At 70.1% G+C, this 44,565-nt stretch carries 48 protein-coding genes and 1 pseudogene; 24 read left to right on the top strand and 25 right to left on the bottom strand.

Annotation, left to right across the window (positions count from 1 at the left end):
• The coding region (locus tag DJ74_RS13585; RefSeq protein ID WP_254922176.1) for a helix-hairpin-helix domain-containing protein at positions 1 to 878 on the top strand (878 nt) is incomplete at its 5' end.
• A gap of 89 nt (positions 879 to 967) precedes the next feature.
• On the opposite strand, the gene DJ74_RS19700 is transcribed toward DJ74_RS13585, so the two are convergent.
• From DJ74_RS19700 to DJ74_RS13570, 4 genes are all read right to left on the bottom strand, one after another.
• Positions 968 to 1,090: a hypothetical protein gene (locus DJ74_RS19700; protein ID WP_254922175.1), complete on the bottom strand. Its 123-nt coding sequence runs from the start codon at positions 1,088 to 1,090 to the stop codon at positions 968 to 970.
• Between the two features lie 277 nt (positions 1,091 to 1,367).
• Positions 1,368 to 2,570 carry an ABC transporter ATP-binding protein gene (locus DJ74_RS13580; RefSeq protein WP_094527583.1) on the bottom strand — a complete coding sequence of 401 codons (1,203 nt, stop codon included), beginning with the start codon at positions 2,568 to 2,570 and terminating at the stop codon, positions 1,368 to 1,370.
• Positions 2,551 to 4,392: an iron ABC transporter permease gene (locus DJ74_RS13575; RefSeq protein WP_176451353.1), complete on the bottom strand. Its 1,842-nt coding sequence runs from the start codon at positions 4,390 to 4,392 to the stop codon at positions 2,551 to 2,553. Before DJ74_RS13575 ends, DJ74_RS13580 begins: the two co-directional genes overlap by 20 nt.
• A gap of 7 nt (positions 4,393 to 4,399) precedes the next feature.
• On the bottom strand, positions 4,400 to 5,737 hold the full coding sequence (locus tag DJ74_RS13570) for a thiamine ABC transporter substrate binding subunit (protein ID WP_094527581.1): 1,338 nt from the start codon (positions 5,735 to 5,737) through the stop codon (positions 4,400 to 4,402).
• Between the two features lie 147 nt (positions 5,738 to 5,884).
• On the opposite strand from DJ74_RS13570, the gene DJ74_RS13565 reads away from it, so the two are divergent.
• The gene (locus tag DJ74_RS13565; protein WP_094527580.1) at positions 5,885 to 6,706 is read left to right on the top strand and encodes a hypothetical protein; all 822 of its coding nucleotides are present in this window, start codon (positions 5,885 to 5,887) and stop codon (positions 6,704 to 6,706) included.
• A 135-nt stretch (positions 6,707 to 6,841) separates the two neighbouring features.
• The gene (gene hisA, locus DJ74_RS13560) at positions 6,842 to 7,582 is read left to right on the top strand and encodes a 1-(5-phosphoribosyl)-5-[(5-phosphoribosylamino)methylideneamino]imidazole-4-carboxamide isomerase (protein WP_094527579.1); all 741 of its coding nucleotides are present in this window, start codon (positions 6,842 to 6,844) and stop codon (positions 7,580 to 7,582) included.
• 72 nt (positions 7,583 to 7,654) lie between these two features.
• Here the strand turns inward: hisA and DJ74_RS13555 are convergent, their stop codons facing one another.
• Together DJ74_RS13555 and DJ74_RS13550 are read right to left on the bottom strand one after the other, a co-directional pair.
• Positions 7,655 to 8,500 (bottom strand): universal stress protein, encoded by an 846-nt coding sequence (locus tag DJ74_RS13555; protein ID WP_094527578.1) that lies wholly within the window; start codon positions 8,498 to 8,500, stop codon positions 7,655 to 7,657.
• A gap of 1 nt (position 8,501) precedes the next feature.
• Positions 8,502 to 9,955: pseudogene (locus DJ74_RS13550) on the bottom strand (APC family permease).
• A gap of 108 nt (positions 9,956 to 10,063) precedes the next feature.
• On the opposite strand from DJ74_RS13550, the gene hisB reads away from it, so the two are divergent.
• The 5 genes from hisB (at position 10,064) to DJ74_RS13520 (ending at position 17,119) form a co-directional block, all read left to right on the top strand.
• Positions 10,064 to 10,660 (top strand): imidazoleglycerol-phosphate dehydratase HisB, encoded by a 597-nt coding sequence (gene hisB / locus DJ74_RS13545; protein WP_094527577.1) that lies wholly within the window; start codon positions 10,064 to 10,066, stop codon positions 10,658 to 10,660.
• Positions 10,661 to 10,754: 94 nt separating this feature from the next.
• Positions 10,755 to 13,232 (top strand): ATP-dependent DNA helicase, encoded by a 2,478-nt coding sequence (locus DJ74_RS13540; RefSeq protein WP_094527576.1) that lies wholly within the window; start codon positions 10,755 to 10,757, stop codon positions 13,230 to 13,232.
• Positions 13,229 to 13,819 (top strand): KEOPS complex subunit Cgi121, encoded by a 591-nt coding sequence (gene cgi121 / locus DJ74_RS13535; RefSeq protein WP_094527575.1) that lies wholly within the window; start codon positions 13,229 to 13,231, stop codon positions 13,817 to 13,819. The genes DJ74_RS13540 and cgi121 overlap by 4 nt, the downstream gene beginning before the upstream one ends.
• 431 nt (positions 13,820 to 14,250) lie before the next feature.
• On the top strand, positions 14,251 to 14,859 hold the full coding sequence (locus DJ74_RS13525; protein ID WP_094523252.1) for an IMP cyclohydrolase: 609 nt from the start codon (positions 14,251 to 14,253) through the stop codon (positions 14,857 to 14,859).
• A gap of 91 nt (positions 14,860 to 14,950) precedes the next feature.
• On the top strand, positions 14,951 to 17,119 hold the full coding sequence (locus tag DJ74_RS13520) for a S9 family peptidase (RefSeq protein ID WP_094527574.1): 2,169 nt from the start codon (positions 14,951 to 14,953) through the stop codon (positions 17,117 to 17,119).
• A gap of 4 nt (positions 17,120 to 17,123) precedes the next feature.
• On the opposite strand, the gene DJ74_RS13515 is transcribed toward DJ74_RS13520, so the two are convergent.
• From DJ74_RS13515 to DJ74_RS13500, 4 genes are all read right to left on the bottom strand, one after another.
• The gene (locus tag DJ74_RS13515) at positions 17,124 to 17,501 is read right to left on the bottom strand and encodes a helix-turn-helix domain-containing protein (protein ID WP_094523249.1); all 378 of its coding nucleotides are present in this window, start codon (positions 17,499 to 17,501) and stop codon (positions 17,124 to 17,126) included.
• Positions 17,502 to 17,571: 70 nt separating this feature from the next.
• Positions 17,572 to 17,829 carry a hypothetical protein gene (locus DJ74_RS13510; protein ID WP_094523247.1) on the bottom strand — a complete coding sequence of 86 codons (258 nt, stop codon included), beginning with the start codon at positions 17,827 to 17,829 and terminating at the stop codon, positions 17,572 to 17,574.
• Positions 17,830 to 17,881: 52 nt separating this feature from the next.
• The gene (locus DJ74_RS13505; RefSeq protein ID WP_094527573.1) at positions 17,882 to 18,568 is read right to left on the bottom strand and encodes a DUF5828 family protein; all 687 of its coding nucleotides are present in this window, start codon (positions 18,566 to 18,568) and stop codon (positions 17,882 to 17,884) included.
• Between the two features lie 99 nt (positions 18,569 to 18,667).
• Entirely contained in the window at positions 18,668 to 18,901 is a 234-nt protein-coding gene (locus tag DJ74_RS13500) for a hypothetical protein (RefSeq protein WP_094523243.1), read from the bottom strand.
• Positions 18,902 to 19,047: 146 nt separating this feature from the next.
• On the opposite strand from DJ74_RS13500, the gene DJ74_RS13495 reads away from it, so the two are divergent.
• From DJ74_RS13495 to DJ74_RS13485, 3 genes are read left to right on the top strand one after another with little or no spacing between them, the layout of a single operon-like run.
• The gene (locus tag DJ74_RS13495; protein ID WP_094527572.1) at positions 19,048 to 19,428 is read left to right on the top strand and encodes a cupin domain-containing protein; all 381 of its coding nucleotides are present in this window, start codon (positions 19,048 to 19,050) and stop codon (positions 19,426 to 19,428) included.
• Entirely contained in the window at positions 19,421 to 20,047 is a 627-nt protein-coding gene (locus DJ74_RS13490; protein ID WP_094527571.1) for a hypothetical protein, read from the top strand. The genes DJ74_RS13495 and DJ74_RS13490 overlap by 8 nt, the downstream gene beginning before the upstream one ends.
• Before the next feature lie 5 nt (positions 20,048 to 20,052).
• Positions 20,053 to 20,691, top strand: coding sequence for a DUF6517 family protein (locus tag DJ74_RS13485; RefSeq protein WP_094523237.1), 639 nt, complete (start codon positions 20,053 to 20,055; stop codon positions 20,689 to 20,691).
• A gap of 75 nt (positions 20,692 to 20,766) precedes the next feature.
• Here the strand turns inward: DJ74_RS13485 and DJ74_RS13480 are convergent, their stop codons facing one another.
• The 4 genes from DJ74_RS13480 to DJ74_RS13465 form a co-directional block, all read right to left on the bottom strand.
• On the bottom strand, positions 20,767 to 22,656 hold the full coding sequence (locus DJ74_RS13480; RefSeq protein ID WP_094527570.1) for a carbon starvation protein A: 1,890 nt from the start codon (positions 22,654 to 22,656) through the stop codon (positions 20,767 to 20,769).
• Between the two features lie 162 nt (positions 22,657 to 22,818).
• Positions 22,819 to 23,796 carry a TRC40/GET3/ArsA family transport-energizing ATPase gene (locus DJ74_RS13475; RefSeq protein WP_094527569.1) on the bottom strand — a complete coding sequence of 326 codons (978 nt, stop codon included), beginning with the start codon at positions 23,794 to 23,796 and terminating at the stop codon, positions 22,819 to 22,821.
• On the bottom strand, positions 23,796 to 24,092 hold the full coding sequence (locus tag DJ74_RS13470) for a hypothetical protein (RefSeq protein WP_094523231.1): 297 nt from the start codon (positions 24,090 to 24,092) through the stop codon (positions 23,796 to 23,798). The genes DJ74_RS13475 and DJ74_RS13470 overlap by 1 nt, the downstream gene beginning before the upstream one ends.
• Before the next feature lie 98 nt (positions 24,093 to 24,190).
• Positions 24,191 to 24,406: a hypothetical protein gene (locus DJ74_RS13465; RefSeq protein WP_094527568.1), complete on the bottom strand. Its 216-nt coding sequence runs from the start codon at positions 24,404 to 24,406 to the stop codon at positions 24,191 to 24,193.
• A 130-nt stretch (positions 24,407 to 24,536) separates the two neighbouring features.
• On the opposite strand from DJ74_RS13465, the gene DJ74_RS13460 reads away from it, so the two are divergent.
• Positions 24,537 to 25,805: a GTP-binding protein gene (locus DJ74_RS13460; protein WP_094527567.1), complete on the top strand. Its 1,269-nt coding sequence runs from the start codon at positions 24,537 to 24,539 to the stop codon at positions 25,803 to 25,805.
• A 35-nt stretch (positions 25,806 to 25,840) separates the two neighbouring features.
• Here DJ74_RS13460 and DJ74_RS13455 read toward each other — a convergent pair whose 3' ends face one another.
• On the bottom strand, positions 25,841 to 26,080 hold the full coding sequence (locus DJ74_RS13455) for a hypothetical protein (RefSeq protein ID WP_094527566.1): 240 nt from the start codon (positions 26,078 to 26,080) through the stop codon (positions 25,841 to 25,843).
• A gap of 551 nt (positions 26,081 to 26,631) precedes the next feature.
• On the opposite strand from DJ74_RS13455, the gene DJ74_RS13445 reads away from it, so the two are divergent.
• Positions 26,632 to 26,970: a hypothetical protein gene (locus DJ74_RS13445; RefSeq protein ID WP_094522878.1), complete on the top strand. Its 339-nt coding sequence runs from the start codon at positions 26,632 to 26,634 to the stop codon at positions 26,968 to 26,970.
• A gap of 1 nt (position 26,971) precedes the next feature.
• On the opposite strand, the gene DJ74_RS13440 is transcribed toward DJ74_RS13445, so the two are convergent.
• Positions 26,972 to 27,259 (bottom strand): HalOD1 output domain-containing protein, encoded by a 288-nt coding sequence (locus tag DJ74_RS13440; RefSeq protein ID WP_170938327.1) that lies wholly within the window; start codon positions 27,257 to 27,259, stop codon positions 26,972 to 26,974.
• Positions 27,260 to 27,442: 183 nt separating this feature from the next.
• The gene (locus DJ74_RS13430) at positions 27,443 to 27,769 is read right to left on the bottom strand and encodes a hypothetical protein (protein ID WP_094527563.1); all 327 of its coding nucleotides are present in this window, start codon (positions 27,767 to 27,769) and stop codon (positions 27,443 to 27,445) included.
• A 59-nt stretch (positions 27,770 to 27,828) separates the two neighbouring features.
• Between DJ74_RS13430 and DJ74_RS13425 the strand changes: the two genes are divergently transcribed.
• The 4 genes from DJ74_RS13425 to thrC all read left to right on the top strand — a co-directional run bounded on the left by DJ74_RS13425 (position 27,829) and on the right by thrC (position 30,535).
• A complete protein-coding gene (locus DJ74_RS13425) occupies positions 27,829 to 28,044 on the top strand; it encodes a hypothetical protein (protein ID WP_094527562.1) in 216 nt (71 codons plus the stop codon).
• 81 nt (positions 28,045 to 28,125) lie between these two features.
• Positions 28,126 to 28,800: a uracil phosphoribosyltransferase gene (upp, locus tag DJ74_RS13420; protein ID WP_094527561.1), complete on the top strand. Its 675-nt coding sequence runs from the start codon at positions 28,126 to 28,128 to the stop codon at positions 28,798 to 28,800.
• 87 nt (positions 28,801 to 28,887) lie between these two features.
• Positions 28,888 to 29,103 (top strand): hypothetical protein, encoded by a 216-nt coding sequence (locus DJ74_RS13415; protein ID WP_094527560.1) that lies wholly within the window; start codon positions 28,888 to 28,890, stop codon positions 29,101 to 29,103.
• A gap of 148 nt (positions 29,104 to 29,251) precedes the next feature.
• Positions 29,252 to 30,535: a threonine synthase gene (gene thrC, locus DJ74_RS13410; RefSeq protein WP_094527559.1), complete on the top strand. Its 1,284-nt coding sequence runs from the start codon at positions 29,252 to 29,254 to the stop codon at positions 30,533 to 30,535.
• A gap of 59 nt (positions 30,536 to 30,594) precedes the next feature.
• Here the strand turns inward: thrC and DJ74_RS13405 are convergent, their stop codons facing one another.
• The gene (locus DJ74_RS13405) at positions 30,595 to 31,626 is read right to left on the bottom strand and encodes a hypothetical protein (RefSeq protein WP_094527558.1); all 1,032 of its coding nucleotides are present in this window, start codon (positions 31,624 to 31,626) and stop codon (positions 30,595 to 30,597) included.
• Positions 31,627 to 31,884: 258 nt separating this feature from the next.
• The gene (gene serA / locus DJ74_RS13400; RefSeq protein WP_094527557.1) at positions 31,885 to 33,489 is read right to left on the bottom strand and encodes a phosphoglycerate dehydrogenase; all 1,605 of its coding nucleotides are present in this window, start codon (positions 33,487 to 33,489) and stop codon (positions 31,885 to 31,887) included.
• Positions 33,490 to 33,703: 214 nt separating this feature from the next.
• Between serA and DJ74_RS13395 the strand changes: the two genes are divergently transcribed.
• Positions 33,704 to 35,041, top strand: a complete 1,338-nt coding sequence (locus tag DJ74_RS13395) for a hemolysin family protein (RefSeq protein WP_094527556.1) — start codon at positions 33,704 to 33,706, stop codon at positions 35,039 to 35,041.
• 22 nt (positions 35,042 to 35,063) lie between these two features.
• Here the strand turns inward: DJ74_RS13395 and thpR are convergent, their stop codons facing one another.
• On the bottom strand, positions 35,064 to 35,657 hold the full coding sequence (gene thpR / locus DJ74_RS13390) for an RNA 2',3'-cyclic phosphodiesterase (protein WP_094527555.1): 594 nt from the start codon (positions 35,655 to 35,657) through the stop codon (positions 35,064 to 35,066).
• Between the two features lie 271 nt (positions 35,658 to 35,928).
• Between thpR and DJ74_RS13385 the strand changes: the two genes are divergently transcribed.
• The 4 genes from DJ74_RS13385 to DJ74_RS13370 all read left to right on the top strand — a co-directional run bounded on the left by DJ74_RS13385 (position 35,929) and on the right by DJ74_RS13370 (position 39,448).
• Complete coding sequence (locus tag DJ74_RS13385) at positions 35,929 to 36,348, top strand: hypothetical protein (RefSeq protein ID WP_094527554.1); 420 nt, start codon at positions 35,929 to 35,931, stop codon at positions 36,346 to 36,348.
• A gap of 106 nt (positions 36,349 to 36,454) precedes the next feature.
• Positions 36,455 to 37,195 (top strand): HU family DNA-binding protein, encoded by a 741-nt coding sequence (locus tag DJ74_RS20045; protein WP_275542475.1) that lies wholly within the window; start codon positions 36,455 to 36,457, stop codon positions 37,193 to 37,195.
• A 572-nt stretch (positions 37,196 to 37,767) separates the two neighbouring features.
• Positions 37,768 to 38,988: an MFS transporter gene (locus tag DJ74_RS13375; RefSeq protein ID WP_176451352.1), complete on the top strand. Its 1,221-nt coding sequence runs from the start codon at positions 37,768 to 37,770 to the stop codon at positions 38,986 to 38,988.
• A gap of 70 nt (positions 38,989 to 39,058) precedes the next feature.
• On the top strand, positions 39,059 to 39,448 hold the full coding sequence (locus DJ74_RS13370; RefSeq protein WP_094525245.1) for a CopG family ribbon-helix-helix protein: 390 nt from the start codon (positions 39,059 to 39,061) through the stop codon (positions 39,446 to 39,448).
• Positions 39,449 to 39,477: 29 nt separating this feature from the next.
• On the opposite strand, the gene DJ74_RS13365 is transcribed toward DJ74_RS13370, so the two are convergent.
• A complete protein-coding gene (locus DJ74_RS13365; protein WP_254921594.1) occupies positions 39,478 to 39,765 on the bottom strand; it encodes a hypothetical protein in 288 nt (95 codons plus the stop codon).
• Between the two features lie 381 nt (positions 39,766 to 40,146).
• Here DJ74_RS13365 and DJ74_RS13360 point away from each other — a divergent pair, with 381 nt between their 5' ends.
• Positions 40,147 to 40,404, top strand: a complete 258-nt coding sequence (locus tag DJ74_RS13360) for a hypothetical protein (protein WP_094525243.1) — start codon at positions 40,147 to 40,149, stop codon at positions 40,402 to 40,404.
• A gap of 28 nt (positions 40,405 to 40,432) precedes the next feature.
• Here the strand turns inward: DJ74_RS13360 and DJ74_RS13355 are convergent, their stop codons facing one another.
• Positions 40,433 to 41,182, bottom strand: coding sequence for a TrkA C-terminal domain-containing protein (locus DJ74_RS13355; protein WP_094525242.1), 750 nt, complete (start codon positions 41,180 to 41,182; stop codon positions 40,433 to 40,435).
• A 282-nt stretch (positions 41,183 to 41,464) separates the two neighbouring features.
• Between DJ74_RS13355 and DJ74_RS13350 the strand changes: the two genes are divergently transcribed.
• A complete protein-coding gene (locus DJ74_RS13350; RefSeq protein WP_094527585.1) occupies positions 41,465 to 42,574 on the top strand; it encodes an alanine--glyoxylate aminotransferase family protein in 1,110 nt (369 codons plus the stop codon).
• A gap of 30 nt (positions 42,575 to 42,604) precedes the next feature.
• Here DJ74_RS13350 and DJ74_RS13345 read toward each other — a convergent pair whose 3' ends face one another.
• Genes DJ74_RS13345 through DJ74_RS13335 form a run of 3 tightly spaced genes read right to left on the bottom strand, consistent with a single transcriptional unit; the run spans position 42,605 to position 44,163 of the window.
• On the bottom strand, positions 42,605 to 42,931 hold the full coding sequence (locus DJ74_RS13345) for a hypothetical protein (RefSeq protein ID WP_094527551.1): 327 nt from the start codon (positions 42,929 to 42,931) through the stop codon (positions 42,605 to 42,607).
• A gap of 10 nt (positions 42,932 to 42,941) precedes the next feature.
• On the bottom strand, positions 42,942 to 43,241 hold the full coding sequence (locus DJ74_RS13340; protein WP_094527584.1) for a DUF424 domain-containing protein: 300 nt from the start codon (positions 43,239 to 43,241) through the stop codon (positions 42,942 to 42,944).
• A gap of 22 nt (positions 43,242 to 43,263) precedes the next feature.
• Positions 43,264 to 44,163 carry a tetratricopeptide repeat protein gene (locus tag DJ74_RS13335; RefSeq protein ID WP_094527550.1) on the bottom strand — a complete coding sequence of 300 codons (900 nt, stop codon included), beginning with the start codon at positions 44,161 to 44,163 and terminating at the stop codon, positions 43,264 to 43,266.
• Between the last annotated feature and the right edge of the window lie 402 nt (positions 44,164 to 44,565).

The following is a 44,565-nucleotide window of genomic DNA, read 5'->3' as shown; positions in this document are numbered from 1 at the left end:
CCGGCGCCAACACCCCCGCCGCGGTGCTGTCCGCGTTCCTGACGCAGTACTACGCGGAGCGCGAGTTCCCGGACGCGGTCCTCCTGGCCGAGCGCCCGTCCGACCCGGACGTGGTCGACTGGCTGGAGGCCGAGGGGGTCTCGGTCCGGGTGCCCGGCGCGGGCCGAGAGGCGAAGCTCGTCGAGCTCGCGCTGAAGAACGCCCGGAAGCGCGGCGGCGGCGACGACCCCGTCGGCGCGCTCGGCGAGCGGCTCGGGGTCGACCGCCCCGCCCGGATCGAGGGGTTCGACGTGAGCCACGCGCAGGGGACCGCGGTGGTCGGCTCCGACGTCTGCTTCGTCGACGGGAGCGCCGAGACCGCCGACTACCGCCGGAAGAAGCTCACCGACCGCAACGACGACTACGCGAACATGCGCGAGCTGATCCGGTGGCGCGCCGAGCGCGCGATCGAGGGCCGAGACGACCGCCCCGACCCCGACCTGCTCCTCGTCGACGGCGGCGAGGGCCAACTCGGCGCCGCCCGCGACGCGCTCGCGGAGACGGGCTGGGACGTGCCCGCGGTCGCGCTCGCGAAGGCCGAGGAGCTGGTCGTCACCCCGACCGGGACCCGGCGCTGGGACGACGACGCCCCGGAGCTCCACCTGCTCCAGCGCGTGCGCGACGAGGCGCACCGCTTCGCCGTCTCTTACCACCAGACCGTCCGCGACGAGGTGAAGACGGTCCTCGACGACGTGCCCGGCGTCGGGCCCGAGACCCGCCGCCGGCTCCTCCGGCGGTTCGGATCGGTCGAGAGCGTGCGCGAGGCGTCCGCCGCCGACCTCACGGACGTCGACGGCATCGGTGAGGCGACGGCCGAGACGCTCCGCGAGCGCCTCTGAAAAACGGTGCGGCGGGCGCGCGCTTCGCGTCGAAGCCGCTCGATTCCTCTACGACTTGCGACCGCTATCGGAAACGGAGGCGCGAAAAATCAGGAGCGGAGCCACGCCAGCAGGCGGGTCGCCGGACTGGTCGCCGCCTCGAGATCCTCGGGTCGCGGGTTGTCTTTCAGCCGTTCGGGGCCTCGTTCGAGATTCGACGTACTATTTCTCATTGTGCTGGAAAATTATGGCCGTATATGGAAAAGATTCTCGAAATCCTGACGTATTCTCTCAAAAAATACGTTATATATCGATTTAATCATCACCATCTTTGCTGGTCAGACGTGCGGTAGACGGAGCCCAGCGGAGACGGAGCCCAGCGGAGACGGAGCCGGGGCGTGTGACCGCTACGGGGCCCGTCTCGGCGTCGACGAGCGTCTACTCGGCGCGGCTGGCGAACCTAGTCATCGGCGGAGGGGTCCGACGAAGCCGTTCGTCGGCGATCCCTCGTCACGCCCCGTCGATCAGGTGGGCGTCCTCGGGGTCGAAGCCGACGACGACCTCCCCGGAGAGGGGGTCTCGCGTCCGGAGGACGAGGTCGCGACCGCCCCAGTCGAGGGTCACCCGAGTCGTCTCGCCGAGGAACTCCGCGCTGGCGACCGTCGTCCGAATCCGGTTCTCGCCGCCGTCTATCCGGAGGTACTCCGGACGGACGCAGAAGGCGAGACGGTCGCCGACGGCGACGTCGGCGGCGCCGTCGAGCGCGACGCGGAGCGTCTCGCCCCCGGCATCGACGGCGGCGATGCGGGTGACTCCATCGCTCGTCTCGTTTCCGTTGCTCGTCTCGTCTCCGTCCTCCCCGGTGACTCGGTCCTCGACGTCGACGACCCGCCCCGCGAACACGTTGTTGTCGCCGACGAACTCGGCGACGAACCGGGTCGCCGGCTCGCGGTACACCGTCCGCGGGGGCGCGACCTGCTCGGGCGTCCCGCCGCGCATCACCGCGACGCGGTCGGAGATCGCCAGCGCCTCCTCCTGGTCGTGGGTGACGTAGACGGTCGTAATCGAGAGCTCGGACTGGATCCGCCGGACCTGCACCCGGAGCCGCTCGCGGAGCTGCGCGTCGAGCGCGCTCATCGGCTCGTCTAAGAGGAGGAGGTCCGGGCCGGGCGCGAGCGCCCGCGCCATCGCGACGCGCTGCTGTTGGCCCCCGGAGAGGCTCTCCGGCTCGCGGTCGGCGGCGTCCGGGAGGTCGACCAGTTCGAGCAGCTCCGCGACGCGCTCGTCGCGGGTGACCCCCTCGGGCGGGTCGGCGAAGTTGAGCCCGTATCCGACGTTCTCGCCGACGGTCATGTGCGGGAACAGCGCGTAGTTCTGGAAGACGACCCCCACGTCGCGGTCCTCGGGCGGCACCCCGGCGACCGACTCGCCGAAGAAGCGGACGGTCCCCGCGGTCGGCTCCTCGAACCCCGCGATCAGCCGGAGGCTCGTCGTCTTCCCGCAGCCGGAGGGGCCGACCAGCGTGAAGAACTCCCCCTCGCGCACCCGGAGGCTCACGTCGTCGACGGCGGCCGTGTCGCCGTAGCGCTTCGTCACGCCGTCGAGTTCGACCGCGGGCGGGGCGTCGACGGACGCGGCGGCAGGCGGGGCATCGGCGGGCTCGGCGGACGCGGCGGCGTCGGTTGCCGCCTCCTCAAAGTCCACGGTGCTCACCTCCGAGTCGCTCGATCACGACGAAGCTGAGCCCGGTGACGACGAGGAGGACGACGCCCATCGCGGTCGCCGGTCCGAGCCGACGCCCGATGAACCGCTCGATCGCGACCGGCATCGTGTACGCGTCCGCGCCGGTCGCGAGCACCACCGTCGCCGTGAACTCGCCGATCGAGACCGCGAACGCGAACGCCGCGCCGGCGACCACCCCGGGCCAGACGAGCGGGAGCTCCACGTCGCGGATCACCCGCGCCCGCGACGCGCCGAGCGCCCGCGCCGACTCGATCAGCGAGCGGTCCAACCCCTCCAGCCCGGGCGCGACCGTCCGGACGACGAAGGGGTAGCCGGCGACCGCGTGCGCGACGACGATGGCGACGGCGCCGGTCGCCGCGATCCGCCACCCGGCGACCTCGACGCCGAAGACGAGTCCCCGGAGGAGCCCGAGGCCGACGACGATTCCGGAGACGGCGAGCGGGGCCATCGCGGCCGCGTCGACCAGCTTCCGCCCGCGGTACCGCCGCGTCGTCAGCACGGCGACGACGACCCCCATCGGGAGGGCCATCAGCGTCGCCGCCGACGCGAACGCGAGCGAGTTGCGGATCGCGGGCCACGGCCGCACCTGAAACGCCGCGCCCGTCCGCTGGCGGTCGACGAGGAACCGGTAGTGCTCCAGCGTGAGCGCGCCGTCGCCCCCCGTGACGCTCGCGAGGACCATCGAGCCGATCGGGGCGAGGAAGAGCACCGCCGCGACGACCGCGTAGGCGGCGAGGCCGACGCGGGGCAGGACCTCCCGCGCGGACGGCGCCGCGGGGAGCAGGGGTCTGCGCGGGAGCGGCCGGGCGCCCCGCGCGTTGACCGTGTTGCGCGCCTCGTAGCGGAGGTACGCGAGCAGCACGCCGAGCGAGATGACCAGTTCCACGATCGCCAGCGCGGCCGCCTCGGCGTAGCTCAGATCGCGGACGAGTCGGTAGACGAACACCTCGACGGTCGCCAGCTGGAAGCCGCCGAGCGCGAGCACGATGGGGAAGGTGCCGAACGTGAACACGAAGGTGAGCGCCGCGCCCGTCAGGACCGCCGGGTACACCTGCGGCGCGACCACGTCGCGGAACGCCCGGGCGGGCCCCGCGCCGAGGCTCCGAGCGGTCTCGACCGCGCGCGCGTCGACCGACTCCCACGCGGCGGTCGTCACCCGGGCGACGAGCGGCGCGTTGTAGAAGGCGTGGGCGATCACGATCGCCTGCAGCGAGAACATGAGGTCGACGGGCGGGAGCCCGAGCGCCGACAGGACGGCGTTCAGGGTCCCGTTGGTGCCGAACGTGGCGACGAAGCCGACCGCCACCATGATCGAGGGGAGGACGAACGGGACGATCGTCAGCGACCGGAGCGTCCGGCGGCCGGGGAACTCGAAGCGCGCGAGCAGGAACGCCGCGGGGAGCCCCAGCGCGACGCTGGCGACCGTCGACAGGGCGGCCTGGTACGCGGTGAAGCCGACGATCCCGAGCCGGCGGTCCGGTCCGAGGAGCGCGCGGGCGACCGCGATCGGGGACTCGCCCGCGAACAGCCGGGCGAGCTCGCCGAAATAGAAGGGGTCGCGCACCAGCTCGGCGAACACCGCGAGCGTGGCGACGCCGTCGACGACGACCGCCTCGATCAGGACCGTCCCGACCGGGTAGTAGAAGGCGACGACGAGCGTGAGGCTCGTCACGACCGCGAGCGCGGTCAGCAGGCGCCCTTCGAGCCGGTCGCGGAGCGACCGGACGCGACGGCGACTCGGGCCGGCGTCGGGGGTCGAGGCCTCTCCGGCGCCGCTGCGGCGGTCGGTCACGCCGGTCTCAGTTCCCGGCGTACTGTCGCTCCCAGGCGTCGATCCACTCACTGACCGAGCCTTGGAGCTCGTCGTACGTGAACGTCACCGGTTCGGCCGGCTCCTGGGCGAGCTCGGCGTAGTCGTCCGGGAGCGTCGCGGTGTCGGTCGCGGGGAAGGCGACGTTGCGCTGGGCGATCTGCCCCTGCACGTCCGGCTCCAGCATGAACGACATGAACTCGCGGGCGAGCGCCGGCTCGTCGGCGTCGGCGAAGACGGCCATCCCCTCGGGGGTCGCGTACGCCTGATCGTTCAAAAAGCGGATCTGGTGTTCCTCCAGGTTCGCTCCCTCCATGTCAGCGAACACCTGGTCGGTCGAGTAGGAGACGACGATCGGCGCCTCGCCGTTGCTCCAGGCGGTGTACGCGTCGTCCCACGAGCCGAGCACGCGGACGTCGTTCGCTTGGAGGTCCGCCCAGTAGTCGAGGTAGTCGTAGTCGGGGTCGCCGTCGCCGCCCTCGACCGCCTCGTCGTCGCCGTCGCTCGCGACGCCGCCGTCGCCGAAGCGGTGGATCGTGTGCAGCAGGAACGAGCGCCCCGTCGAGGAGCCGCCGGGGTTCTGCGCGATGAGCGCCCCGCTGTGCTCGTCGGCGAGCAGCCCGTCGAACGTCTCCGGGGCCTCGACCGCCGTGCCGTCGTAGACGAGGCTCACGTAGCCGGTGTCGAAGGGAACGGCCCGGTCGAACGGGTCGAAGAGGAGCCCGTCGCGGACGTCGCCGAACCCGCCCACCTCGCCCCGCTCGGCGAACAGCCCGTCGCCGAGCTGGTCGTCGACGCGAACGAGGTCCTCGGTCGTGAGACCGACGTAGAGGTCGGCGTCGATGGAGACGCCCGAGGCGGCGCGCTCGACGTAGTAGTTCAGCTCGTTGTCGGGCGTCGCCCACTCCAGCTCGGCGTCGACGCGCGACTCGAACTCCTCTTTGAGCCACTCTCCCGGGCTCACCGAGGGGGCGTCGATGAAACTGGTGTAGGTCGCGACCGTCAGCGTGGGGGTCTCCTCGTCGCCGCCCTCGCCGTCCGATCCGTCGTCGCCGTCGGTCTCGTTCGAGCCGTCCGAGCCGTCCGCCCCGTCGCTCGAGCCGCCGTCGCCCCCGTCGTCGCCCGTCTGCTGCGCGCTACAGCCGGCAAGCGCCAGGGCGCCCGCGGCGCCCCCGAGCGCCAGGAACCGGCGGCGGGTCGGCCGGTCCGTCCCCCGCCGCGTCCGCGACGCGCTCGGTTCGCCGCTGGCGACCGCGTCCCCGTCGCTGACCGCGCCCTCGTCGGTGACCGCGTCCGGACCGGTGGCCGCGTCCGTGTCGTCTGCCATTACTCGGTAGTCACACTCGGTGGTTATAAGGGATCCGTGTCGGTGGCGGGCGGTCGCCGGGGCCGGCGACCGCCTCCCTCGGTCCGGCGGTATCTGTTCCGATATTCTCGGCGATACCGATTTATCGGGGCGCGCCTCCGGATCCGTATGAACGACTCGTCCGGAGGCGACCCGAGCGGACGCACGCGCCGTCGACTCCTCGCCGCGGGGGCGAGCGCCACGGCGCTCGGTCTCGCGGGCTGTCTCGGCGCTCGGGAGGGCCCGGTCCCGGAGCCGACCGTGACGAACGAGCGGATCGACGACGGCTGGCGGCTCCTCGACGAGTCGGAGAGCGCGGTCTTCGAGCGGACGTACGGCCCGGCGACCGTGCGCGCGCTCGAACGAACGCTGATCTACGAGTACGTCTCCGTCGCCGAGGCGCTCGACGAGACGTTCGACGCGAGCGGGTCACCGGTGGTCTTCTTCGCGACCCGGATCGACCTTCGGCCCGCCCTCGACGGACTGCCGGCGGGCGTCGGTAGAGGCCGGCTGATGGCGGAAGTGGAGACGGCCGCGGTCGACGCGTTCCGCGCGCGGCTCCGGAGCGCCGGGACGGACGGCCTCGAAGAGGTCGACGAGGGGACCACCACCGTCGTCGTCGGCCACACCGCGACGGCGTGGCGCTTCGCGGGCGAGTTCGCGCTCGACGGGGAGGCGCCCCTCCCGGACGGCTCGACGACCGCGGTCGACGAGGCCGTCGGCGTCACGGCGCGGCTCGCGGTCTGGCACGACGGCACCGACGTCCTCGTGGCCGGCGGCGCGTTCCCCTCCGAGGCGGTCACGGCGGTGATCGGCGACGCCGTCCCCGGGTCGCTCGACGGCGAGACCGTCGTCGAATCGATCGCGGACGCGGAGGCGGCGGCGGCGCTCGCGACCGACCCGGCCGCGTTCGACGAGGAGGTCTCCGTGCTGATCGTCTCGGTGGAGTGAGGCGCGCCGGCGGTCTGAAGCGCGCGGCCGCCGGCGCGACCCTCGCGCCTCGACGGTACCTTCCCCCGTCGCGCCTTGAGGCCCCTCGCCGCCCGAACCGACTCGTTTAATCCGCGCCCGCGACTCCCGACGGGTATGAGCGGTTTCCCCGAGTTCGAGGTGATCCCGGCGGTCGACGTCCAGGACGGCGAGGTGGTCCAGCTGGTCGGCGGCGAGCGCGGCACGGGCAAGCGGTACGGCGACCCGGTCGAGGCCGCCGACCGCTGGATCGAGGCGGGCGCGGAAACGCTCCACCTCGTCGACCTCGACGGCGCGTTCGAGGGCGAGCGCGTCAACGCCGACGCGATCGAGTCGGTCGTCCGGAGCGTCCCGGACGCGGTCGGCCTCCAGTTGGGCGGCGGCATCCGCACGGCGGAGGGCGCGCGCGAGCTCCTGGATATGGGTCTCGACCGCGTCATCCTCGGGACCGCGGCGGTCGAGACGCCCGAGATCGTCGCCGAGATCGACGAGAGCCACCCGGGAAGCGTCGTCGTCAGCCTCGACGCGAAGGGCGGCGAGGTCGTCGTGAGCGGCTGGACCGAGGGGACCGGCCTCGACCCCGCCGAGGCCGCGACGCGCTACGAGGAGCTCGGCGCGGGCGCGATCCTGTTCACGAACGTCGACGTCGAGGGACAGCTAGCGGGGATCGACCGCGAGGCGGTCGAAAGCGTCGTCGACGCGGTCGACGTCCCGGTGATCGCCTCCGGCGGCGTGGCGACCGTCGAGGACGCGGCGGCGCTGAAAGGGGCCGGCGCGGCCGCGGTCGTGGTCGGGACCGCGCTGTACGAGGGGCGGTTCACGCTGCGGGAGGCGCAGGCGGCCGCGGACGACGCCTGATCGGGGCCCTCGACCGAGACGAGGCCTGACCGGAGCCCCGGCCGGGACGACGCCCCTCCCCTCACGGCCCGACTACTCCTCCGGACGCTCGCGCTGGACGACCAGCACCGGCCCGAGGAAGCGCTCGGCCACCTGCTCCGACGGCATCCCGAAGACGAACGTCGTGACCGACGGGTCCGTCTCGCCCATCACGACCGCGTCGTGCGACTCGGCCCGGCCCGCGATGGCGTCGAGCGGGGCGTCCGCGTCTTCGACGAGCGTCTCGATCCGGTCGGCCGCGACGCCGCGCTCGACGAGGTCGGCCCGTACCCCGTTCAGGAACGACTCCCCGTCGTCGGGGGACTCGCCCTCGTTGAGGGCGTGATACAGCGTTACGTCGACGCCCGCGTCGGCGAACAGCCCGGCGACGAGCCGGGTGTTCCGCCCGACGCCGACCGTCCCGCGGAGCGCGACGAGCACCGAGTCGACGCGCTCCGCGCTGTTCGGGACCAGCACCGCGAGACACTCGTACTCGTAGATGAGCCGGTCGATCGTGGTCGCCTCGTCGTGAGTGAACACGAGCCGGGTCTCGACGTCGGCGCCGGCCGCGGCGAGCGAGTCGGCGAACTCGCCGAGCTTCGACATCGCCTTCTCGCCGAACTGCTCCCGCGCCTGCTCGGTCGCCGTCTGCTCGGGGATGACGTGATACCCGAGCAGCACGACGCGGGCGTTCGCGAGCAGCTCCGGGACACCGTTCGGGAGCGATTCGCCCTCGAGCAGTTTCAGGGGAACCAGCACCGACGGCCGACCGACGTCGGTCGGCGCGTCCGGCTCCGGCTGCTCTCCGGTCGGCGTTTCAGGCCCCGGCTGTTCTCCGGTCGCCTGTCGGTCCCCGGTCTCGGTCTGTTCCTCGCCGTCCTCGGTGGGTGTGTCGGTCATCTCAGAAGTCTCCTTTGAGTTCGACGTCCGTCGCGTAGTATCGGTACCAGCCGTACGCCGCGATCATGATCGCGGCGCCGACGCCGATCGACGCCGGCTGCATGAACGCGATGAGCGCGAAGCTCGCGAGCCCGCCGACGCCGGCGACGGCGAACCCGGCCGGACAGCGGAACGCCGGGTCGTACCACGACGGCCGTTCCCGCCGGAGCTGGATCAGCGCGACGCAGATCAGCCCGTACATCACGAGGTGGAGGAACGAGGCGACCTCCGCGAGCAGCGCCACCTGCCCCGTCGCGGCCAGGACGACGATCGGACCGCCGGCGAGCCCGAGGGCGACGTGGGGGGTGCCGTACGCGAGGTTGAGCCGGCTCGCCGTCTCGGGGATGATTTCGTCGCGGCTCACCGCGTACACCGCGCGGGAGGCGCTGAGGATCGAGGCGTTCGCGCTGGAGAAGGTCGCCAACAGCCCGGCGACGACGATCGCCAGCGCCCCCGGGAGCCCGACGAACGACCGCGCGACCTCGACCATCGCGGTCTCTCCGAACTCGCCGAGGCGGGCGCTGCCGAACGCGCTCGTCGCGACGAAGATCGTGACGACGTAGAAGACGCCGACGAGGAGCACGGAGCCGANNTCGGCTCCGTGATGTCGCCCGCGACGGTCGCGACCTGCGCGAAGCCGAGGTAGGAGGTGAAGACGAGTGCCGCCGTCTGGAGCACCGGCAGCGTCCCGCCGGGCGGGAAGAAGCGCTCCGGGACGCGCTCGGCGCCGAACACGCCGAGCGCGTCGAGCGAGCCGTAGCTCAAGAAGAGCGTGAGGATGACCAACAGCAGGATCACGATCCCGTTCTGGAGCGCCGCGGTGTTCTCGGTCCCGAAGAGGCTGAGGACGGTGAGACCGACGCCGAACGCGACGCCGAGGGGGACCGCGGGGTCGATCGGGAGCGCGATCCCGGCTTCGAGGAACACCTGTCCCGCGTAGCTGCCGAGCCCGACGAGGTAGAACGCGGCGGCGAACACGAGGCCGAGCCAGAGCCCGAGCCCGACGACCGCGCCGGCGGCGGTCCCCAGTCCGCGCGAGATGAAGAAGTAGCCGCCCCCGCTGCGCGGCATCGCCGTGGCGAGCTCCGACGCCGGCAGCGCGACGAGGAGCGCGATGACCGCTCCGATCGCGAACGAGAGCGACGCCGCCGGACCGGCGTTCTCGGCCGCCAGCCCCGGGAAGACGAAGATCCCCGCGCCGATCATCGTTCCCACGCCGATCGCGAGCCCGCCCACGAGGCCGATGGTCCGTTCGAGCTCCCCTTCCCCGGTGTCGGCGTCGACGACGGCGGCGAGCGTGTCTGGGACCTCGACGCCGGCGCGCGAGGGGCCGGAGCCGTCGGTCGGTCCGGACGCGTCGGGAGGGCCAGCGGCGGCGGACGGGCCGGACGAGTCGGGGGGGTCTGAACTGTCCATGCCGTGCCGAGACGATTCACTGGCGTGACAAATATCCACCGCCGGTCGGGTGCCGTCGGCCGTCCGCCCACCCGCAACCGACTTACGAATCCGCCGCGACGGGCCGGTATGAGCGATCACGACCGGACGGCCGCCGTCACCCGCGAGACGAGCGAGACGACGATCGAGCTCACCCTCGCGATCGACGGCGACGGCGACAGCGAGATCGACACCGGGATCGGCTTCTACGACCACATGCTGGCGTCGTTCGCCAAACACGGCCTCTTCGACCTCACCGTCAGGTGCGACGGGGACACCGAGATCGACGACCACCACACGGTCGAGGACGTGGCGATCTGCCTCGGCGAGGCGTTCGACGAGGCGCTCGGCGAGAAGCGCGGCATCCGGCGGTACGCCGACCGACGGGTCCCCCTCGACGAGGCGGTCGCGAGCGTCGTCGTCGACGTGGCCGGGCGCCCGTACTACGAGTTCGACGGGGCGTTCTCGCAGGCGTCGATCGGCGGGTTCACCAGCGTCATGGCCGACCACTTCGCGCTGTCGCTGGCGCACAACGCCAGCCTGACGCTCCACGCCGCGGTGGAGCGGGGAGACAACGCCCACCACGAGGTTGAGGCGCTGTTCAAGTCCCTCGCACGGGCGCTCGACGACGCGACGCGGCTCGACGAGCGCCGCAGCGACACGCCGAGCACGAAGGGCGAGCTGTAGCGGAAGCGGCGGGTCGGCCGTGAGGAGACGAGCGCGGCCCCCGCCACCGGGCCGTTCCGACGGTTTAAATCGGGTCGGGACCCACCCTCCACCAATGCAACCGAGTTCGCTCTCCGGGCTCCCCGCGGGCGTCGGCGAGGCGCTCGAATCGGAGGGCGTCGCCGAGCTGTACCCGCCGCAGGCGGCCGCCGTCGAGGCCGGCGTCGTCGACGGCGAGAGCCTCGTCGCCGCGGTCCCGACGGCCTCCGGGAAGACACTGATCGCCGAGCTCGCCATGCTGTCGGCGATCGAGCGCGGCGGCAAGGCGCTGTACATCGTCCCGCTGCGCGCGCTCGCCAGCGAGAAGAAGACCGAGTTCGAGCGCTGGGAGGACCACGGCGTCACGGTCGGCGTCTCCACCGGCAACTACGAGTCCGACGGCGAGTGGCTCGCCACGCGGGACGTCATCGTCGCCACCTCGGAGAAGGTCGACTCGCTGATCCGCAACGGCGCCCCGTGGATCGACGACCTCACCTGCGTCGTGAGCGACGAGGTCCACCTCGTCGACGACCCGAACCGCGGCCCCACCCTCGAAGTGACCCTCGCGAAGCTCCGGAAGGTGAACCCCGGGCTCCAGACGGTCGCGCTCTCGGCGACCGTCGGCAACGCCGACGTCATCGCCGACTGGCTCGACGCCGGGCTGGTCGAGTCGGACTGGCGCCCGATCGACCTCCGGATGGGCGTCCACTTCGGTAACGCCGTCGACTTCGCCGACGGGAGCAAGCGGGAGGTCCCCGTCGAGCGCGGCGAGGACCAGACCGCCCGGCTCGTCGCCGACGCGCTCGACACCGAGGAGGACGGGCAGGGCGGCTCCTCGCTCGTCTTCGTCAACTCCCGGCGCAACGCCGAGTCGTCCGCCCGGAAGCTCACCGACGTCACCGGCCGGCGGCTCACCGACGACGAGCGCGACCGCCTCCGCGATCTCGCCGAGGAGATCCGCGGCGTCTCCGACACGGACACGTCGGAGGACCTCGCCGACGCGGTCGCGCAGGGGTCGGCGTTCCACCACGCGGGGCTCGCGAGCGAGCACCGGTCGCTCGTCGAGGACGCGTTCCGCGACCGCCTCATCAAGTGCATCTCCGCGACGCCGACGCTCGCCGCCGGCGTCAACACCCCCGCCCGCCGGGTGATCGTCCGCGACTGGCGCCGCTACGACGGGGAGTTCGGCGGGATGAAGCCGCTCGACGTGCTGGAGGTCCACCAGATGTGCGGGCGCGCGGGTCGGCCCGGACTCGACCCCTACGGCGAGGCGGTGCTGCTCGCGAACGACGCGGACACGAAGGAGGAGCTGTTCGAGCGGTACCTCTGGGCCGACCCCGAGCCGGTCCGGTCGAAGCTCGCCGCCGAGCCCGCGCTCCGGACCCACGTGCTCGCCACGGTCGCCTCCGGTTTCGCCTCCACCCGCGACGGGCTCCTCTCCTTCCTCGACAACACCCTCTACGCCACGCAGACCGACGACGAGGGGCGGCTCGGGGCCGTCACCGACACCGTGCTCGACTACCTCGCGGTGAACGACTTCATCGACCGCGATCGCGACGGCGGGAGCGAGGGCCTGAGTGCGACCGGAATCGGCCACACCGTCTCGCGGCTCTACCTCGATCCGATGAGCGCCGCGGAGATGATCGACGGGCTGCGGTCGGTCGGGGACGCGGGAGCCGCCGGTGTCGCTAGCGCGAGCGGCGACGACGGGGAGTTCGTCATGACGGCCGACGGCGACGGAGACGCCGACGAGCCCGGGTTCGGGACGTACGCGCGAGCCGGGGAGGACGGCGACGAGAGCGAGACGGCGGACGCCGCGGGCGACTCGGCCGACGGCGACGCCGACCCCGCCGCTCCCCAGGTCACCCCGCTCGGCCTCTACCACCTCGTCAGCCGCACGCCCGACATGTACGAGCTCTACCTGAAGTCGGGGGACAGAGAGACGTACACCGAGCTCTGCTACGAGCGCGAGGGCGAGTTCCTCGGCGACGTGCCCTCCGAGTACGAGGACGTGCGCTTCGAGGACTGGCTCGCGTCGCTGAAGACGGCCCGCCTCCTCGAGGACTGGGCGAACGAGGTCGACGAGGACCGCATCACGGAGCGGTACGGCGTCGGCCCGGGAGACATCCGCGGGAAGGTCGACACCGCCGAGTGGCTGCTGCGCGCGGCCGAGACCCTCGCGCGCGACGTCGAGGGGGTCGACGGCGACGTCGTCGTCGCGGTCCGCGAGGCCCGCAAGCGGATCGAGTACGGCGTCCGCGAGGAGCTGCTCGACTTAGCTGGGATCCGGAACGTCGGCCGGAAGCGCGCCCGCCGGCTGTACGAGGCCGGCGTCGAGACGCGCGCCGACCTCCGCGAGGCCGACAAGGCGGTCGTGCTCGGCGCGCTCCGCGGCCGCGAGCGCACCGCCGAGCGCATCCTCGAACACGCGGGGCGCGAGGACCCGTCGATGGACGACGTGCGCCCGGACAAGTCGGCCTCGGCGGCGGCGACCGCGGGCTCCGCGAGCGACGGGGACGGCGACGGGCAGGCGAGCCTGGGTGATTTCGAGTGAGCGACGGGACGGAAACGACCCCTGATACCGGGTCCGACGACGGCCGCCCCGACCCGTCGACCCCGCCGCACCGCCTCGTCCGCGGAACGGTCGCCATCGACGGCCTCGACGCCTTCCTCGCGCGCCTCGACGGAATCGCCGACGAGACCGGCGCGGTCGTGCAGGCGTTCGACGCCGACCTCGTCGTCTCCGACGCTCAACTCCGCGCCGCGGTCCGCCTCGCCGCCCGTGCGATCGCCCGCGGCGAGGCCGTCGCTCGCGACCCGGGCGTCGAGATCATGCTGTACGCGGCCGGCCGTCGACAGATCGACCGCGCGCTGGCGCTGGGCGTCTCCGAGGGCGAACAGCGCGCGGTCGTGCTGGTCGCCGACTTCGGCGGCGTCGACGGCGCGGACCGACCCGCCGCGGACCTCGACGCGGCCGAGCGAGCGGTCGAGCGGCTGACGGCTCCCCCCGCCGCCGCCGAGTTCGATCGGGAACGAGTGACGGAGTTTTACGGCGTCTCCGACCGCGAACTCGCGGCGACCGCCGGCGACCTGGCCGACGTCGTCCGCGAACGGGTGGCGCTGCTCGACGTCGAGAAGTGACCGGGAACGCGGGTGACCGATTCCCATACCCCTTCGCTTCCACTGGAAACCGCGGTACGTAGGAAGTGTTCGAGTCCAGACGAAGCGAGCGGTCGAGCGGAACGAGGCGATCCACGCGAAACGGACCCCCGCAGACGAAGCGGAGGGGGACGCCGCGTTTGGATCGAGGACGGGCGAACCGCGAGAATAGTCCATCCTGGATTCGAACCAGGGTCGTTGCCCCCAGAAGGCAACAGGATTGGCCACTACCCCAATGGACTGTGCGCAACCATCGATAGCCTGTGCGTGTTTGTAAGCGTTGCGCGTCGCCGGCCCTCTGTCACGCGTTCACAGGCGGTGGGAGAGCCGGGTGCCTCCTCCGCGACCGAGATCTGATCGAAGAACGTGCGCATATCGATGCGTTTTACTCGTCCGAATGGCCACGAAGCTGTATGTACGTCGGACGATTCGTCGTCGTCGCCCCCGGAATCGGCGCCTACCGCGTCTCCTCGCGCTCGTTCCCGAACCGGCGCGTGCTCGACCGCGGCGGGACCCTCACGGTCGGACCGACGCCGGACGCCTCCGAGACCGACAATCCGTACGTCTCGTACAACTGCGCGCGGGCGGTCCGGACCCCGACCGACGAGCCGCTCGCGGTCGTCGGGAACGGCTCCCACGTCGACCCGATCGCGGAGAAGCTCGAGCTGGGGTACCCGGCGCGCGACGCGCTGGCGACGCCGCTGCTCGCGCTCGACTTCGAGAAGGACGACTACGACACGCCGCGGATCGCCGGCGTCGTCGGGAGCGAGACGGCGACGGTCGGCGTCGTCCGCCGCGACGCGCTGCTCGTCGAGGCCGTCGACGAGCCGACGATCGTCGCCACCTACGAGACCGACAGCCCGGAGCCGTACGCCCTCGCGGCGGCGAACGACGAGCGTCCGGACGCGGGCGCGGCCGCGAGCGAGGTCCTCGGCGCCGACTTCGAGCACCCGGTGTGCGCCGCGGGCGCGACCGTCGACGACGACGGCGTGACGCTCGCGCTCGACAACGGCGACGCGTAGCGGGCCGCCCGAGGCGGGGCGTCCGCGACGTCCCGGCCGACCCCTTTTCCGGCTCCCGACGCCTTTTGACCGCGGCGGCCGACCCGCCTCCATGGAGCGCGTCACCGCGGCCGATTATCACGACATCGCCACGCCCGCCGACCCGCGGATCTCGCCCGACGGGGACCGGGTCGCCTTCCTGCGACGCCAGCCGACCGACGACGAGACCGTCGAGTCGACGGTGTTCCTCGTCGACGTCGCGGGCGGCGACCCCCGCAGGCTCACCCTGGCCGAGGGCTCCGACGCGGAGCCGCGCTGGAGCCCGTCCGGCGACCGGATCGCGTTCACGTCGACGCGGGGGGCGGACGACGACCGCCAGCAGCTGTGGGTCCTCCCGGTCGACGGCGGCGAGGCCCGCCGGGTCACCGACGTCGTCGGCGGCGTCTCGGAGATCGCGTGGTCGCCGGACGGGGACCGGATCGCCTTCGTCCAGTCGGTGACCGCCGAGTACCGCGAGGAAGGCCGGGACCTGTCGGTGCCGGAGGAGTACGAGCCGGACGACCACCCCGACCCGCGCGTGATCGACCGCACCGTCTACCGCTCCGGACAGCGCTTCTTCGACGGGCGGCGGTCGGGCGTGTACGTCGTCGACGCGGACGCGGACGTCGACGGCGCGACCGCGGCGGACCCCGCCGAGGGCGTCGAGCGGGTGACCGACCGCGACGCCGACTTCGCCGCGCCCGACTGGGGGGACGCCGACACGCTCTACTTCGCCGAGGAGGTCGGCGACGACCCGGACGACTCCGCGGAGATCGCGATCCGCGCGCACGACTTCGAGACGGGCGACACCGAGCGCGTCCACACGACCACCGGCTGGGGCGCCGCGATCGCGGCGACCGCGGACGGGCGAGTGGCCTTCACCCACGCCGAGCCGGAGCAGGTGTCGATGCAGCCGGTCGACCTCCGCGTCGTCGACCGCGAGACGGGCGACGTGACCGAGCTCACGGACGGGATCGACCGCGGGCTCGGCTACGAGGCCGCGCCGCAGTGGGGTCCCGACGACGCGACGCTGTACTTCGCGACCCCCGACGAGGGGAAGACGGCGCTGTGGCACGTCCCGGCCGACGGGAGCGCGGCCCCCGAGCGCCTCCTCCGGCCGGGGACCGTCTCCGGCGCGACCGTCGGCGGCGACGACGGCGCCGGCCCCGGCGAGGTGACCGTCGCGGTCGCCGCCAGCGAGTGGGACCACCCGGGCGACGTCTTCGCGCACGACGCGTGGGGCGGCGAGACGACGCGGCTCACGGAGCTGAACGCCGACTACCTCGCCGATCGCGCGATCGGCGAGCCCGAGGAGATACGGTTCGAGTCGGAGGGGACGGAGATCCAGGGGTGGGTGATGACGCCGCCGGAGTTCGACTCGGACGGCGAGGCGGTCGACGGGGCGGACGGCGAGACGGACGAGGAGTACCCCCTCGCGGTCGAGATCCACGGCGGCCCCCACGCGATGTGGTCGACCGCGGGGACGATGTGGCACGAGTTCCAGACGCTCGCGGCCCGCGGCTACGTCGTCTTCTGGTCGAACCCGCGCGGGTCGACCGGCTACGGCGAGGCGTTCATGCAGGCGATCGAGCGCGACTGGGGCGACGCGACCCTCTCCGACGTGATGGCCGGCGTGGAGACGGTCGCGGAGCGCCCGTCCGTCGACGAGACGAACGCCTTCGTCACCGGCGGCTCCTTCGGCGGGTTCATGACCGCGTGGACGGTGGGGCAGACCGACTACTTCCGCGCGGCCGTCTCGCAGCGCGGCGTGTACGACCTCACCGGCTTCTACGGCTCGACCGACGGCGCGTACAAGCTGCTCGAGGGCGACTTCGACACGGTCCCGTCCGAGGAGCCCGGCTGGCTGTGGGAGCAGTCGCCGACGGGCCACGCCGACGCGGTCGACACGCCCACGCTGTTGATCCACAGCGAGGACGACACGCGGACGCCGATCTGCACGGCGGAGCTCTACCACCGGATCCTCCGGAAGAACGGCGTCGACACGCGGTTCGTGCGGTACCCGCGCGAGGGACACGAGCTCTCCCGCTCCGGGGAACCCGGGCACGTCGTCGACCGCATCGAGCGGATCGCTCGCTGGTTCGACGGCTACTCCGAGCACCACGACGCGCCGCGGGCGCTCGACCGTCCCGACGAGGCGGGGCTGAGCGCGGCGGACAACGGCGAGGCGGAGGGCGACGGAGACGAGGCCGACGAGACGGGCGGCGAGGCCGGCGAAGCGTAGCGCCTCACGACGAGCCGTCGGGATCGAACGACTCGATCGCCGCGTGGACGCCCTCGACCCACTCGTCGAGCGCCTCGTGCAGCCGCTCTTTCGCCTCCGGGACCGGGACCGCGGTGTACTGGTAGACGTAGCCGCCGGAGTCGAGCAGCCGGCGGCGGCGCTCGACGAGCCCCTTGTCCCGCAGCGTCGACAGCGAACGGTTCACGTTCGACCGGTCCCGGTCGAGGGCCTCGGCGAGCTCGGCGACGGTGCTCCCCGGGTGATCGAGCAGGGTCAGGTACGTGCGGCTCTCGTGGTCTCGAATGCCGAACACGCAGGAGAGCACGTGCTCGAACGAGGGGGAGACGTCGCCGACGAGGTCCTCGATCTCGGGGTCGCTCATGGGCGTCGTTCGGCTGCGGTCGGGTTAAAAGTCGTCATTGGCGGACCGCGGCCGAGGGTCGGCGCCCGACTCAGTCGCCGTCGACGCCGGCGTCGGCGCTGGCGTACCCCATCCGGTCGATACAGCCGCGCATCTCGTCCTCCTCCGCGTGGCGGTGAAGGTTGGTCGGCGTGTCGCAGTGATACGTCTCCCCGTCGTACCGGAGCACGACCTCGTGGCGCCCGCCGGCGACCTCGACATCGACGAGGATCCGACGGCCGTCGTTGAGGGCGTCGATGATCTCGTCGGCCGACAGCTCGCCGGCCTCGATCCGGAGTACCTCGCTCATACGCGCTCTTCGCGCGTCGTCGAATTAAAACCGTCCGTGCCGCGCTCGCGAGTCACGTCATCGTCGAGTCCGGACCGCCCTCCGTCTCCGGGGGCTCGACGCCCTCGGCGGCGGCGACGTCGTCCGTGCGCTTTTCCGTCTCGACGTGCCAGCGGTCGATCTCGGACTCGTACTCGTCGAGGATCTCGCTCACTTCGGCCTTCAGCTCGTCGTCGTTGACGTTCACCTCGAACTCGAACGTCTCGCCGTCCTCGCCGCGGCCGACCTCCTGGATGTTGGCGCTGACGAGCTCGTTGTCGAAGTAGTACGGTGCCATCTGCGTCATCACTTTCCGGTACACCGTGTCCTCCACCTTCCGGAGCGCCTTGCGGCTCGCCGAGTCGGCCGCGCGGGCGACGTGGCCGATCGATTCGCCCCAGCTCTCCATCGCGCTCTCGGTGTCGTTCTCCTCGACCTTCTCGTAGGACTCGGTGAGCTTCTCGCCGGCCGTCTGGAGGTCTTCACCCGGCGTCTGGCCGGCCTGTTCGCCCTCGCCCTCGGCGACGGACGCCTGCTCGGCGGTCTTCGCCGACACGTCCTCGTCGATGCGCTCGTGGGACTTCGGGCGCCAGTCGTCGAACTCGTAGAACGCGTCGCCGTCGGCGCCCGTCTCGCGGAGCGCCAATGCGATTCGCTCGCCGTGTTCGACCACGTCGCCCCAGTCCCCGCGCACCTTGAAGCCGGAGATGCTCTCTTCCATCGCGTGGACCCCCCTACGAAACGAACGCGTATAAGTCTCTCCGACCTGACGCGAGCCCGCGCAGGTCAGCCGCGGCTCCGCGGTCGGCGCTCTCCCGGCCTATTTGCCGTACGAGAACCGACGGCCGAGCGCGTCGACGCGGTCTTTGAGGTCGCTGAGGACCCCCGCGGGCGACACCCGGCGGATCGAGGACTCGTCGACCTCGATTCGCTCGCCGGCGAACGGGTCGTGCTCGACGCGGTCCTCCGGGTCCTTGTCGCCGTTCACCGCGCCCACGACGGTCGACATCGAGCACCGGCCGCACGCTTCTGCGTTGATCTCCTCGTCGGACATGGTACTATCTACCGCATGATCGTGTTCGACGGTGTTAAAACCCGTTGTCGGCGCCGCTGTCGCGTTTTCACGCCGCACGGTCGGACTCTCGAACCGACCGACGCCGGCCCGACGAGCTTTTCAATCGGTCCGTGGAATGAGATCACATGGGATACCGCGTCGTCGACACGGAGACCGTGGAGCCGAAGCCAGACCGCCCCTGCGAGTGCCGGAAGCTCTCCGAGCCGGGCGGGCTCGACGCCGCGGCGATCAACCGCTTCCGAGCCGAGCCGGGCGAACAGCTCCCGCTCGCGTACCACTACCACGAGACCCAACAGGAGGCGTTCTACGTCCTCGACGGGACGCTCTCGGTCGAGACCCCGGAGCGGATCTACGAGGTGCCCGCGGACGATCTGTTCGTCGTCGACCCGGAGAGCCCGCAGCGCGCGTACAACCCGGCCGACGCCGACGGCCCCGTGACCGTGCTCGCGATCGGCGCGCCGCCCGCCGACGGCGACGCGGTCGCGTACGATCCCGCCGATGAGTGACGCCGCCGACGGCGGCGACCGCCGCGACTCCGAGGAGCTGCCGGCCGAGATCCGCGAGGAGGTCCCGGACTACGACGACGAGTACCTCGACCGCGTCTCAGACCGACTGATGTACAGCTACGACCTCGATCGGGACGTGGTCGTCCACGGCGAGCGCTTCGAGTTCGCGGGGGAGATGCGGATGCGCAACCAGAAGCAGTTCTTCCACCCGGCGCTGAGCTACGGGGACCACGACATCATGGAGCACCTGTTCGCGCGCCGGGTGACGAGCCCGACGGTCGGGGAACTGGAGCGGCTCGTCGAGGTCGGCCACCGCGTCGCCGACGAGCGGATCACGCCGAACGAGGAGCATTACGGCACCGACGTCACCTTCGTCCTCGTCGCCGATCGGATCCCCGACGAGGTCGCCGCGTTCGTCGCCGACTTCCGGGACCGAACCCTGCTGAAGTTCGGCTACTACGGGCACTACGAGGTGAACCTGATCGTGGTCGCGCCGGACGAAGAGCGGATCGTCGACAGCGAGGCCGCGGACGTCACCGGCGCGTTCCGTCTGTGGGAACCCGTCGAGGAGCCGGACGAGGGGTTCCTCTCCCGCTTCGCGAAGCGATTCTGGCGGTGACCGCGATGCGCCCGAGTCGCACCCCGCGCCCTCGGCGCGCGTTCCTCACCGCGGTGACCGGCGCCGCGGCGACGACCGCCGGGTGCGCGCTGCTGCCCGAGGAACAGGAGCCGATCGAGGCGAGCGCCGGCCGGCCGGCGTCGCTCCCGGACGCCGCGGTCTCCGAGCGGGGATACGAGGAGACCCTCTCGACGGAGACGACGGTGACCGTCTCGATCACGGTCGATCTGTCCGGCGACGTCCAGATATCGAACACCCGCGAGGTGATCGCCACGGTGTTCCGCCGGGGGTACGCCGCCGAAGACGGCCGACGCTTCGGGGTCGTCACCGCGCCGGCCGTGGCGGTGATCGAGCAACCCGAAGTCGTCCGAGACCCGGTCGCCGCGGTGTCGGCCGCGCGGGCGGTGGAGCTGGCGACCGGCGCGAGCGTCTCGTCGGTCTCCGACTGGCGGAGCGCCTCGACGCGGACGGTGCTCGGCACCGAGGCGGAGAGCGAGACGGCGACCGCGACCGCCGACGACGCGGACGTCGACTTGGAGCGCGCTCGGGTCCGGGCCGACGGCGACGCCGTCACGGCGATCGCGGTCGCGCCCGCCGGCGTCGAGAGCGACCCGCCGTTCGGCGAGGTCACGCGCGACGCCTGAGTCGGTGCGGGAAGACGCGCCGCTGGCCGGATGTGGAATAAAAAAGAATCGGACTTCGAAGCCGCGGGAGACGGCTCAGTCGTCGCTCGGTTCGACGGCGGCGCCGGAGGTCCCGCCGCGGGCCGACTGGATGTTCTCGTAGCCGATCTTCACCAGCGAGAGCGCGATGTAGATGAGGACCAGCGCCAGCACCATCTGGACGACCGACGACGCGATGGAGCTGAAGCCCTCGGCTCCGCCCTGGATGAGGTTCTGGTACAGGTTGCTGTAGAACGCCAGCCAGGCGAGCCCCATGACGGTGATCGTCGTCATGATCGCCATCGGGACGCCCGTCGAGACGAGCTGTTTGGAGTCGTCCCAGTTGGCCAGCCAGACGGTGGCGGTCAACAGCGCGAGCGCCGCGAGCAGCTGGTTCGCGCCGCCGAACAGCGCCCACAGCGTCAGCCACTCGCCGGAGATGACCATCAGGTACGCCGGGACGGCCTGGACCAGCGGATTGGTGTAGCGACCGCGAGCGAGGCTTCCGAGGGCCGCCCACGGGCCGTCGGTGAGGTTCTCGAAGCCGGACGCGGTGTCCCCGGTGGGGACCCCGACGATTTCCTCCATCATGTAGCGGCCGAGGCGGACGGCGGTGTCGGTCGACGTGAGCAGGAAGCTCACGAGCACCAGCGCCATGAACGGCGCCCCGAACGACTGGGGCAGCCCGAAGCTGGTGAGGATGATGCCGCCGCCGGTCGCGAAGTTCGGCAGCGCCGCGCCGATCCCGCCCGCGGGGTCGGCGAACCCGGCGACCGCGAGCGTCGACAGCGCGACCGCGGCGAGCAGTCCCTCACCGAGCATGCCGCCGTAACCGATCAGCCGAGCGTCGGTCTCCTTGTCGAGTTGTTTGGCCGTCGTCCCAGAGGAGACCAGCGAGTGGAATCCGCTGATCGTCCCGCAGGCGATGGTGATGAACAGGAGCGGGAACAGCGGCGCGAGGCCGGCTCCCTCGACGCCCCAGAAGCCGTTGAACGCGCCCATCGAGTCGGCGATGACGAGCGGCTGCGCGGACGTGCCGAGCAGCGTGCCGACGATGATCGCCAGCAGCGCCCCTCCGACGCCGGTGTACAGGAGGAACGACGAGAGGTAGTCACGCGGCTGGAGCAGCGTCCACACCGGGAGCGCGCTCGCGATCCCGGCGTACAGCATGATGACCGGGACCCACGCCGCCCGGTTCGGGTTCATCGCGACGGCCGACGACCCGGGGATCCACTGCCCGCTGCCGAGCCCGAGCGCGTCCGCGAGAACGAGCGTTCCGGCGGGGTACGACGCGTCGCCGACCGCCGGGAACAGCGCGAACGGGAACTCGATGCCGAGCCAGACGCCGCCGAAGACGGCGGCGACGAACAGGACCGTCCCCGGCACGAACGGGCCGTTCAGCTGGTACAGGTAGACCCCGAACACCAGCGCGAGCGCGATGTACACGAAGCTCGCGGTCGTCACCTGCGGGAACGCGTCGAAGACGATGGCCACCACGAGGGCGAACACCGCCACGACGAGGATGATCGTCAGGAACGCGAACCACAGTAGCATGTCCTTCCCGCGCTCGCCCACGTACTGGCCGATGATGTAGCCGATCGACTTCCCCTCGTGTCGCAGCGAACTCGACAGCGCGACGAAGTCGTGGACCGACCCCATCAGCGGGTTGCCGACGGCGATCCACAGCAGCGCGGGGACCCATCCCCACACGGCGCCGGCCGTGATCGGGCCGACGATCGGCGCGCCGCCGGCGATGCTCGAGAAGTGATGCCCCAGTAACACCGGCTTCTTCGACGGTACGTACTCCTGTCCGTCCTCGTATTTGTGCGCCGGCGTCTCCGTTTCGGCGTCGAGTTCGACGAACTGGGAGAGGTACCGCGAATACCCCATGTATCCGATGGTGAATGTGCTCAGCACAGCGACCGTGATCCAAATTACACTTGTCATAAGTTCCCCTGCCTCATGAGCGCGGTTTGGAAACAGCGTAATAAGTATTAGCTTCAACCGTGATAGTTACCCGATTCGATTGAAGAAAGCAGGAACACAGGCGGGTCAAACCGGTTCCTTTCACCTCATCTATAGTTTATTCCGCGCCGTCGACACCGGTTCTTACTCGCGCGCGCTCACGGGATCCCCCGTCTCGACATCGAGCGCGGCCGCGACCTCCGAGAGCACGTCGCCGCGGACCTCGCTGGTTCGCGACTCGATCTCGGCGACCAGCGGCGGGTCGAACTCCTCGCGGACCTGATTGAGCCGCTCGCGCTCGGTCGCGACTTTGTCGCGCAGGTAGGTGGCTCCGCGCCCCTCCTCGTCCTCGTCCGGCGACGGGGTGAGCTTGTTCGCGACGAGGCCGCGGACGCGCAGGTCACGCTCGGTGAACCCCTCTATGGCACGGTCCGTCTCGTTGACCGACAGCTGGTCGGGGTTCAACACGAGGAAGAAGGCGGCGTCGTTCCGCATCGTGTCGCCCGCGAACTCGAAGAACTCCTTGCGGCGCTGGAGCCGCTCTAAGACCGGGTCGCCGTCCATCAGGCGCCGCGGCTCGGCGTCGCCGATCGCGGCCTTCTCGAACAGGTCGATCGACTGCTTGCGCTTGTACAGCAGGCGGTCGATCCAGTCGCCGAGGAACTCCGGGAGCCCGAGCAGCCGCAGCGTCGACCCGGTCGGCGCGGTGTCGAAGACGACGCGGTCGTACGGCTCGCTCTCCTCGCGCATCACGCCCACGAACGCGTCGAAGAGGGCGGCCTCGTACGCCCCCGGCGTCCCGTGTGACATCTCCAGCTGGCGGTTGATCTCGGAGACCATCGCCGCCGACACCTGCTCGGAGAGCCCCTCGCGGATCTCCTGGAGGTGTCGCTGCATCTCGTCTTCGGGGTCGATCTCCATCGCGTCGAGCCCGTCGACGCCGTCGACACGCTCGGGGTCGTCGCTGAACCGCTGGCCGAACACGTCGGACACCGAGTGCGCGGGGTCGGTCGAGACGACGAGCGTCCGCAGCCCCGCGTTCGCACAGCGGTACGCGTACGCGCAGGAGACGGTGGTCTTACCGACGCCGCCCTTGCCGCCGAAGAAGACGAACTGCTCCATCAGAAGTGGTACTGCTGGCCCTTCCGTTCCATCAGGCTCTCGCGGTCCCACAGCCGGCGCTCCCACGCCTCGAACTCGTCTTCGAGGTACGGGAGCAGCTCGGCGGTGTAGTACGAGACCGGCGAGGGGATGCCGAACGCGTCCGGGAAGCACGCGAGCATGAACTCGTCTTCCGTGTCCTCGGCCTCCTTCTCGATCTTCTCGTAGGCCGCGTGAGTGACCATCCCGTGGTAGAGGCCGCGGAGCCACTCCTCGAGCGCGGCTCGGAAGGTCTCGATCCGGTCTGCGACTGTCATTATCGGTCGTGACGGTCGGGGTATGTTAAAAGCTGTCGCGGTCACGCGCCGGCCGATCGGGAGCGGGTCGCGGTCGATCGCTCGTCGACGGCGGCCGATCAGGCCGAGTTGCCGTCGGCGGTCAGTTCGGCCTGCGGCTCGTCGGACTCGGCCGTCTCCTCCCCGTCGTCGAGCTCCGGCTGTTCGTCCACGTCCGGAGACGGCGAGTGCGCTTCCCCACCGAGCGCGCCCCAGACGAGGTACAGCACCGCGGCGACCATCAGGACGGTCACCGCGATCGCCGCGATCCCCGCCGCCGACACGTACTGGAACATGGTCGGCGGTGTGCGGGCGCGACGTATCAACGTATCGGCTTTCGGCGAGCGCGGGGCGTCCTCCCGCCCCGGCGAGCGCCCCCGGTTCCGCCGCCGCGACGTTGAAGGGGCCGCACGCCGACCGACGCCCATGGACGACGACCGGATCCCGGTGACCGTGCTCTCGGGGAGCCTCGGAGCGGGGAAGACGACGCTGTTGAACCACCTGTTGCGGAACGCCGGCGAGCGCGACATCGCGGTGCTGGTCAACGACATGGGCGACGTCAACGTCGACGCCGAGCTGATCGCCGAGGAGTCCGAAGTCGACGTGGAGGGCGTCACGGAGCTGTCGAACGGCTGCATCTGCTGCGAGCTCCAAGACGACCTGGAGACCGCCGTCGTGCGGCTCGCGAACGAGCGCTCCTTCGACAACCTGGTCGTCGAGTCGTCGGGTATCTCCGAGCCCGCGCCGGTCGCGCGCCTGTTCACGACCGAGTCGCGCGCGGCCGCCCGCTACCGGGTCGACGCGCTGGTGACCGTGATCGACACGCGGCGGTTCCTCGACGCCTTCGCCGGCGACGACGTGCCCGAGCGGCGCGTCGCGGCGGACGACGACGAGGCGGACAGACCGCTCTCGGACCTTCTCGTCGAGCAGGTCGAGGTGTCGAACCTCGTCGTGTGTAACAAGGCCGACCTCTGTACGGACGCGGAGATGGACGAGGCGATCGAGCTCGTGGGCGCGCTGCAGCCGGGCGCGGAGACGGTCGTCGCGGAGTTCTCCGCGGTCGACCCCGACCGGATCCTCGACGTCGGGCTGTTCGACGCGGGCGAACTCGGCGACCTGCCCGGGTGGAAGCGAGCGCTGGCGGAGGGCGACGGGCACGACGACCACGGCGGTCACGACCACGCCGGTCACGACGGCGAGGGCCGCGAGGGGGGCCGCGCCCACCGCCACCCGGACGAGGTGTACGGCGTCACTTCGTTCACCTATCGCCGCCGGCGACCGTTCCACCCCGACCGGATCGCCGCCGTCCTCCGCGGTCTCCCTCCAGACGTCGTCCGCTCGAAGGGGACGCTGTGGGTCGCGGGCACGGACCAGCGCCAGCAGGTCGGTCAGGCCGGCGCGTCGGTGCGGGTCACGGCGCTCGGCCCGTGGATCGCGAGCCTCCCGGCCGTCGAGCGCGACATGCTGCGCTCGAACCGGCCCGAACTGGACTGGGACGACGAGCACGGCGACCGCCTGACGGAGTACGTCGTCATCGGCACGGGCATCGACGAGGCGGCGATCCGCGAGCGCCTCGACGACGCGCTCGTCACCGACGAGGAGTGGGCGGCCGCCGAGGAGGGGGAGGGCGAACTCGGCGGGGACGACCCGTTCCCGACGGAACAGGGCGAGGAGCTAGCGCTCCGGGAGCCCTGAGACGGGGTCGAGACGCCGGGTCGACATCGGCGAACTCAGCAGGCGCAGCCGCTCCCGCTCGCGCGCTCGAACCGCATCGAGTCGCCGCAGTCGGGACACGCCGGGGTGCCGTCGGCGTCGCGGTCGAGCCCCTCCGCGTCGACCTCGACGTCCCGGACCCGCACGCCGCAGTCGTCGCACCAGAACGAGCCCTTGGAGCCGTCGTCGCCGGCGGTCTCGGGCGCGCGCTGCGTCGATCCCTCCAGCATCTCCGTCACCGTGCTAAAAATCCCCATAATCGTTTGTACGAGTTCTCCCATCTTACTCTCCCGGTGCTGTGCGAATCGGACGCACAGCCGAGACGCCGATCGGACACCTCCTCGCCTGCGTGTCCGACGGCGACCCGATACAGGTTCTCCGAGAGCCGTCGGACCCGATTCGGGTCGCCACGGATAGGTCGGGTGGTCGCGACCCGGAGCGTCGCGTCGGACGTCGCGACGTTCGCCCAACGGGACTCGCTGAGGCTCGCGAGGTCGATCGCCGAGAGCCGTGAGAAGAGTATCGCTGCGACGCCGTCGACTCGCCGGACAGTGTCGCTCATTTGGGTGGATGCGATGATCGAAAAATCGACTACGTCAGCTATCGGGCGGTCCGGTTCGGGGACCCACCTCGGCCGCCACGTCGCGAACGACGGCAGAGACGACCGGGAGAGGGTGCAAGCGAGCTGGTGACAGTCCTGTCTGACGCCGCAGAGGGCCACAGTCCGCCCCCGTCTCGGAGATGACGTTCATGCTGTCTTACTGATGTCTCACGAGAGACTATACGTATTCCCGACATATGTTGTGGTATGTCAGACACGGCCGGATCCGAGAACGTCCTCTTGCGTCCGCGGGTAGACCAACTGCTCGATATCGTGTCCAAGCGCCGTCGACGCGTGATCCTTCTGCTGTTGAAACGGGAAGCTATCGAGACGACGGACGACGTGATGCTTCGGGGATCCAGCGAGTCGGACGCGTCCGAAGTTCGGCTCACGCACGACCATCTGCCGCGGTTGGAAGATGCGGGATACATCGACTGGGACCGGAATACCGGCGAGATATCGAAAGGCCCGCGCTTCGACGAAATCGAGCCGCTTCTCGAACTGATCGAGAATCACGCCGACGAACTACCTCCCGGCTGGCCGTGAATCAGTCACCCTCGCTGCACAGGGTCTCCGGGTCCGGCGCGTCGGTGCTAACAGGTTCTCGAGCGTCCCCGTCGAGCACGTCAACGAGAACCCGCCCGTCGCTCGTGACGGTTACGTCGTGCTTCGGAAGTTCGAACGTCAGCGTCCACGTTGCCGCCTCGTTTGCTGCCAAGAGCTCGATCGCATCGGGCTCCACGTATTCGTAGAGGGTGAAATCCAGCTCGGCGGGCTCGACGCCTTCCGCGTCAGCGACCGACTCAACAATCTTCGAAGCGAGAACGTCTCCCATATAGACATGTTCCGGAGATGTTCATAAATATTTATCCTCTATATGTCGATGAGACGCTCCGGGGCAGAGACGATTTCGGAACCGACCAACGAGACACGCTGCACGCGCGTTCCGTATTCGTCCCGCCGTTCTTGACGGAGGCGGTATTCTTCGACGAGGCCTCGATGCCGGCCTCGGAGCGGATCAGAGCAGCGGGACGGTGAGCGCGACGAGCAGGACGCCGAACGCGGCCCCGCCGTACAGGAGCCGTTCGACCCGCGGGCCGGGCGGGAGCGGGCCGGCGTCGAGCGGCGGGGCGCAGCGGACGAGTTGGTGGTACGCGGCCGCGGCGGCGACCGCGAACGCGAGCGTCGAGGCCGCCAGCGACGTCGCCAGCGTGAGGCCGTACGAGAGGCCGTAGATCGGACCGAACGAGAGCGCGAACGCGAACGCGAGCCCGGCGGTGACGAGGAACGGGACGGGGTCCACCCGGTCACCGTGGCGATTGTGAACGTGTACCTCCGTGTCCATGGGATGCGTACGGGTCCCACGGACAAAGAGCTAAGTGCCGGTCTCCCGGGATATTTGCCATGAGCGAGGAGGAGAAGGGAATCCGCGAGGGGATAGAGGAGTCGGAGGGCGACCCGCGGCTGATCCTCCTGTTGAACGCGGTCCTGTCCGGTGGGTTCGCGTGGACCGTCCTCTGGGGACTCGACAGGGCCGGGATGGCGACGCTCACCGCGGCGAACGTCGGGCTTCTCGCGCTGGTCATCTTCGCCGCGACGTACCTCGTGGTGATGCGGTGAGTCCGAGCCGACGGCGGCGCCGGACGGCGCGCTCGCGGCGGGTCGCCACGTTTTAAGCCGAACGCGACCCCTCTCCCGACAATGACGATCGAAGACCGCGACGACGCGTACCTCATCACGCACGCGCTGGCGAAGGACACCCTCTCGCGGCTCCGAGACGCCGAGACGGAGCAGGTCGCGTTCCGGAAGGGGCTCGTGAAGCTCGGCCGCATCTGCGGCTACGAGATCATCGACGGGGCGATGGAGACGGAGTACGTCCCGGTGACGACGCCGCTGCAAGAGACCACCGGCGAGCGCGTGAAGGGGCTCGACGACGTGGTGATCATCAACGTCCTCCGGGCCGCGACCCCGTTCGTCGAGGGGCTCCTGAAGGCGTTCCCCCGCGCGAAACAGGGCGTCATCTCCGCCGGCCGCGACGAGGAGGCGGGGATGACGGACGGGGAGTTCCCGATCACCATCGACTACGTGAAGCTGCCCGAGATCGGTCCCGACGACACCGTTATCGTCGCCGACCCGATGCTCGCGACCGGCTCGACGATGTGCGCGGTGCTCGATCACGTCCTCGGGGACGCCGACGAGTTCGAGGACCTGTTCGTCCTCTCGGCGGTCTCCGCGCCGGACGGGCTCGTTCGCGTGAGCGAGCAGGTGCCCGAGGCGAAGCTGCTGACCGTCGCCATCGACGACTACCTCGACGACGACGGGTTCATCGTCCCCGGGCTCGGCGACGCGGGCGACCGCGCGTTCCGGACGGTCTGACCCGAGCGACGACGGCCGGCGCCCTCGCGGCCGTCCGCTCAGGCGCCGCCGACGTACTTTTAAGAGCCGTCCCCGCGACCGATCGGTATGAGCGACGCGCCGACGACCGAGCCGTGCGACGCCTGCGGCGAGCCGACGACCGACGCGCTCGCGCGGACCGTCCGGCTGAGCGTCGACCGGGCGAACATCGACACGCAGCGGCTCTGCCCCGACTGCTTCGCCGACTGGATCCAGCGCTATCAGGACCGGCTCGGGTCCGGTCCCGACGAGTCGGACGAGAGCTCCGAGATCATCGTCGACTGAGCCGCGCGACCGCCCGCGAGCGGGCCGTCGCCGTGGGGCCGCGCGACGGGAACGGGCCGTCGCCGAACCGGTTCGCCTCGGAGAGAGCGGACGGCAACGTCCGTCCCGACCGCCCGTCTTAAGCCGCGGCGGCACGCACCACGACGTAATGGATCTCGCCATCGACGCCCCGACCCCGGCGGCGCCCGACTGCGCCGCCGACGGGACGTGGCTCGCCTGCATCGAGTGCGACGAGACGTTCGCCCCCTTCGAGGACGTCCGGTACACTTGCGACGAGTGCGACGGCCTGCTGGAGGTCCGCTACGCCGACCCGCCGACGTTCGACGAGTTCGGGTCGGGCGCGTCGACCGACGGCCCCGACCGCGGCGTCTGGCGCTACCGCGAGGCGCTCCCCTTCGACCTGGGCGTCACGCTTCCCGAGGGCGGCACCCCGCTCCACCGCGTCCCGCGGATCGAGGAGGCGGTGGGGGTCGACGCGCTCCGGATCAAACACGAGGGGATGAACCCCACCGGCTCGTTCAAGGACCGCGGGATGACCGTCGGCGTCCGCGTCGCGAAGGAGCTCGGCGTCGGCGCGCTCGCGTGCGCCTCCACCGGCAACACTTCGGCCGCGCTCGCCGCCTACGGCGGGCGCGGCGACATGCAGACGCTCGTGCTCCTCCCAGCTGGGAAGGTCGCCGCGGGGAAGGTCGCGCAGGCGAGCCTCCACGGCGCCCGCATCCTGGAGGTCGACGGCAACTTCGACGCCTGTCTCGACATCGTGCAGGAGCTGGCCGCGCGCGGCGAGGCGTACCTGCTCAACTCCCTGAACCCGTTCCGCCTGGAGGGCCAGAAGACGATCGGCTTCGAGATCTTAGAGGAGTTCTACGCCGATTACGGGTCGTTCCCGGACCGGATCGTCCTCCCCGTCGGCAACGCGGGAAACACCTCCGCGCTGTACAAGGGGTTCCGCGAGCTCGTTCAGGCCGGCGCGCTCGACGTCGACGAGGTCCCGAAGCTCACCGGCGTGCAGGCCGAGGGCGCCGCGCCGATGGTCGAGGCGATCGAGGAGGGGAACGACGAGATCCGCCGGTGGGAAGAGGTCGAGACGCGCGCGACCGCCATCCGCATCGGCAACCCGGTCAACGCGCCGAAGGCGATCCCGGGGATCCGCAACACCGGCGGCACCGCCGTCGCGGTGAGCGACAACGAGATCACCGCCGCGCAGCGCCACCTCGCCGCCGAGGGCGTCGGGGTCGAGCCCGCCTCCGCGGCGAGCCTCGCCGGGCTGAAGAAGCTCCGGCGCTCCGGCGTCGTCGACGACGACGAGCGCGTGGTCTGCCTGACGACCGGGCACCTCCTGAAGGACCCCGAGGCCGCGTACGAGGCCGGCGGCGACCCCGAGCCCGTCCCGAACGACGTGGACGCGGTGCTCGATCACCTGCACGCCTGAACCGCCGCGCTCCCCACGGTGACGATCGGCCGCGGAACGGGCCGCGTCGCGGCCGCCGATCAGCCCAACTCGACCGTCTCGACGTAGTCGAGATAGGACTCGAGCCCTTGATTCTCCGTGTAGTGGACCGTCTGGGAGCCGGCGTCGTACCGGACGATCCCGACCTCTCGTAGCTTCGGCAGGTGGGTGTGTCGGAGCTCGGTCCGGACCTTCTCGCGCGGAGCCGAGTCCCGGACCGGCAGCGCCCGCTCGATGTCGCGGACGTCCTCGACGAGCTCGTCGAGCGGGATCTCGTCTTCCGACCGGTTCTTCAGGTAGTACAGCAGCGTCCGCCGGCGCGGGGACGACAGCAGGTCCAAGAGGGTATCGAAGGAGTGCCGCATCGGCACCGTCTCGGGGCGGTCGGGATCCGTCTTCGCTCGCCCGCCCGGCGGCGGCGTCGTCGAATCGAACGACGGCGCGGGAGCCGCTTCCTCGCGCTCCGTCGGGATCCAGCCGACTTCCGGCGTGTACTCGAGCACCGCGTCGTACAGCGGGCGAAGGGTCGTCACCGTCTCGGCGTCGAACTCTTTCGGGTCGACGTGGTGGTGAGCGATCACGTCGCGGCTATCACAGAGGTCGTTAAGCGAGGTGATCAGACTGACCACCCGATCGGCGTCGTAGGCGGCGAACAACGTTGTCAGCGAGTGGAAACACATGACCGTCGCCTCGTCGGTGTCCCGCCAGGCGCCGATCTGCTCGGCGATAGCGAGACCGATATCGTGTAGGTCCGCGTGTTCGGGAAAGCGCCGTACGGACATCGACTCCGATTCGGGCGCCGCCCCCGACTCGCCCTCAGTCTCCCCCCGCCTCCCGTCGAAGATCGTCGTCCGGGCCGGGAACTCCTCGCCCGACTCGCGCCGCCAGATCGAGAGCCGGTCGGAGGGGGACGCCGAGAGCGTCACGCTCAGTACGTTGGTCTCGTCGGGTGGCTCCCGAGTCAACAGATCGACACAGGCGCGATCGTCCGGAGAGTCGTCTGACGGAGCGAGGAGGAGGATCGACGACGATTCGGTGAGGTGTTCATTGAGCGATTGATACGACTCTGTCACTGCCCTCCTGTCACCAACTGATTGAAATAAGCTTGTCGCTGATTCGGTAGTTTTGGTATCGCGACTGGTACGCTCGGGGACACATCGACCCATCGCGAGGCCGGAATTCGGTACTTCAGCCGTCTGCAGTCGGCGAACAGCGGTCCGGATCCGCTTCGCGCGCTCGTTGCGCGGCGTGACTTCTCGGGGGTCGCGGTCGCGCCGCGCGACTCTTCGGTAACTGCGACGGCGCCGCCCTACCGAGCCGCTACCGGGCCGTCAATCGGCCTGTCGCTCGTCGGCGTCGTCCAGCGTGATCTCGGTGACTTCGACGATCCGGTCGTCGTCGAGCAGCGTCTCGATCACGGGTTCGGGAACGTCGTGGTCGAGGTTGTAGACGGTGAGCGCCTCGCCGCCCAGCGTCTCGCGGGCGTTGTACATCCCGGCGATGTTGACGTCGTGGTCGCCGAGGACGGTGCCGATGAGGCCGATGACGCCGGGCTCGTCGGTGTTGCGCGCGACCAGCATGTGGCCGTACGGGACCGCGTCGACGCGGAAGCCGTCGATCCGGACGATCCGGGGGTCCTCGCCGGCGAACAGGGTGCCCTCGACCGCGATGGAGTCGTCCCCGTTGTAGACGGTGACGCGCACGAGGCTCTGGAAGTCCTCCGTCTGGCGGGTCTTCGACTCGGTCACGTCGATGCCGCGCTCCTCGGCGAGGCGCGGCGCGTTCACCGCGTTCACCTGCCACTCCAGCGGCTCGAACACGCCCTTCAGCGCGCTCGCGGTGACGAGCTCGACGTCCTCCTCGGCGATGTCGCCCTCGTAGGTCGCCTCAACGCTCGTGATGCGACCGTCGAGCAGTTGGGCGGCGACCTTGCCGGCGGTCTCGGCGACGTCGATGTACGGCTTGATCCGCGGGAAGGCCGTCTCGTCGACGGAGGGCGCGTTGAGCGCGGTGAGTACCGGCTCGTCGTCGAACGCCGCGAGGACGGCCTCCGCGGTGTCGACGGCGACGTTCTCCTGGGCCGCCTCGGTCGAGGCGCCGAGGTGCGGCGTGACGACGATCTCCTCGACGTCGAGCAGCGGCGAGTCCTGCGACAGCGGCTCCTCGGCGAATGAGTCGAGCGCGGCGCCCGCGAGGACGCCGTCGTCGACCGCCTCGGCGAGCGCGTCCTCGTCGACGATCCCGCCGCGGGCGCAGTTGATGAGGTAGCCGCCCTCCAGCTGCGCCAGCTCGTCCTCGCCGATCATCCCCTCGGTCTCGGGGAGGAGCGGGGTGTGAACCGTCGCGAAGTCGCCGCGCGCGAGCGCCTCGTGGAGGTCCTCGACGAGCTCGGCGCCCAGCCGGTCGGCGCGCTCCTCGGAGATGTACGGGTCGTAGACGACCAGGTCCATCCCAAGCGAGTCGAGCCGCTTGGCGACCTCTTGGCCGACGCGACCGAGCCCGACGATGGTGAGCGTCTTGTTGTTCACCTCGGTGCCGAGGAACTCGCCTTTGGCCCACTCGCCGCCGAGGAGGCGGCCGTGCGCCTGCGGGATCGAGCGCGCGACGGCGAACGTCATCGCGACGGTGTGCTCGGCCGCGGCCCGGACGTTCCCGTCGGGCGCGTTGGCGACGATGACCCCGTGGTCCGTGGCGGCCTCGATGTCGATGTTGTCGACCCCGATCCCGGCGCGACCGACGATGACGAGCTCGGGGGCGGCCTCGAAGACGGTCTCGGTGACTTCGGTTCCCGAGCGGACGATGAGCGCGTTGGCGTCGCTCACGGCGTCGAGGAGGGCTTCCCCCTCGACGTCGTAGTCCGTTTCGACCTCGTGGCCGGCGTCTCGGAGTCGGTCCAACCCCGCGTCCGCGATGGGGTCGGTCACGAGTACCTTCATGTCCGTATCCACCGGCGGCGCGAGGTTAACGCTTTCCTCATCGCGCCGTTTTGCCGTCCGATATGATCCGCGATCGTGCTTATCTAACCCCCTCGTTTCCGGTGGAAAATCCTCGTTCGTGCTTACCCGATCGCGGTCGAGTGAACCGCCGCGGTCCCCGGTCGGACCGCGGGCGCGGCGGTACTGCCTTTTATATCCGGCCGCACGGGCACACATGGACATCACGATCGCGTTCGCCGGGGTGGCCGCGATCCTCGTGCTGACGGGGGTCAGCGCCTTCTTCTCCAGCTCGGAGCTGGCCGTCTTCTCGGTGCCGACCCACCGGGTCGACTCGCTGCTGGCCGCCGACGTGCCCGGCGCGCGGGCGCTCTCGGCGCTTCGCGAGGACTCGCACCGCTTCCTCGTCACGGCCCTCGTGAGCAACAACGTCGCCAACATCGCGGCCGCCTCGGTCGCGACCGCGGTGTTCGTCCGGTTCGGCTTCTCCGGGGGGCAGGCCGCGACCGGGTCGACGCTCGTCACGAGCGTCTTCGTCATCGTCTTCGGCGAGATCGCGCCGAAGTCGTACGCGGTCGCGAACGCCGAGAAGCACGCGCTCCGCGTCTCCCGCCCCGTCGTCGCGATCCAACGGGTCATCCGGCCCGTGCTCTACGTCTTCGAGGCGCTCTCCGGCGTCGTCAACCGGTTCACCGGCGGCGAGCCCGACATCGAGTCGTACCTCACCCGCGAGGAGATCGAGACGCTCGTGCTCTCGGGGCAGGCGGCGGGCGCGATCGACCCCGAGGAGGGCGCGATGATACGCGGCGTCCTCGACCTGGAGTCGACGCGCGTCTCCGCGGTGATGGTCCCGCGCACGGACATGGTGGCGATCCCGGACACCGCGACCCCGGCCGACGCGCTCTCGACCGCCGGGCGCGAGGGCGTCACCCGGATGCCCGTCTACGGCGAGAACCGCGACGACGTGGTCGGGACCGTCGACGTGCGCGACGCCATCGGCGCCCACGAGCGGGGCGAGCCCCTCGCGAGCGCGCTCCGCGAGCCGACGTTCGTCCCCGAGACCCAGCCCGTCGACGAGCTGTTCGACGAGCTGCGGTCGACCGGCCGGCGGATGGCGATCGTCGTCGACGAGTTCGGCGCGGTCGTCGGGATCGTCACGCTGGCGGACGTCGTCGAAGAGATCGTCGGCGAGCTCGTGGGCCGATGGGAGGTCGATCACGTCGACGTGGTCGCGCCCGACGCCGCGGTCGTCCGCGGGTGGACCACCGTCGCGCACCTCAACGAGACGCTCGGGGTAGACCTCCCGGTCGGCGGCGGCGTCGACACGGTCGCGGGGCTGATCACCCAGCGAATTGGCCGGGTCGCGGCCGAGGGCGACCGCGTCGTCCTCGGGGACGTGTCGCTCACCGTCACCGGGGCGACCCCGACGCGGGTGACGCGGGTCCGAGTCGAGCACCCGGGAGCGAGGGCGGCGGCGAACGGGGAGGGGGAGCTCAATGATGAGGGCGACGGCGGCTCCGAGGGCGACGCCGACGACCCGAGGAACGCGGAGTGACGGGGGCGTCGGGAGGCCCTCGTCAGAGTTCGAACGACGCGACGGTGTCGTACACGGGTCCGTCGCTCGTCAGCGTCGACTTCACGAGGCGGACCGCGTCGGCCTCGAACCGTCCGATCTCGGGGTCGCGCTCGCGGACGACCTCCCGAACCAGTTCCTTCCCGCGGGCGTCGTTCATCCGGGCGAGCGTGACGTGCGGGGTGAACGCGTGCTCCTCCGGGTCGACGCCGATCGCGGTCGTCTCCGCCTCCAGCGACTCGTGGAGCGCGGTCAGCGCCGCGCTCCCCGCGCCGACCCCCGCCCAGACGACCGAGACGTAGTCGAGGCTCGGGAAGACGCCGAACCCCTCGATCGCGCACTCGAAGGGACCGACGCCGGCGTCGGCGACCGCGCGCTCGCCGGCCGCGATCACGTCGTCGAGCGGCGGCGCCTCTTCGTCCTCGGCGCTCCGGTCGTCGGCGTCCGCCTCGCCGATCTCGCCGAGGAACTTCAGCGTCACGTGCGCCCGGTCGGGGTCGACGAACCGCAGCCCGTCGGCGCCTTCGAACGCGGCCTGCGCGTCGGCGAGTGGCTCCGCGAGGTCGTCGGGAAGGTCGACGGCGAAGAAGGCTCGCATGATCGGAGTGGGATCGGTCGCGCTCGAACATAAATCGTCGACGACGCGGCGGGCGCCCGTCCCCCGCCGGCCGATCGATCGCGGGGAACCGGCCCCGTCGGAATCGCTCGCGGCCGATAGCTCGTCGCGGTCACGCCGCGGACGACGCGCGTATCGGTCGTCGGTTCGGTGCCCGCCCCGAGAGATTCGGAGCGATCGGGACGAGAGGACGTTCGATACGCCGTTTCATTCAATACGAAGACATTTCACTGCCGGCCCGGGAAGCGTTGCCATGCAGAGAAGACGACTCCTACGCGGGGCCGGCGGGTGTCTCGCCGCTGTCTCGCTCGCCGGCTGTGCGGGCGCCCTCTCGAGCGGCGACCGGGACCCCGAATACCCGGGCGGGACGCTAATCGTAACGAACACCGGTGACGACGCCGTGCCGGTCGCGGTACGTACGAAACTCGACACGTACGACGCCTCGCTCGACACCGCTGTCGCCGGTGGAGAGACGATCGTCCGTCGGGAGTTCGTCAGCGCCCGACAGGGCGATATCGTCACCCTCGAAGCGCTCCTCGGCGAGACCGGAGAGCGCCTCCGCTTTCAGTTCCTCCCCGAAGGGAGTGACGACAACCCGCCTGAGGTCGCCGAACTCACGTTCGAGAACGCCGTCGAGGCCAGTGCGAGCTGGGGCGCAACGGGCGGGACGTAGTCAGGTCCGGGCCCTCAAACCGCAGTCAGACCAGCGTTGGACACGACACAGTAACGCTCAGATGAATTTTCAGATATTTTATATAGTCTCAGAGCGTGAGAGGGTTGTGAGTAAAGGTATCATGTCCCAAGACGAGCTCTCGCGGCGAACCGTACTGCGGAGGAGCGCTATCCTCTCGGCGTCCCTCGGACTGGGCGCGGTAGCGACGACCGGTCAGGCCGCGGCGATGAACAAAGCGGAACTGATCGAGGCGATGGCGAGCCACGCCGGACTGAGCAAGTCGGACGCGAAGCGGGCGCTCGACGCGTTCACCAGTGCGACGACGAACGCCTTGCAGAAGGGTGACAGCACCGTACTGATCGGATTCGGATCGTTCAGTATCTCGAAGCGCTCCGCCCGGACGGGGCGAAATCCGAGGTCCCGAAACGGGCCCGCGGACGAGTCGCCGGTGACGTTCGACGCCTGCCCGGAGTTCGCGGCCGCCCTCGATCTCAACCCCGGTAAGGGCGACGAGGCCAGCGCCAGGTGCCGCGACGCCGACGTGGTGATCGACGCGGAGTACATCGCGAGCGAAACGGGACGCGAATCGCGCGAGGGGGTATCGGCGAGCGACGCGGAGCGGGCGATCGAGGCGTTCGTCAGCGTGGCGACGGAGGCCCTGAAGAAAGGCGATCGGCTGTCGGTGGACGGGGGAGCGGACGAGAGCGAGGTGTTCGGCACGTTCAGCATCTCGAAGCGGTCCGCCCGGACCGGGCGAAACCCTCAGACCGGGAAAGAGATCCAGATCGCGGCGAAGAACGTGGTCGAGTTCAAGACGGGTGCCGAACTCTCGAAGGCCGTCAACTGAAACGGTCGCGGCGTGTCACCCCTGAGACCGGTCTCCGCGTCGTCAAACGAGCGACGACCCCGGTCCGGGAAACCGACCGACTTCTCGTCTCTGCGAGTCGCCCCGCACGAGTCTCGGCGTTCCCCTCTGAACTGGCGGAACCTCTCATACGCAACTCCCAGGCGTCTGCTATCGGCCAATTCGGGATGTATCCGAGGAACCCGACGGAACCCTCGTGCCGACTCCATCCCCCGCATCGGTCACCCCCCTACCGACGGCCGCCGCGCCGTTCGACGGGGCGATACTACATACGGGGCCGCATCCTGCGAGGAACTCCCACCCGCTTTCGCAAGTAACTCTCTCGGGACAGCGGCTGCGGCGAGCGTCCGACCGTCGCGACCGATACGCAGTCTACCGGCCTCACGCCGCCGTGAACCGCGCAGACCGCTCGTCGGCACACCGGCCGTTCGGTACTTCGAGCCGCCGAACGGCCGACACCCGACCCCGGCTCTACTCGCCCGATGCGCTCGTATTACGAATTCGCGGTCCGATCATAACACAACAACCATCTCGGCGGAATCGCCATCCGAAGTATGGCCGTTCCGTTCCGGCGTTCCGCCGCTCTCCCTCCGCGGAGCGTCCTGAAGTATTACCTCTACAAGTCGACCAAGGCCGTCGAATTCTACCGCCCGATTATGTATCTCTTCTTCCTCGCACAGGGACTCGATTTCACGCAGATCGCGGTCCTCGAAGCGGTATACAACCTGACGACGCTGCTGGGTGAAATTCCGACGGGCTACGTCGGCGACCGCCTCGGTCGGCGCAACAGTCTCCTGACCGGAACCGCTCTCATCTCGCTCACGCTGCTCGGAATCGGACTCTCCGGTTCGTTCCGGGCGCTCGTGGCGCTGTACGTCTGTTGGTCGATGGGCTACAACTTCCGCTCGGGAAGCGAAGACGCCTGGCTGTACGACACGCTCACCGACGACCTCTCCGAAGACGAGTTCGCGCACGTCCGCGGATGCGGGGAGTCGGTCGCGCTGGCGATCGGCGCCGGTGCGGCCGTCGTCGGGGGGTATCTCGGCAGCATCGACCTGTCGTATCCGTGGTTCGTCGCCGCGGGAGTGACGGCGCTCGGCGTGGTCGTTCTCCTGACGATAGACGAGCCCGACACCTACGAACGGGCCGACACCGCGACACTGAGCTTTCGCCGCACGCTGTCGATCATCCGGCGAACGGTCTCGGAGCGGAACGTCCGGGCGTTCGTGCTGTATTACTACGTCGTCTACGCGGCGGTGACGTACCTCGTGTTCGTCTTCCTCCAGCCGATCTTCGAGACGATCGTTCTCGACTTCGGCGTCTCGCAGTCGGCGGTGCGGTCGCTGCTCGGGTGGTTCTACTCGGCGTACAGTCTCGTCGGCGCCGGACTGAGCTACTACACCGGAGCGATCCGCGCCCGTCTGGGGCTCCGGACGTGGTTCCTGTGGCTGCCCTTCGTCGTGGGCGGCGCGCTGGTGGGCATGTACTTCGTTCCGGTGCTCGCGCTCCCGACGTTCCTGCTGATCCGCGGGCTCTCCGACGTGACGCGGTCGTTCGCCGGCCAGTACATCAACGACCGCACCGAGACGGCGGGCCGTGCGACCGTGCTCAGCGCGATGGCGATGGTCAGTGGACTCGCGGTCGTGCCCTTCCAGCTCGGGAGCGGCGTCATCTCCGACGCCGTCTCCCCGCTGTTCGCGCTCGCCGCGGCCGGCGTCGTCCTCATCGTCAGCTCGACCGGTATCCTGCTCTGGGAAGCGCCGATCGAGGGGTAGCCGCCGCCGCGTTCGCCGCACGGAGACCGCGTACTCGGAACTCTTGTACGAGCGCCCCGAACGACGCCCGATGCGAACGAGTTTGAACATCCCGGACGCGGTCGTCGACGAGTTCGATCAGGTCTGGCGCGACGAGGGACTGGACAATCGGTCACGAGCGGTTCGCGAGGCCATACAGGAGTACATCGAGTCGCACTCCCGACTCGAGGACCTCAGCGAGGACGTCATCGCGCTCGTCGCCTTCGACTACCGCCACCACGAGGTGATCGGCGAGCTCCACGGCGTCCAACACGACTATCAGGACGTGATCCGCAACACGAGTCACACGCACCAGGGGGAGTGGTGTCTCGAGTCCCTGTTCTGTCAGGGGACCGGCGAACGCGTCCGGGAATTAACGTATCGGCTCCGTGACTTCGACGGCGTGAACCGAGTGAAAGTGATGGTGATTCGAGACGACTGAGCCCGGGATACGTCCGTGAAATCGCCCGCTCAATCCGCCGCCGTCGCCGCGTTCCCGGCCGACTCGGACGGTGCGTTCAGATAGAGATAGATCAACGTGAGGATCAGGACGACTTGGACCGCCTTGTCGACGTAGTCGATCGCCCCATATTCCGACTTGGCCACGATCCAGAGGGGGAACTGCACGGCGGTGTACGGAATCCCGATGAGATAGAGCAGGCGACGCCGATAGTCGAGCGAAAACAGCGCAATCGAACCGGCGTAGCCGACCCCCGCAAGCGCCACCGGCGCCCGCCCTTCGACGACGCCAGCGTACACGTGAAGAACGCCAGTGATGGCGGCCAACGCGATTGCAACCCACTGGAGCCGAGTGAGCGATCCGCTCCTCCCTACCGATCTATTTTGCATATCTTTCACAATACTACTCTGTCGGGCCTTTAGATAAGGACTGTTATTATCCGACCCCGGGCTCCGTCATACGACGCTCCGTACTCGTCTCCCGCGGACGGCCTTCGATGGCCCGCGGACAGCCCTTGATGGCCTACAGACGGCCCTCGATGAGCTCGGAGGCGGTTTCGACGAGCCGGACACCGGAACCGCGATAACGCGTCCCTGCGGGCGGGCCCCCTCGCCGCCGCGGCTCACGTCGACCGCGCATCGCGGCGACACGCATTAGCGCCCCGGACCCCTACCCGGCGTATGGCCTCGGAGTCGTGCGACGTCTGCGAGCGGTCCGTCAGGATCGCCGGCGGGATCGGCGACCTGTGGAACTTCGCGTTCGAGTCGACGCAGGGGATGACCCTCGAACTGACGGACGGCGCCGAGTTCTTCCTCTGTTTCGACTGCATGGAGTCGCTCCCGGACGACCACGAACCCACCGAGGGGGACGTCGTCGACCTCCGCGAGCGGACCGACCCCGTCGAGGAGGACGGGAACGACTTCTGGCACTGGCGCTGAGGCTCCGCCGCCGGCGACCGGTCCGAACTCACTTCCGCGGCGTGCCGAACGCCCCCAGCGAGCCCTGCTCGAACGGGGCCTTCGAGAGCAGGGAGACGATGTCGCCGGCTCGGAAGGTAGTCTGCCCCTTCGGCGTGAGCATGTCGCCCTCGCGTTCGATGCCGACGACGTGCGTGTCGGGGGAGAGATGTCCCTCGTCGACCGCTTGCTCGATGGTTTTGCCCGCGATTTCGGCGTCCTCCGAGACGGAGAACTCGGCGACTTCGGCGTCGCCCGCGAGGCTCATGAAGTCGGTCAGCGACGGCCCTTTCGAGACGGTCTCGGGACCGAACGGATCGTACGGTCTGTGGTACTCCCCCTGCATCACGCTCTCGTCTTCGATCCGTAGCCCGAGGTCGGAGAGCTCGCCGGCGACGTGGTTGATGTCGTCCGTGTCGGCGCCGACGACGGTCACGAGGAGGTTGCCCGAACCGGACATCAGCTCTTGGACGGTGACGACTCCCGAGACGTCCAACGCCGACTGGGCGACCTGCGTCCGGTCCGGAATCGGCGCCGTGCACCTGAACAGGTAGGTGATGTACCCGTCGATCGACTTGTAGTCGATGTCGGCCAGGTAGCTTCGGAGAATTCCCCGGTCCTCGAGTTGGTCGATCCGGTTCCGGATCGTCGCCGGCGTCACCCCCATCTCCTCGGCGATGTCCGACGTCGCCGTGTTCCGCGCGTTCACCGCGAAGTAGTAGAGGACGCGCTTGTCTATCTCATCGAGGCGGTGTCCCATACTCGAACTACTGCCAGACGGCACAAAGAATTTCGCACGACGACGAGTTCGCCGGCCCGCACCCTCACCGGTGCCGGTCCGTCGACTCGGGCTCGGATCGCCTTTCGGCACTCAGTACGAGGCGCGTCCGATCGCCGGCACGAGACGCGTCCGATCGCCGGCATCAGAGGCATCCGATCGCCGGCACGTGACGCGTCTGACCTCCGATCGACGCCCTCGTTTTGAGCGGATCATAAGGACCATACCGTCTCGCGACCCGGTACCATTCGACAGGTGGATCCCGTGACGAAGAAACGCGAATACCGAGACGACTACGACGACAAGACGCTGTACATCCCCGGGCCGACGGAGGTCCGCGACGACGTCATCGAGGCGATGACGGAGTCGACGTTCGGGCACCGGATGGGCCGGATGACCGACCTGTACACGACCATCGTCGAGGACACGAAGGAGTTCCTCGGCACCGACAACGACGTGATCATCCTCACCGCCTCCGGGACGGAGTTCTGGGAGGCGTCGACGCTGAACCTCGTCGACGAGCGCGTCCTGGTGCCGACCTGCGGGAGCTTCAGCGAGCGCTACGCCAACGTCGCCGAGCGGCTCGGCAAGGACGTCACCCGGCTGGAGTACGAGTGGGGCGACGCGGTCAAGCCCGAGGACGTCCGCGACGCCCTCGAAGCCAGCGACGAGGGGTACGACATGGTCGCGGGCGTGATGAACGAGTCGTCGACCGGCGTCCGCAACCCCATCGAGGAGATGGGCGACGTCATCGGCGAGTACCCGGACACCTACTTCGCCGTCGACGCCGTCTCGTCGCTCGGCGGCGACTACGTCGACATCGAGGAGCACGACATCGACGTCATCTTCGCGTCCACACAGAAGGCGTTCGCGATGCCGCCGGGGCTCGCGGTCTGCGTCGTCAGCGACGACGCCTACGACCGCGAGGTCGAGAAGGGGGACTCCTCGTGGTACGGCGGCTTCCGGCGCGCCATCGACTACTACGACCGCAAGGGCCAGACCCACTCGACGCCCGCCATCCCGATCATGTTAGCGTACCGCAAGCAGATGAAGCGCATGCTCGACGAGGGCCACCGCGCCCGCGACGAGCGCCACCGCGAGATGATGGCGTACGTCCACGACTGGGCCGACGAGCACTTCGCGATGTTCCCCGAGGCGGGGTACGAGTCGCAGACGGTCGCCTGCATCGAGAACACGCAAGGCATCGACGTCGCCGCGACGATCGAGGCGGTGAGCGAGGAGTACGACATGGCCTTCTCGAACGGGTACGGCGACATCGCCGAGGAGACGTTCCGCATCGGTCACATGGGCGAGCACACCGTCGAGAGCGTGACAGAACTCACCGACGCCATCGAAGACGTCGCGGACCTGTAGGCGGTCGCCTCGGTCTCTGCGTTACGGGGGTCACCCGTCCGCCCGCGGCTCGACCAAGTCGATCCGGTAGCGCCGCCCGCCGGCCGCCGTCTCCTCGACCGCGACGACGACGAACGAGTCGTCGCCGACGTCGACGATGTCGCCCGTCGAGAGTGGGCCGTCCGGTCCGGACTCGCCGCGCCGCCGACGGTTCCGGCGCTCCCGCTCGCCCGCCTCGCCCTCGCTCTCGCCGTCCACGGCCTCCGGCGAGACGCCGATGACGGCGCGCTCAGCGTCGATAGCGCGGTTCCAGAACGCGTCCGACGGCGGCCGGGGTTCCAGCAGCGCCGCGAGCTCCTCCCGTCCGAGTCGCTTCATACGACCCGACTCACAGCCAGAGCAGTTGTGCGTGTCGGGTCTCTCCGACCTCCAGCACCGTCTCCTCGTCGACGAGTCCGGCCTCGACCGCGACGCCGACGGCCTCGCTCCCGACGATGTTCGCGACCTGCGCGCGGCCGAGCCCGGCGACGACCTCCTCGGCGCTCGCCTCGACGGCGTCGTCGCCCCCGTAGAACTCCTCGGTGACGGCGAGGGTCACGTCGCCGTCCGCGTACGTCTCGCCGAGGCAGTCCGCGTCGCAGACGGAGACGAGCGTCCCCTCCGCGGTCTCGCGCTCGCGGAGGAGCATCTCGGAGCCCGCGTCGCCCATCTCAGAAGCCCTCGGGCCCCTCGCCTTGGAGCTCGCGCTCCGGGGCCTCGGTCGTCTCGCCGCGCTCGCCCGGTTGACCGCCGCGGCCGCCTCGGCCGCCCGCCTGGCCGCCGGAGCCGCCCCGCCCGCCGCGACCGCCCGGTCCGGGCGCCTGTCCGGTCTGTTCCTCGACCATCTGCCCTTCCGCCTCGCGGCGGATCTCGTCGGCGCGGTCGGCGACCTCCTCGGCCTGTTCGTGTTCGCCGGCCTCTTCGAGGGCGCGCGCCTTCTCCTCGAGGACGCCCGCGCTCCGGTAGCCGAGGCGGATCGCGTTGTCGAAGCAGGTGACGGCGTCCTCGGCGAGCCCGCGCTCGACCAGCATGAAGCCGCGGTTGTACCACGCCTCGGCGAAGCGCGGGTCGGTCTCGACGGCGCGCTCGGCGTGTTCGAGCGCCTGCTCGCTGCGGCCGAACTCCCAGAGCGCGTACGCGAGGTTGGTCTCGGCGGTCGCGGCGTGCTCCGACGAGTCGTCGATCCGCAGCGCCTCCTCGTAGGCGCCGATCGCCTCGTCGTACTCCTCCAGTTCGGCGTGGGCCGCGCCCTTGTTCACCCACGCCTCCTGGGCCTCCAGCGAGTCCTCCTCGGCGAAGTGGGCGGCGCGCTCGAACGTCTCCGTCGCCTCCTCGAAGCGGTTGATCCCCATGTACGAGAGGCCGACGTCCATGAGTCGCTCGACGTCGATGGCGTCGCTCTCGACGTTTCGCCTGTCGAGGATGTCGGTGAGGACGCGGGAGTCGACGGGGTCGACCGTGTTCGGGTCGGCGTCGATCTCCTCGGGGTCGAGGGTGAACTCCTCGTAGTCGGCGTCGACGCCCTGCCCCGCGGAGAACTCGTGGCGGTCGTCGTCGCGTTCGTCGGTCATATGCCGCAGTTTGACGGTCACGACGCGTAAGGGTTGCGTCGCCGACCGAACGGCTACGTAGTCGGCGTCGACGACGCGGTGGGCCCTCTAGAGGCCGCAGTCGGTTATTTATAAGTAAGTGACCAGTCCGCGGCGAACAATTTCAAAGCCTCAGCCGCTCGGCTGTATATCGTCTCTGAGGCGGTGAACAACTCCAAAGCCCCAGCCGCTCGGCTATACGTTGTCGCTGGTGCGGGGAACACCTCCAAAGCCCCAGCCGGGAGGCGGGCGCACGCTCGCTGTGCTCTTCGGTCGCTCACTCCGTTCGCTCCCTGCGGTGCTTGCGTCGCCTGCGCCCGCCTCCCGGCTGCCCCTTTGAGTCCCACCCGCCCGCAACCGCACCGCAGCCTCACGCCTCCCCAG

Source organism: Halorubrum sp. Ea8, from assembly GCF_002252925.1.
Classification (GTDB): Archaea; Halobacteriota; Halobacteria; order Halobacteriales; family Haloferacaceae; genus Halorubrum.
This window is presented reverse-complemented; position numbering and strand designations above follow the sequence as displayed.

What these genes read in the sequence shown, in the direction of transcription:
- DJ74_RS13335 (WP_094527550.1), bottom strand. Translation starts at nt 44,163, where the DNA reads ATGACCGACGAACGCGACGACGACCGCCACGAGTTCTCCGCGGGGCAG.
- upp (WP_094527561.1), top strand. Translation starts at nt 28,126, where the DNA reads ATGACGATCGAAGACCGCGACGACGCGTACCTCATCACGCACGCGCTG.
- DJ74_RS13500 (WP_094523243.1), bottom strand. Translation starts at nt 18,901, where the DNA reads ATGTCCGACGAGGAGATCAACGCAGAAGCGTGCGGCCGGTGCTCGATG.
- DJ74_RS13425 (WP_094527562.1), top strand. Translation starts at nt 27,829, where the DNA reads ATGAGCGAGGAGGAGAAGGGAATCCGCGAGGGGATAGAGGAGTCGGAG.
- DJ74_RS13385 (WP_094527554.1), top strand. Translation starts at nt 35,929, where the DNA reads ATGCAGAGAAGACGACTCCTACGCGGGGCCGGCGGGTGTCTCGCCGCT.
- DJ74_RS13470 (WP_094523231.1), bottom strand. Translation starts at nt 24,092, where the DNA reads ATGACAGTCGCAGACCGGATCGAGACCTTCCGAGCCGCGCTCGAGGAG.
- DJ74_RS13460 (WP_094527567.1), top strand. Translation starts at nt 24,537, where the DNA reads ATGGACGACGACCGGATCCCGGTGACCGTGCTCTCGGGGAGCCTCGGA.
- DJ74_RS13505 (WP_094527573.1), bottom strand. Translation starts at nt 18,568, where the DNA reads ATGGAAGAGAGCATCTCCGGCTTCAAGGTGCGCGGGGACTGGGGCGAC.
- DJ74_RS13445 (WP_094522878.1), top strand. Translation starts at nt 26,632, where the DNA reads ATGTCAGACACGGCCGGATCCGAGAACGTCCTCTTGCGTCCGCGGGTA.
- DJ74_RS13440 (WP_170938327.1), bottom strand. Translation starts at nt 27,259, where the DNA reads ATGGGAGACGTTCTCGCTTCGAAGATTGTTGAGTCGGTCGCTGACGCG.
- DJ74_RS13565 (WP_094527580.1), top strand. Translation starts at nt 5,885, where the DNA reads ATGAACGACTCGTCCGGAGGCGACCCGAGCGGACGCACGCGCCGTCGA.
- serA (WP_094527557.1), bottom strand. Translation starts at nt 33,489, where the DNA reads ATGAAGGTACTCGTGACCGACCCCATCGCGGACGCGGGGTTGGACCGA.
- hisA (WP_094527579.1), top strand. Translation starts at nt 6,842, where the DNA reads ATGAGCGGTTTCCCCGAGTTCGAGGTGATCCCGGCGGTCGACGTCCAG.
- thpR (WP_094527555.1), bottom strand. Translation starts at nt 35,657, where the DNA reads ATGCGAGCCTTCTTCGCCGTCGACCTTCCCGACGACCTCGCGGAGCCA.
- DJ74_RS13370 (WP_094525245.1), top strand. Translation starts at nt 39,059, where the DNA reads ATGCGAACGAGTTTGAACATCCCGGACGCGGTCGTCGACGAGTTCGAT.
- DJ74_RS13490 (WP_094527571.1), top strand. Translation starts at nt 19,421, where the DNA reads ATGAGTGACGCCGCCGACGGCGGCGACCGCCGCGACTCCGAGGAGCTG.
- DJ74_RS13520 (WP_094527574.1), top strand. Translation starts at nt 14,951, where the DNA reads ATGGAGCGCGTCACCGCGGCCGATTATCACGACATCGCCACGCCCGCC.
- DJ74_RS13510 (WP_094523247.1), bottom strand. Translation starts at nt 17,829, where the DNA reads ATGAGCGAGGTACTCCGGATCGAGGCCGGCGAGCTGTCGGCCGACGAG.
- DJ74_RS13375 (WP_176451352.1), top strand. Translation starts at nt 37,768, where the DNA reads ATGGCCGTTCCGTTCCGGCGTTCCGCCGCTCTCCCTCCGCGGAGCGTC.
- DJ74_RS13555 (WP_094527578.1), bottom strand. Translation starts at nt 8,500, where the DNA reads ATGACCGACACACCCACCGAGGACGGCGAGGAACAGACCGAGACCGGG.
- DJ74_RS13430 (WP_094527563.1), bottom strand. Translation starts at nt 27,769, where the DNA reads ATGGACACGGAGGTACACGTTCACAATCGCCACGGTGACCGGGTGGAC.
- DJ74_RS13515 (WP_094523249.1), bottom strand. Translation starts at nt 17,501, where the DNA reads ATGAGCGACCCCGAGATCGAGGACCTCGTCGGCGACGTCTCCCCCTCG.
- DJ74_RS13360 (WP_094525243.1), top strand. Translation starts at nt 40,147, where the DNA reads ATGGCCTCGGAGTCGTGCGACGTCTGCGAGCGGTCCGTCAGGATCGCC.
- DJ74_RS13525 (WP_094523252.1), top strand. Translation starts at nt 14,251, where the DNA reads ATGTACGTCGGACGATTCGTCGTCGTCGCCCCCGGAATCGGCGCCTAC.
- DJ74_RS13340 (WP_094527584.1), bottom strand. Translation starts at nt 43,241, where the DNA reads ATGCTCCTCCGCGAGCGCGAGACCGCGGAGGGGACGCTCGTCTCCGTC.
- DJ74_RS13480 (WP_094527570.1), bottom strand. Translation starts at nt 22,656, where the DNA reads ATGACAAGTGTAATTTGGATCACGGTCGCTGTGCTGAGCACATTCACC.
- DJ74_RS13570 (WP_094527581.1), bottom strand. Translation starts at nt 5,737, where the DNA reads ATGGCAGACGACACGGACGCGGCCACCGGTCCGGACGCGGTCACCGAC.
- DJ74_RS13495 (WP_094527572.1), top strand. Translation starts at nt 19,048, where the DNA reads ATGGGATACCGCGTCGTCGACACGGAGACCGTGGAGCCGAAGCCAGAC.
- thrC (WP_094527559.1), top strand. Translation starts at nt 29,252, where the DNA reads ATGGATCTCGCCATCGACGCCCCGACCCCGGCGGCGCCCGACTGCGCC.
- DJ74_RS13355 (WP_094525242.1), bottom strand. Translation starts at nt 41,182, where the DNA reads ATGGGACACCGCCTCGATGAGATAGACAAGCGCGTCCTCTACTACTTC.
- DJ74_RS13415 (WP_094527560.1), top strand. Translation starts at nt 28,888, where the DNA reads ATGAGCGACGCGCCGACGACCGAGCCGTGCGACGCCTGCGGCGAGCCG.
- DJ74_RS13475 (WP_094527569.1), bottom strand. Translation starts at nt 23,796, where the DNA reads ATGGAGCAGTTCGTCTTCTTCGGCGGCAAGGGCGGCGTCGGTAAGACC.
- DJ74_RS19700 (WP_254922175.1), bottom strand. Translation starts at nt 1,090, where the DNA reads ATGAGAAATAGTACGTCGAATCTCGAACGAGGCCCCGAACGGCTGAAA.
- DJ74_RS13540 (WP_094527576.1), top strand. Translation starts at nt 10,755, where the DNA reads ATGCAACCGAGTTCGCTCTCCGGGCTCCCCGCGGGCGTCGGCGAGGCG.
- hisB (WP_094527577.1), top strand. Translation starts at nt 10,064, where the DNA reads ATGAGCGATCACGACCGGACGGCCGCCGTCACCCGCGAGACGAGCGAG.
- DJ74_RS13345 (WP_094527551.1), bottom strand. Translation starts at nt 42,931, where the DNA reads ATGAAGCGACTCGGACGGGAGGAGCTCGCGGCGCTGCTGGAACCCCGG.
- DJ74_RS13465 (WP_094527568.1), bottom strand. Translation starts at nt 24,406, where the DNA reads ATGTTCCAGTACGTGTCGGCGGCGGGGATCGCGGCGATCGCGGTGACC.
- DJ74_RS13395 (WP_094527556.1), top strand. Translation starts at nt 33,704, where the DNA reads ATGGACATCACGATCGCGTTCGCCGGGGTGGCCGCGATCCTCGTGCTG.
- DJ74_RS13485 (WP_094523237.1), top strand. Translation starts at nt 20,053, where the DNA reads ATGCGCCCGAGTCGCACCCCGCGCCCTCGGCGCGCGTTCCTCACCGCG.
- DJ74_RS13455 (WP_094527566.1), bottom strand. Translation starts at nt 26,080, where the DNA reads ATGGGGATTTTTAGCACGGTGACGGAGATGCTGGAGGGATCGACGCAG.